General features: G+C 37.3%; 35 protein-coding genes and 1 tRNA gene (2 of these 36 cut by a window edge). 23 read left to right on the forward strand and 13 right to left on the reverse strand.

Annotated features, from left to right (window positions below; genetic code table 11):
• On the reverse strand, positions 1 to 1,076 hold the beginning of the coding sequence (locus tag L2586_RS19115; protein WP_235294551.1) for a DUF1553 domain-containing protein. The gene continues 1,609 nt to the left of window position 1, outside the view; the window shows 1,076 of its 2,685 coding nt (coding positions 1–1,076); its start codon is at positions 1,074 to 1,076; the stop codon falls past the left edge of the window.
• Between the two features lie 380 nt (positions 1,077 to 1,456).
• Between L2586_RS19115 and fahA the strand changes: the two genes are divergently transcribed.
• The gene (fahA, locus tag L2586_RS19120) at positions 1,457 to 2,659 is read left to right on the forward strand and encodes a fumarylacetoacetase (RefSeq protein ID WP_235294552.1); all 1,203 of its coding nucleotides are present in this window, start codon (positions 1,457 to 1,459) and stop codon (positions 2,657 to 2,659) included.
• A gap of 1 nt (position 2,660) precedes the next feature.
• On the forward strand, positions 2,661 to 3,518 hold the full coding sequence (locus L2586_RS19125; protein WP_235294553.1) for a flavin reductase family protein: 858 nt from the start codon (positions 2,661 to 2,663) through the stop codon (positions 3,516 to 3,518).
• Here L2586_RS19125 and mqo read toward each other — a convergent pair.
• The 4 genes from mqo to L2586_RS19145 form a co-directional block, all read right to left on the reverse strand.
• Complete coding sequence (gene mqo, locus L2586_RS19130; protein ID WP_235294554.1) at positions 3,515 to 5,029, reverse strand: malate dehydrogenase (quinone); 1,515 nt, start codon at positions 5,027 to 5,029, stop codon at positions 3,515 to 3,517. The two genes, L2586_RS19125 and mqo, sit on opposite strands and share 4 nt — an antisense overlap.
• Positions 5,030 to 5,130: 101 nt before the next feature.
• Positions 5,131 to 5,202, reverse strand: a tRNA-Arg gene (locus tag L2586_RS19135).
• A gap of 37 nt (positions 5,203 to 5,239) precedes the next feature.
• Positions 5,240 to 5,731, reverse strand: coding sequence for a hypothetical protein (locus L2586_RS19140; protein ID WP_235294555.1), 492 nt, complete (start codon positions 5,729 to 5,731; stop codon positions 5,240 to 5,242).
• Positions 5,732 to 6,008: 277 nt separating this feature from the next.
• On the reverse strand, positions 6,009 to 6,413 hold the full coding sequence (locus L2586_RS19145) for a hypothetical protein (RefSeq protein ID WP_235294556.1): 405 nt from the start codon (positions 6,411 to 6,413) through the stop codon (positions 6,009 to 6,011).
• A gap of 438 nt (positions 6,414 to 6,851) precedes the next feature.
• On the opposite strand from L2586_RS19145, the gene L2586_RS19150 reads away from it, so the two are divergent.
• The 7 genes from L2586_RS19150 (at position 6,852) to L2586_RS19180 (ending at position 22,062) form a co-directional block, all read left to right on the forward strand.
• Entirely contained in the window at positions 6,852 to 7,970 is a 1,119-nt protein-coding gene (locus L2586_RS19150) for a fatty acid desaturase family protein (protein WP_235294557.1), read from the forward strand.
• Between the two features lie 1,011 nt (positions 7,971 to 8,981).
• Complete coding sequence (locus L2586_RS19155) at positions 8,982 to 10,034, forward strand: carbohydrate-binding family 9-like protein (RefSeq protein ID WP_235294558.1); 1,053 nt, start codon at positions 8,982 to 8,984, stop codon at positions 10,032 to 10,034.
• 15 nt (positions 10,035 to 10,049) lie between these two features.
• The gene (locus L2586_RS19160) at positions 10,050 to 11,156 is read left to right on the forward strand and encodes a family 10 glycosylhydrolase (RefSeq protein WP_235294559.1); all 1,107 of its coding nucleotides are present in this window, start codon (positions 10,050 to 10,052) and stop codon (positions 11,154 to 11,156) included.
• Positions 11,157 to 11,702: 546 nt separating this feature from the next.
• Complete coding sequence (locus L2586_RS19165) at positions 11,703 to 14,684, forward strand: SusC/RagA family TonB-linked outer membrane protein (RefSeq protein ID WP_235294560.1); 2,982 nt, start codon at positions 11,703 to 11,705, stop codon at positions 14,682 to 14,684.
• A gap of 11 nt (positions 14,685 to 14,695) precedes the next feature.
• Complete coding sequence (locus L2586_RS19170; protein ID WP_235294561.1) at positions 14,696 to 16,279, forward strand: SusD/RagB family nutrient-binding outer membrane lipoprotein; 1,584 nt, start codon at positions 14,696 to 14,698, stop codon at positions 16,277 to 16,279.
• 153 nt (positions 16,280 to 16,432) lie between these two features.
• On the forward strand, positions 16,433 to 19,783 hold the full coding sequence (locus L2586_RS19175; RefSeq protein ID WP_235294562.1) for a VCBS repeat-containing protein: 3,351 nt from the start codon (positions 16,433 to 16,435) through the stop codon (positions 19,781 to 19,783).
• Positions 19,784 to 19,809: 26 nt separating this feature from the next.
• Positions 19,810 to 22,062: a CRTAC1 family protein gene (locus L2586_RS19180; RefSeq protein ID WP_235294563.1), complete on the forward strand. Its 2,253-nt coding sequence runs from the start codon at positions 19,810 to 19,812 to the stop codon at positions 22,060 to 22,062.
• Between the two features lie 83 nt (positions 22,063 to 22,145).
• Here L2586_RS19180 and L2586_RS19185 read toward each other — a convergent pair whose 3' ends face one another.
• Positions 22,146 to 22,868, reverse strand: coding sequence for a phytanoyl-CoA dioxygenase family protein (locus tag L2586_RS19185; protein ID WP_235294564.1), 723 nt, complete (start codon positions 22,866 to 22,868; stop codon positions 22,146 to 22,148).
• 111 nt (positions 22,869 to 22,979) lie between these two features.
• Between L2586_RS19185 and L2586_RS19190 the strand changes: the two genes are divergently transcribed.
• Positions 22,980 to 26,096 (forward strand): DUF5107 domain-containing protein, encoded by a 3,117-nt coding sequence (locus tag L2586_RS19190; protein ID WP_235294565.1) that lies wholly within the window; start codon positions 22,980 to 22,982, stop codon positions 26,094 to 26,096.
• Between the two features lie 13 nt (positions 26,097 to 26,109).
• Here the strand turns inward: L2586_RS19190 and L2586_RS19195 are convergent, their stop codons facing one another.
• Entirely contained in the window at positions 26,110 to 27,201 is a 1,092-nt protein-coding gene (locus L2586_RS19195) for a substrate-binding domain-containing protein (RefSeq protein ID WP_235294566.1), read from the reverse strand.
• Between the two features lie 395 nt (positions 27,202 to 27,596).
• Between L2586_RS19195 and L2586_RS19200 the strand changes: the two genes are divergently transcribed.
• Genes L2586_RS19200 through nagB form a run of 6 tightly spaced genes read left to right on the forward strand, consistent with a single transcriptional unit; the run spans position 27,597 to position 37,180 of the window.
• The gene (locus L2586_RS19200) at positions 27,597 to 29,897 is read left to right on the forward strand and encodes a PSD1 and planctomycete cytochrome C domain-containing protein (RefSeq protein WP_235294567.1); all 2,301 of its coding nucleotides are present in this window, start codon (positions 27,597 to 27,599) and stop codon (positions 29,895 to 29,897) included.
• Positions 29,894 to 31,363 (forward strand): DUF1501 domain-containing protein, encoded by a 1,470-nt coding sequence (locus L2586_RS19205; RefSeq protein ID WP_235294568.1) that lies wholly within the window; start codon positions 29,894 to 29,896, stop codon positions 31,361 to 31,363. Before L2586_RS19200 ends, L2586_RS19205 begins: the two co-directional genes overlap by 4 nt.
• 9 nt (positions 31,364 to 31,372) lie before the next feature.
• Positions 31,373 to 32,413 (forward strand): 6-bladed beta-propeller, encoded by a 1,041-nt coding sequence (locus L2586_RS19210; protein WP_235294569.1) that lies wholly within the window; start codon positions 31,373 to 31,375, stop codon positions 32,411 to 32,413.
• Positions 32,413 to 33,207: a chitobiase/beta-hexosaminidase C-terminal domain-containing protein gene (locus L2586_RS19215; protein ID WP_235294570.1), complete on the forward strand. Its 795-nt coding sequence runs from the start codon at positions 32,413 to 32,415 to the stop codon at positions 33,205 to 33,207. The genes L2586_RS19210 and L2586_RS19215 overlap by 1 nt, the downstream gene beginning before the upstream one ends.
• Before the next feature lies 1 nt (position 33,208).
• Positions 33,209 to 35,254 (forward strand): chitobiase/beta-hexosaminidase C-terminal domain-containing protein, encoded by a 2,046-nt coding sequence (locus tag L2586_RS19220; protein WP_235294571.1) that lies wholly within the window; start codon positions 33,209 to 33,211, stop codon positions 35,252 to 35,254.
• 9 nt (positions 35,255 to 35,263) lie between these two features.
• Entirely contained in the window at positions 35,264 to 37,180 is a 1,917-nt protein-coding gene (nagB, locus tag L2586_RS19225; RefSeq protein ID WP_235294572.1) for a glucosamine-6-phosphate deaminase, read from the forward strand.
• On the opposite strand, the gene L2586_RS19230 is transcribed toward nagB, so the two are convergent.
• Entirely contained in the window at positions 37,177 to 37,887 is a 711-nt protein-coding gene (locus tag L2586_RS19230) for a hypothetical protein (protein WP_235294573.1), read from the reverse strand. The genes nagB and L2586_RS19230 overlap by 4 nt on opposite strands.
• A gap of 216 nt (positions 37,888 to 38,103) precedes the next feature.
• Here L2586_RS19230 and L2586_RS19235 point away from each other — a divergent pair, with 216 nt between their 5' ends.
• Positions 38,104 to 39,159 carry a hypothetical protein gene (locus L2586_RS19235; RefSeq protein WP_235294574.1) on the forward strand — a complete coding sequence of 352 codons (1,056 nt, stop codon included), beginning with the start codon at positions 38,104 to 38,106 and terminating at the stop codon, positions 39,157 to 39,159.
• Positions 39,160 to 39,162: 3 nt separating this feature from the next.
• Here L2586_RS19235 and L2586_RS19240 read toward each other — a convergent pair whose 3' ends face one another.
• Positions 39,163 to 39,774, reverse strand: a complete 612-nt coding sequence (locus L2586_RS19240; protein ID WP_235294575.1) for a DUF937 domain-containing protein — start codon at positions 39,772 to 39,774, stop codon at positions 39,163 to 39,165.
• Between the two features lie 252 nt (positions 39,775 to 40,026).
• On the opposite strand from L2586_RS19240, the gene L2586_RS19245 reads away from it, so the two are divergent.
• From L2586_RS19245 to L2586_RS19270, 6 genes are all read left to right on the forward strand, one after another.
• Positions 40,027 to 40,881, forward strand: a complete 855-nt coding sequence (locus L2586_RS19245; protein ID WP_235294576.1) for a DUF4412 domain-containing protein — start codon at positions 40,027 to 40,029, stop codon at positions 40,879 to 40,881.
• 132 nt (positions 40,882 to 41,013) lie between these two features.
• Positions 41,014 to 42,102, forward strand: a complete 1,089-nt coding sequence (locus L2586_RS19250; RefSeq protein ID WP_235294577.1) for a DUF2911 domain-containing protein — start codon at positions 41,014 to 41,016, stop codon at positions 42,100 to 42,102.
• A 153-nt stretch (positions 42,103 to 42,255) separates the two neighbouring features.
• On the forward strand, positions 42,256 to 43,137 hold the full coding sequence (locus L2586_RS19255) for an IPTL-CTERM sorting domain-containing protein (RefSeq protein ID WP_235294578.1): 882 nt from the start codon (positions 42,256 to 42,258) through the stop codon (positions 43,135 to 43,137).
• Positions 43,138 to 43,427: 290 nt separating this feature from the next.
• Positions 43,428 to 45,461: a transketolase family protein gene (locus L2586_RS19260; protein ID WP_235294579.1), complete on the forward strand. Its 2,034-nt coding sequence runs from the start codon at positions 43,428 to 43,430 to the stop codon at positions 45,459 to 45,461.
• Between the two features lie 279 nt (positions 45,462 to 45,740).
• The gene (locus tag L2586_RS19265) at positions 45,741 to 50,294 is read left to right on the forward strand and encodes a T9SS type A sorting domain-containing protein (RefSeq protein WP_235294580.1); all 4,554 of its coding nucleotides are present in this window, start codon (positions 45,741 to 45,743) and stop codon (positions 50,292 to 50,294) included.
• 142 nt (positions 50,295 to 50,436) lie between these two features.
• Complete coding sequence (locus tag L2586_RS19270; protein ID WP_235294581.1) at positions 50,437 to 52,878, forward strand: zinc-dependent metalloprotease; 2,442 nt, start codon at positions 50,437 to 50,439, stop codon at positions 52,876 to 52,878.
• 353 nt (positions 52,879 to 53,231) lie between these two features.
• On the opposite strand, the gene rluF is transcribed toward L2586_RS19270, so the two are convergent.
• The 4 genes from rluF to L2586_RS19290 all read right to left on the reverse strand — a co-directional run.
• Positions 53,232 to 53,996, reverse strand: coding sequence for a 23S rRNA pseudouridine(2604) synthase RluF (gene rluF, locus L2586_RS19275; protein WP_235294582.1), 765 nt, complete (start codon positions 53,994 to 53,996; stop codon positions 53,232 to 53,234).
• Between the two features lie 2 nt (positions 53,997 to 53,998).
• Positions 53,999 to 54,931, reverse strand: a complete 933-nt coding sequence (locus L2586_RS19280) for a phosphoribosylaminoimidazolesuccinocarboxamide synthase (RefSeq protein ID WP_348535533.1) — start codon at positions 54,929 to 54,931, stop codon at positions 53,999 to 54,001.
• Positions 54,932 to 55,461: 530 nt separating this feature from the next.
• Entirely contained in the window at positions 55,462 to 57,135 is a 1,674-nt protein-coding gene (locus L2586_RS19285; RefSeq protein ID WP_235294584.1) for an FAD-dependent oxidoreductase, read from the reverse strand.
• 283 nt (positions 57,136 to 57,418) lie between these two features.
• Positions 57,419 to 57,671, reverse strand: the 3' portion of a protein-coding gene (locus L2586_RS19290; RefSeq protein ID WP_235294585.1) for a hypothetical protein. It continues 182 nt past the right edge of the window; the window shows 253 of its 435 coding nt (coding positions 183–435); its start codon lies off the right edge, out of view; its stop codon occupies positions 57,419 to 57,421.

Consider the following 57,671-nt stretch of genomic DNA (forward strand, 5'->3'; position numbering starts at 1 on the left):
TCATTATCTCTGGTATTGTTCAGGAAAGCATACGTTTTAAAGTATTCTTCGTGTGGCAAAGGATCGTAAGGGTGACCATGACATTGAACGCAAGCCATAGTCGTTCCTAGAATTCCTTCCCAAGTAGTACTAACCCTATCCATAACCGCTTTGACTCTGTATTCTTCATTATCCGTTCCACCTTCATCATTTGTTGTAGTATTTCGATGAAAACCTGTAGCAATGAGTTGGTCTTCAGTTGGATTTTCTAATAAATCACCTGCCAATTGCTCAACGATAAATTGATTATAGGGTAGGTCATTATTAAATGACTTAATCACATAATCTCTGTATCGCCATATACTTCTACGTTGATCTTTTTCGAATCCTTTACTATCCGCATAACGAGCAATATCTAGCCACATGGATGTCCATTTTTCCCCAAAAAGTGGAGAAGCTAGTAGGCTATCTACTAATGTTTCGTAGTCAATTTCATCATTTAAATATTGTCTTTGTAACGATAATGGGGCAGGAACACCGATGATATCTAAAGCAACGCGACGGAGTAGTTCTGCTTTATTGGCTTTGGGATTGGATGAAAGATTAATGGTTTTTAATTTTTCAGCTACTTGTTTATCTATCCAATTTTCGCTTGAACCCATTCCCATTTCCAGAACTTTATCTTCTTCTGTTAATGGTTTGTATGCCCAGTGTAACTGCCATTTCGCACCTTGTTTAACCCATTTTTCAAGGGTTTTTATTTCTTCAGCGGTCAGCGGTTCTGCATCAAGTGGCATTCTTTCCTCTGGATCATCGATTTTTAGTCTTCTGATAAATTCACTATCCATCGGTGATCCAGCGATAATTGCCGGATGTCCAGATTCCGTTTTCTGGAAAGCAGTTTCTTCAGTAAGTAGAGAAAACCCACCACTTTGTTTTACACCACCATGGCATGAAATACAGTGTTTGTTAAGAATTGGTTTTACATCTGCATTGTAGTCCACTTGCTTTGAAAAATTTGAACAACTACTAATAACCAGAAGCATAGCTAAAGGTGAAAAAGCAAGAAATCTTGATATTTTCTGTTTTAAATCCATATAGTTTAGATAGATAATTTATCCGCTTAGCTAATCTACAAATTTTTATTCTACTAAAGAATGCTGCATACCATAGTTTGAAAAAAGTGTTAAAATTGGTCTAAAAAGCACTCATCTATCTGATAACATTAATTGATCTACTAGTGCTTACTGATCTGACAGCGCAAACTGATCTGAAAGCGCGAACTGATCTGACAGTACTTACTGATCTGACAGCGCTTAAATCGATGTTAGATCTTTAACCTACAACTTAAAACCATCGTTCCAACCAAAAAGCCACTACAGTCATGAGGAATTAATGTTGCATATGCAACATTAATATAGTGAAATGGTAGGTTATTCATACTTAACACCTATTTTTGTTAACTAAAGTAAACGGAATGTTCAAAATCGAAGCAAATTCAGATTTTTCAATTCACAACTTGCCATATGGAATATTTTCTGATAAAACAGAGGATAAGCGAATAGGCATAGCTATTGGTGATTCGGTATTCGATCTGACCACTGCAGTTAAAGACGGAATATTCGATCAAGTTCCTTACGAATGCATGCTTACGGGGACTCTGAATGAGTTTATAAAACTTGGTAAAAGTATTACGAATGGTGTTCGAACAAAACTACAATCACTTATCGCTTCAGAAGATTCGTCGCTTAATAAGTATATCGTAAAGCAAGAAGCAGTAACAATGCACTTACCCGTTCAGGTCGGTGACTATACCGATTTTTACTCAAGCGAAGAACACGCAACTAATGTAGGTAAGCTATACAGAGATCCAGAAAATGCTTTAATGCCGAATTGGAAACATATACCTGTTGGTTATCACGGTCGATCTTCATCCATTGTGGTGGACGGCACTAATATCGTTAGACCTCAAGGACAGATTAAGCCAAGTAAGTTAGATTCACCTTTTTTCGGTCCAACGGAAGCATTAGATTTTGAGCTTGAAACAGGATTTATCATTGGCAAAGAAAATAAGCAAGGATCGTCTATTCCAGTTGAGGAAGCAGAGGAATATATTTTCGGAATGGTGCTGTTGAATGATTGGTCAGCAAGAGATATTCAGAAATGGGAATATGTTCCGCTTGGGCCTTTCTTAGGAAAGAACTTTGCAACATCTATCTCACCTTGGGTTATTCCTTATGAAGCATTGAAACCATTTCTGGTAAAAGGTCCAGAACAGAATCCTCCAGTTTTAGACTATCTGAAAGTAGTAGGGAATAAAAACATTGACCTAAAACTACAAGTTAAAATTAACAATACTATTGTTTCAAATTCTAATTTTAAATATATGTATTGGAATATGAATCAGCAAATTGCGCATCATAGTGTTAATGGTTGTAATCTTAGGATCGGAGACTTAATGGGTTCAGGGACGATTAGCGGTAAAGATGAAAGTGCGCTCGGATCCTTGCTGGAAATCAGTCGAGGAGGAAAGAAGAAAGTGGCTTTAAATGATGGCTCATATAGAACGTTTCTAGAAGATGGCGACACTGTAACATTAACTGGATATTGTGAAAAAGATGGTAAGAGAGTTGGCTTTGGAAAAGTAAGTGGCCAAATATTACCAGCGAAAAAAAATTGACATGACAAAAATTAAAATTCAACCGAATATAGCCGGAGTTGCTCAAACTTATAAGCTGTTGTCCTCTGCCATTGCTCCTAGACCGATTGCTTTCGCGAGTACGGTTGATAAAGAGGGTAGGGTCAATCTGAGTCCATTCAGTTTTTTTAATGTTTTCGGACCGAATCCGGCAACACTTGTTTTTTCCCCTGTACGAAGTGTGCGGACTGGAGAAAATAAACACACGCTGGAGAATATTAAGGAGGTTCCTGAAGTGAGCATTAGCATTGTGAATTATTCGATGGTCGAGCAAATGTCTCTTGCGAGTACCGCGTATGAAAAGGGAGTAAATGAATATGAAAAGTCTGGATTTACACCATCGGAATCGACATTTATTAAACCACCGTTTGTAAGTGAAAGTCCAGTATCGTTCGAGTGTAAAGTAAAGGAGGTGATCGAAATGGGAAATGAAGGAGGTGCTGGTAATTTGGTGATTTGCGAAGTAGTTCAGATTCATATGGATGATGATTATCTTGATGAATCAGGTGATCTCGATCCTAAGAAACTTGATCTAGTAGCGCGAATGGGAGGGAATTGGTATTGCCGGGCAAATGGTGACGCTTTGTTTGAAATTCCGAAGCCAATCCGAAGTTTAGGAATGGGTGTGGATTCACTACCATTAGAAGTCAGAAACAGTTCTATTCTGACGGGGAATAATTTGGGACGATTAGGAAATCTAAACCGGCTACCCTCAGAGAAAGAACTAGAAGAATATCGTCAAACATTTAGTCTTCATGAAGAGGTAAGTATCCACAAAGCAGCACAAGTTAAACTTGAAGCAGGGGAGACTTGGGAAGCGTTATTAATGTTGTTGTGCTAGTGTTGTTTAGCTTTCTTATCCTGATCCTCTAGTTTTAAAATTCTCGTGGATTCGGCACGCATTTTTTTGCACAATTCTCCGTTTTCGATTAATGAACTTCCATAACAAGGAATGATTTCTTTAAGCGTTTTTTGCCAATGTGCTGACTGGTGATTTTCAGGAAAGCACTGTTTAATAACATCAAGCATAATAGAGACTGAAGTCGATGCTCCTGGTGAAGCGCCAAGCAATGCAGCTAAAGAACCAGATTCATTCTTGACGATTTCCGTTCCAAATTTTAAAGCACCACCTTCCTCTTTATCTTTTTTGATTATTTGTACACGTTGTCCAGCAACTGCCAATTCCCAATCCTCAAACTTAGCTTCAGGATAGTATAATTTAAGAAATTCGAATCGATCTTCTTGAGATTGCATGACTTGGTTAACCAAGTATTTAGTTAATTGAATGTTTTTCATACCTGCCCGCATCATAGGCCACACATTATGCATTTCGATACTTAAGAATAGATCTAAGTAAGAGCCTTCTTTTAGAAATTTCGTGGAAAATCCTGCATATGGTCCGAATAACAAACATCTTTCTCCGTTGATAATTCGGGTATCTAAATGAGGAACAGACATCGGTGGTGAGCCGACTGCAGCTTTTCCGTATACTTTTGCCTCGTGTTTTTTAATGACTTCTTGATTCGTACATCTTAGCCATTGTCCGCTGACTGGAAAACCACCGTATCCGCGCGCTTCAGGAATATCTGTCTTTTCTAATAAGGTAAGTGATCCACCACCAGCACCGATGAAAACAAAATCTGCGTAAGTGGACTTGTATTCCTTGGTATTTAGATCTTTCATATCGATCTTCCACCAACCGCTATCTTGTTCTTGAATCTCATTAATGTGATGCCCCATATGGACATTAACACCATCTATCTGGTCTAGCCAGCTAATCATCCCTCGTGTTATTTCACCGAAATTGACATCTGTTCCGATTGCCATTCGGGTAGCTGCAATGACCTCATCTTCTGCTCGGCCTTCCATCATCAGAGGAACCCATTTCTTTATTTGATTATAATCCTCCGAATAAAGCATGTCTTCGAAAATGGCGTATTTCGTCATGGAAGCGTATCTTTTCTTCAGAAAATCAACATTTTTCTCGCCCCAGACAAAACTCATGTGATCAATATCATTGATGAATCCTTTTTGCGGATCTAAATGATCGTGTTGTTTCAGATATGCCCAGAACTGCTTGGAAATTTCGAATTGTTCAGCGATCCTAAGTGCTTTAGATATATCAACCTCACCATTTTCATCGATCGGAGTGTAATTAAGTTCGCAGAAAGCAGAGTGTCCGGTGCCGGCATTGTTCCATGCGTCTGATCTTTCCGCACCCACTTGATCAAGTCTTTCGTATATGTCAATTTTAGCATCTGGTATAAGCTTCTTGATTAAGACTCCTAAGGTAGCGCTCATAATTCCAGCTCCTATTAATACAATATTCTTCTTTGACTCTAAAATGTTCATATGTTCTATTTCTGTTCACATCATATATTAAATGTGAAGTTTTATTCTATTCACAATGAAGTGAAATAAGATCATTAGTTTCATCAGCATGAAACTAATAGTAGCCCCAGCAAGAATCGAACTTGCATCTATGGTTTAGGAAACCACTATTCTATCCGTTGAACTATGGAGCCATGCCCCAATATATGAAAAAATGAATATTTTCATTGCTTAATCCAAGTCTACAAATAATTCATTAAGGTAACTTTCTCTATTTGCGTCTGAGTAGGCATCTATGCATGTGCCAATGCCACTTCTCATAATGCTTAAGCATAGTCCATTCGAGTTTTGGCTTTCGTCATGACCTCGAAATAAAACACAGTGTCCCAGTTCATGAAATACGACAAATTCCTTGTTTAAATTACTGGAACGATCCCAAAATGTTTTATCTATGGTAATGTGATTGTTTATTGCAGAACCATATTGGCAAGATCCTGCAACTCCTGGTTCTTCGATTTCGCTTATTTCACCATTTACTTTTAAATTAGAAAGGTCTAGTGTGAGTCCTCGCTTTTCTGCTTGGAATTCAAATTCTTCGTAATATTCCCACAATTCACTTTCGACGCCAGGGTATTCTTTTTCAAAGAATCCAAGGTCTTTATTACAGGATGCAAAATGGATAAGTACATAAAAAGCGGAGAATGACAATGCAATTGTTTTCATTTGAATAGGATTAGTGCTCCGAAAAACTGAGGAAATTATTGAATGGAAAATCAATTATGAATTTCAAAAGCAGCATTCGGGTAGCGTGAAATAATTGTATTGCTTGATCTTATGTGATGATTGAATTATGAGGTCGAGTAAAAAATATCAAATTCTCTTTTATAACTTTTGCTGATCACTAAATATTATTGTTGTGGTTTTTTTAAGATTTTTTTAAGGATGTAATCTTTATTAGATGAACAGAGGACATGATATAAATAATACGATAAGAATAGAATTATTTAATCCGAGCATAATATACATCCTGATTATTTCGCTCTATGTTTTTGAAAATAAAGGCACCTTGTTCAGAATTGGTCTGCTCGACGAAATCAAATAGAGTACAAGATTTAGGAAGGCCAGAAAAGATCAATGTAAAATGAGAACTACTCATAGGAGGTACCATCTGCCATTCTGGAGCGTATACAATTTTTTCTGCATGAACTAACTCACTTTTGTGATCAGAGTGGTGGTCGTAGAGATATGTCGAAGACCAGATTCGGATCGCTGTTTCGAAGAAAAATCTGTTATTATATAAACAATGAAAAATGACCTGACCTTGCTCATGGATCTGAGTTTTTAGATCATTTAGAAGCGAAGGATCTATTTCAACTTTAGGTTTTGTAATAATTTCAATAGCCATGATGTAAAGATAGAATTTCTGAGTTTTATTTTTTCTGGTGGAATTAAAAGTATTAATTTCATGTTAAGAAATATAGGTAAAGATGATTCCTGTCATTTCAAAGAAAGAAATTAATAAAAAATTGATCGATTTTTAATTTGTCAATTATAAGATTCTGTTGTACTTTTCCCCAAACATTAATAAGTAAAATTTGAATCATACTTTTAGAATTCGTCATATTTTAATGACAATTTTTATGAAATATTTTTAAATTTTAAGAGTTAGAATCATCATATACTGAAACAAAAATGATACTTTCACCAAAAAAGTCAGATAATTTTAAGTATATATTATTTGTGAATGCAATATATAATTTTAAATAAATTAGAAATTTAAATTTTATTATTGTTTTTACTTTATGTCATCTAAAAAGAGTTTTTCTACAATTTATAAAATCTAATGAATAATACAGCAACCGTTAAAGCCCCTGAAACTGTAAAGTTTAGTAAAAAGGATCCTGCCATGTTTTTTAAAACACTACACAGCAGAGTTAATTCTTATTTCAAAGACCAGAATATAACAAAGACTGGTAATATTAACATGTATATTAAGACAATAGCAATGCTATCTTTTTATATTATTCCATTTGTTCTGGTACTTACTGGAGTTGTAACAGGAGTTGCTACTTTAGCAATGTATGCCATTATCGGTATCGGAGTTGCAGGGATAGGATTAAGTGTTATGCACGATGCTAACCATGGTTCCTATTCTAAAAACAAATTTGTTAATACACTTTTAAGCTTGTCCATGAATATGGTTGGCGGAAGTTCTTTTACATGGAAGATGCAACACAATTTAATGCATCACACTTATACTAATATCTATCATTTAGATGAGGATATTGATGACAAGCCATTCTTGAGATTGTCTCCACATGGAAAAATGAAGTCATACCATAAATTTCAGCATATTTATGCACCTATATTGTATTCTTTAGCAACGATTAGTTGGATTTCTTTTAAAGATTTTAAACAACTAAGAGCTTATAATCGATCTGGGTTAACCGTTAAAACAGGACATAATCCAGTTTTAATTACCTTGAAAATGGTTTTTTCTAAGTTATGCTATTTCTTTATTTTCCTTGGATTACCGCTTATACTAGGAGTACAATGGTACTACGCAATTCCAGGATTTATCTTAGCACATCTTATCGCTGGTTTTATTATTACGGTAATTTTCCAACTAGCACACGTGGTTGAAGGACCAGAGCATCATGATGCGATGGAGACACCAGAAATGGAAAATACTTGGGCGATTCACCAGTTAAGAACAACAGCAAACTTTTCACCTAAGAGTAAACTAATTACTTGGTTTGTTGGTGGATTAAATTTCCAAATAGAGCACCATTTGTTCCCTAATATTTGCCATATCCACTATCCAAAGGTAGCGGAAATAGTAAGAAATACGGTAGCAGAATTTGACTTGCCTTACCATGAGTATAGAAAGTTAAATGAAGCTTTCCAATCACACTTGAGAGTGTTAAAGAGCTTCGGGAATCCAAATTTAGCTGTAGGCTAGTTTTAGCTTTGTCTAAAAAAAAATAATCTCGATTAATTAACGAGAGAAGAATAGTTATCATCTTAAGTGAATGATAACTATTTTTTTTGTTCTCTATTGAGCAATCATTGCTTTCTATGCATGTAGATTGACTAGTTTAGTCGCTATTTTTGCTTATCTATATTTATATTTAAATCGCAATTTAATTACGGAATACAAATGGTTTCAGAAACCTTCATTAATAAATTTTGAAATATTTGTAATAAAAATTAGTGTGTACGTACACAATTCTAAAGTTATTTACTATATTTATTGAACGAAATACAGTATTTTGATCTTAATTATTTGTATTTCAGTTGATTATGTATAATTATGAAGTTATTTTACTTTTACTAATCAATGTAGACTAAATCTTGTGTTTTCAAGATTATTAAATGCATGAAGAAGTAATATTCACATAACAATACATAACATTAATACAAGAAAAATATAGTGCTACTAGGATTACTTAAGTAGCCATTGAAGATAAAAATTAAGTAGAGTTGATTTTTTTTCATGACAACAACATGATCAGGTGAGTTTCCAAACTCACCTGTTTTTTTATGCCTAATTTTTCTTTGGTTCTTATGGCTTATAATCTTAGTGACAATATTACCAATAGATACAGGTTTGGATGAAGAAGTTTGACCTGAGCGGAGATATTTTCAACAAGAAGTGTTAAGTAAAAAGGTAATAATAGAAGGTAAGATGACTCCGTAATTGCATTTTTATTTAAATTTACGAATCAAGGTAAGTCTGTGAAGTTTAAATTATTGAACTTATAAGTCTGATTCGATCAGAAATAAAGCTCGATACATTTAGATATTCATCTCTTCTTATTTCTAGAATTTAGAAGGTTCCGGGGACCAAACCTAGAAATATTGGATGTCCCTTCAGATGAAAAAGACGGACGGCCAGAAATTTAACATTAGATTTATAGGTAATTGTGAAGTTACCATTGAATGAATAGTAACTAACAGAAAATAGCTAAAATTGATAAGTTTATATATTAAAAACATGGGTAGTCGCGTTAACGTCCACGCTTTTTGTTTCTTTTTATTATTGATCTGCGTAACCGTGAAAGCGCAAGACTGCGATGACTTAAAAGCCTATAAGCATCCGATAGCATTTAATCCTGCACTCTATCATGCTAGCAAAATCAATGCAGAATTAGTAATCGATGGGAAGTTAGATGAGCAAGAATGGTTAGATGCTGAATCATCGGAGGATTTTGTGGACATTGAAGGTGAACTAAGGGAAATGCCAGAGAGGAGGACCATGGTGAAAATGCTTTATGATGATGAGTATTTATACATAGGAGCCCATATGATAGAAGATCACATCTGGTATTCATTGACTGAGAAAGATGCTATTATATATAGAGATGATGATTTTGAAATTTTTATTGATGCAGATGGAAACGGACATAATTACCATGAATTTGAATTTAATGCGAACAACACCATGCTTGATTTATGGATGTTGGTTCCTTATAGTATTAGTCAAAGACCACATTATATCATTGAATGGGACGCGAAAGGTGTCAAGTCTGCTACTTATTTATCAGGAACTGTGAATGACCCTAGTGATATAGATAGTTTTTGGTCTATTGAAATTGCAATTCCGTTAAGAACTGTCGGAGGAAAACGAGATTTTTGGCGAATTGATTTTTCCAGAGTAGACTGGCTAATGGATGTGATCGATGGAAAGTATGTAAAGCAGAAAAAGCAACCAGAAAGAAATTGGGTATGGTCACCTACGGGTTATATTGACATGCATAAACCAGAAACTTGGGGATATGTGGCTTTTGATCCTGAATTTGAAATTGGTGAAGAGGAGTTATTCAAGTGGGAGATGTGGAAGATTTATTACAGTGTTAGAGCTTTCAAGCGAAAAAAAGGATACTATCCTGAAGATATAGTATGTTTAACTTCAGACAGCAGAATTAGAATAAGTGTCTCAGAATACGGATTTGATCTTATTGGTCAATTTGGAGAGCACACATGGACGATTGATAAATATGCTTTAATTAGACGTAATAAATAAGAATAATAAACTGACATGAAGAAAAGAACATTTTTAAAGACGACTGGTATTGTAATAGGAGGGATGCCATTTTTACTTAACTCATTCACCAACAAGAAAGGATTACCTAAATATTGGGTATGGTTACGACCAAGTCTAAAAACGACAGATTCAGAATGGGTAGATATTTTTAAAAAATTAAAAGAATCAGGTGTTCAAGCAGTCTTGCCTCAAATTTATTCTAGCAGTTCCGCGCTCTTCGAAATAGAAGGCTATACGGTTCAAGATAGGTGGCTAGAAAGAATCATTCCAATAGCGCAGAAAGAAGGTATAGAAATTCATGCATGGATGTGGACAATGATCTGCAATGATTCGAAAATGCTAGAGGAACACCCGGATTACTATGTCGTTAATAGAAAGGGAGAGTCAGCAGCTACATCACCAGCTTATGTCGGTTATTACAAGTTCCTTTGTCCAAGAAGACCAGAAGTGAGAGCATATGTTCAGCATCGTGTGAAAACGCTAGCATCTATTCCAGGTTTAAGTGGTGTGCATCTCGATTATGTAAGAATGCCTGATGTGATTCTAGCAGAAGGCCTTCAACCAAAATATAACATTGTCCAAGATAAAGAATATCCAGAATATGATTACTGCTACTGTGATTATTGCAGGTCTGAATACAAGAAAAAGTCAGGAATTGATCCGATGGAAATAGAAGATCCTGAAAACGATGCAGATTGGTATCAATTTCGTTATGATGCAGTGAATGATATGGTGAATAATTTTCTGGTTCCAGAGGCTAGAAGTCGAGGTAAAAAAATTACTGCTGCAGTTTTTCCTAATTGGGAAAGTGTTCGCCAGCAGTGGCATAAGTGGGATCTGGACGGCTTTTTGCCAATGTTATACCATAAGTTCTATAATGCAGAATATCAATGGATAGGGGAGGAAGTAGTGAAAGCTAAAGATCGTCTACAAAATGATAAGCCAGTTTATGCAGGAATGTTTATACCGCATTTAAAAGGTAATGAATTAGTCTTAGCTTATGAAGATGCTAAGTCTAAAGGTGCTGACGGATTTGCATTGTTCGCACATGGAAATCTGAAAGATGAGGATTACGTCATGCTGAAAAAAATGACGAAATAATACTCGATTAGCCAAAAATATAATCACTTCATTCTAAAGACTTTTTTTGTGAAAATGGCAGAATCCTTACTACCATAAATTCACAATAATGAGTCGATAACTGCTAACGCCTTAGATCTACTTTTGATCTAGGGCTTTCATGCTTTGTTCTGTAGTTTTTTTTGTCATTCATAAGTAAGAAATGCATTTTTAGCATATTCTTGTTGCTAGTTATCTTGACGTTGTTTTTAAATGATTGATTGTGGCTTTCTGCATTATATAATAAGGTGGTTCATATGATTCGCTTTCATTCATTTCCATAATGGTATTTATTAAATTATTAAATATGGAATTGTTGTACGCACACAGAATTAATGTTTATTTATTATATTTAACTAACTTTTACTTGGGTTTAATTGCAAGTGCTTGATATATAGTAGTTTAAATTTTAAGTCTGCAATTGAAGTTGATCAGTAAAAAAAATATGATAGATTGTTTTAAAGAAAGAAATCTTTTATTGTATTAAAATTTATTGGCTTATAACTTTCACTATAAAATTTATTGAATATGAACAAAATTTGTTTTACACTCTGCTTGTGCATCGTTAGTCTATTTGGACTACAAGCGCAGAAGACAGTGACAGGGACCATAATAGGTTCGGATGGCATAGCACTAATAGGTGTGAATGTATCTGAACAAGGGTCTTCCAATGGGACAGTTACTGACTTAGATGGCAAGTACTCCCTTGAAGTTTCAGACAACGCCACATTGGTGTTTTCCTACACTGGTTTTACTACAATGGAAATTGTAGTAGGTGACGAAAGTCAAATTGATGTAACTTTGTCTCAAGGACTTCAGCTTAATGAAGTAGTGGTCACAGCCTTGGGAATTAAACGGGAGTCTAGTACGCTCACGTATGCTCAACAAACTGTAGATGGCGATGAATTAACACTCGCTCGTGATGTTAACTTTCTTAATAGTCTTTCAGGTAAAGCTGCCGGAGTAGAAATTCAGAAGAGTTCTGGAGGTGCTGGTGGGTCTACTAAAATAGTATTACGGGGAGATAAATCATTAGGAGGAAGTAGTAGTCCTCTATTTGTAATAGATGGTATTCCTATGGCCAACAATAAAGGCTCTCAAGCTGGAATGTGGGGTGGTGTTGATGGAGGAGACGGAATGTCTCAATTGAATCCAGAAGATATCGAAAGTATTTCTATTCTTAAAGGTTCTAATGCTGCGGCGCTTTATGGAAGCCAAGGGGCAAATGGTGTAGTGCTTATCACTACCAAACAAGGAAAAAATGGAAAAGCGGTCGTAAGTGTTAGCTCTGGTGTTACTTTCGAAAATAGACTATTGAAGCCAGATCTTCAGTATAAGTATGGAAGTGAAAACGGTACTAAGGAAAGCTGGTCTACCACTCCAGGTGACTATGATGATAACTTTGTTGAGGACTTTTTCCAGACTGGTTCGAACTTGATTAATTCAATTTCTGTTAGTGGCGGAACAGACAGAACTAAAGCGTACTTCTCTTTTGGGAATGTTACAGCTAATGGTATTCTTGAAAATCATAAATATGATAGGAACAACTTAACTTTTAAGCAATCTACAAAGTTGCTTAATGATAAATTGACCATCGGATCAAGTGTGATATTGTCTATTGAGGAAACATTGAATCGTCCACGTGCTGGTTATTACGATAATCCATTAACTGGTCTATATCGATTTCCTAGAGATAGAAATTTTGATGATTTTAAAAATAATTATTCTATCGTAGATCCGAATACTAATCTTGCAGGGCAGAATTGGTTTGTAATTGATCATCATCAGTCTAATCCTTATTGGCTTCGAAATAAAGAAACGCAAGAGCATGAGAATAAGCGAATGATAGGAAGTCTAACGCTTGATTATCAGTTTAATGATAAATTGAGTATATCAGCTAGAGGTAATTACGATTATGCTGACAAGAGAGCTGAACAGAGACAATCTGCAGGAGGGAATACGACAACAGTGCATCCTAATGGTAGCTGGAATTATTCGAAATGGAATGATGAACTTATCTATACGGATGCCATCTTGAATTACAATGATAATTTTGGCGACTTTAGTCTTGGTGTTATAGGAGGTACAAGTTATCAAAAAACTGTTTTTGGAAAAGGTGTAGAGGTTCCAGGAAGCGCGCAGTTCGGGCTCCAATATGCTAATGAATTCTTCTTTCAAAATATTGGAACAAATGTACCTGTCAGATCTATATTGAATAGTAGATTGGTTAAGCAAGCAGTATTTACTAATGCTACTATCGGTTACAAGGAAATGTTTTACGTGGATGTATCCGGTCGTAATGATTGGGCTTCTTCATTAGCTGGAACAGGAAATGAATCTTATTTCTATCCATCATTTGGAGCAACAGCCATCCTAAGTAAAATCATTACAATGCCTGATTTCATAACCTTTGCTAAAGTTAGATTTTCTAATTCTAGAGTTGGTAATGAGGTGCCGTTTAATGTAGTAGATCCAGAAAATACAATTGCTGCTTCTGGTGGTGTGAATAGAAACCTCCAGCAACCATTTGATAACTTAAGTCCAGAAATCATTACCAGTAATGAAATAGGCACTAATTGGAGATTTTTTGATGATAAATTTGGCGTAGATCTTACTTTGTATAGTACAGTAAGCACAGACCAATTTATCTCTTTACCTGCGCCTTCGGGATCAGGATTCTCCACGTATTTTGTGAACGCTGGAAAGATTGTGAATGAGGGAATAGAAGTGGTCGTAGATATCACTCCGATTTATACTCCTAAATTTTTATGGAAAACATCCTTTAACTTTTGGGCGAATAGAAACGAAGTAGTAGAAACGCATCCAGACCTAGGTCCACTTAGTACCGGTGCTTCAGAAGGCTATACTGCGAGATTCGAAGAAGGAGGTTCAGTTGGTGATATTTATGCTTTCATGTTCCAAAGAGATGATCAAGGAAGAATTATGCTTGATGAAGCGACTGCTAGACCTTTGAAAACAGCAGAAGTTGAATTTGCAGGTAATCTTAATTCTGATTGGAGTCTTGGATGGAACAATAGTTTCAAGATGGGTAAGTTCGGGTTAAATTTTATCGTAAATGGAAAATTTGGTGGACTTGCATTCAGTCAGACAGAATCTTTATTGGATGAAGCTGGTGTATCTCAGAGAACAGCTGACGCTAGAGATGCGGGAGGTGTTGCAGTTAACGCAGTACAAGGCGATACTCCAGTTAGCATGGTAGATACTGAAACTTGGTACAGACAAGTGGGAGGAAGAAATGGAATTGGAGAGGTTTATCTTTATGACAGAACGAATGTAAGGTTGACTCAGGCTAACTTATCCTATAATGCAACATTTGGTAATGTCCCTGTGACATTTTCATTAGTAGGACAAAATTTATTCTTTCTCTATATAAAAGCTCCATTTGATCCTGAATTAGCAATGAATACAACGCGAAACTCAGCATCCTTGGATAATTTTAACTTACCGACTACTAGAACATTCGGGTTTAATGTAAATGTTAAATTTTAAGAAATAAAAACATGAGAAAAATAACAATATTAAAATATCTATGTGTTTTAGCGCTGTTTGTTGGGTGTACCAGCAATTTTGAAGAGTTAAATACACATCCATATCAGATTTCTGGTGAATCGTTACGACAGAATAACCAACATGTTGGAGCTTTCTTCCCTCAGATTCTGAACAATATTTTTGGAGATCAAATAGATCACAATCTTGCGAACGAAGCATTTGTTCGTCACCTAGCAACGCCTACTCCTTTTACATCGAATATTAATAATACAACTTATTTTATTAGATGGAATGGGAACTGGGGGCGAGTTTATAATAGTGTATTTGGACCTGCGCGATCAGTTATTGAAGTCGCTGAAGCTGAAGGAAGTGTAGAATTCGCTTCATGGGCGAAGCTACTTCGAGTTTTGGCTGCATCTAGATTGTCTGCACGTCACGGTCCTATCATCTACAGTGAATATGGTTCGACGAATAAGACGATCAACTACGATAGTGAAGCTGCTCTTTACAACCAATGGTTTTCAGAATTAGATGAAATCATTGCAGGTTTAAGTGCTAATCAAGATTTTACGGGTTTAGCGCCATTTGATGCAAGTTATGGTGGAGACATTAGTGCTTGGATAAAATTTGCAAATAGTCTTCGTCTTAGATTGGCGATGAGAATTTCTAAAGTAGATCCAGCGCTTGCAAAAGCTCAAGGTGAGAAAGCGATAGCTGATCCGGGAGGACTTATAATGTCAAATGCGGACAACTTCATGATTTTGAATTACGATGGTTTCTTTAAGCCTGCAAGAATATGCTTCGGATGGGGTGATACTCGGATGAGTGCAACGATGGAATCTGTACTAGGAGGATATGCTGATCCAAGAGTGGAGAAGTATTTTGATCCTGCTACTGATCCTGCAGTATATGCTGAACATCCAGAATTCCCATATAAAGGAATCCATGCGGCGTCTGTTTTAAATGCAAAAGATGATCGACTGAGCTTTTCAACAATTAACTCTCAGTTTAATAACAATGGGTATCCGAAAAGAAGATGTTTTACTTCTAGTGAAACTCATTTCCTTTTAGCTGAAGCTGCACTTCGTGATTGGGCTGGAGCAGGATCTGCTCAGGAGAATTATGAAAACGGAGTTAGAGAAGGTTTCGCTGAATGGGGAGCTGGTGGTGTTGATGACTACTTACTGGACGATACTAAAGTGCCATGGGATTATACAGATCCAAAGGCTGAAAACAACGATAATGCTTTTACAAGTAGAATTAAAGTCACTGTGAAATGGGATGAAGCTGCCGATAAGGAAGTGAAATTAGAGAAAATTATGACACAAAAGTGGATTGCTGCTGTGCATAATACCGTAGAAATATGGGTTGACCATCGTAGAACAGGCTATCCTAAATTGCCTTACAATTTCAAAAATGATAGTGATGCAACTTGGGGTATTATTGCTAAGGACGACTTCCTGAGAAGAATGCCTTTTGTAAATGGTGAGCGAAATAATAATCCAGACGGTGTTGCCGATGCAACATCTAAGCTTGGAGGACCAGATGAAATTGGGACTAGACTTTGGTGGGATACCGGAGGGTCTAATTTCTAAACTTTTAAGTCTGGAAAAATAAAAAAGGAGTTGTTTTAGATTGATCTAAAGCAACTCTTTTTAATTCCAAAAAAATCAATAGATAATTTCTAGTAAATTTGAAGAAGTAATATGTTATTACTCGCTTCGCCAATGTTGAATATAATTGATGTTATGACTCGTTTATTATTAAGTATGATTTTGTGTGCCTTATCCTTTGGACTGTATACGAGTTGTTCAAAGGAAAAAGTAAGTTTTGACTCAAATGATGAAAAGCTCTTTACCTCCATTCCATCCAGTCATTCGGGGATTACTTTCTCGAATCCAGTGATTCAGACAAGAGAGAATAATCATATGATCAATGTTGAATTTATCTCTGGTGCTGGAGTTGCCATAGGTGATATCAACGGTGATGGTTTGCCAGATATATTTTTAACTGGAAACCAAGTGAGAGATCGCTTATACTTGAATCAAGGAGATCTGAAATTTAAAGATATATCTGATAAGGCGGGTATCGTGAATAATAAAATATGGTCTTCAGGAGCGACACTTGTTGATATAGACCGTGATGGAGATTTAGATATTTATGTCTGTAGAAATGTATATCTCGAGGATGAAAAGAGTGCGAATCAGCTGTATATAAATAACGGAGATCTTACGTTCACGGATCAGGCCAGTGAGTTTGGATTGGCGGACCGAGGATTCTCGATGCAAGCAATTTTCTTTGATTACAATAAAGATAAACTACTAGATATGTACTTGGTAAATCAACCTCCAAGTATTCCTGGTCAAGGTGGTGAACTAAATAAATCAATGGGTGCGAATCCATTGTTTAGTGATAAACTATATAAGAATACAGGCAATAATAAATTTGTTGATGTTTCAGACGAAGCCGGTGTGAGGAATTTCGCATTTGGATTGTCTGTTTCTGTAGGCGATCTAAATCAAGATTCGTGGCCGGATCTTTATGTTGCCAACGATTTCGACGTACCTGATCATCTCTATATCAATCAGAAAGACGGAACATTTAAGGATGAAGTTTGGAATGGGACCAAGCATATTTCAAATTTTAGCATGGGTAGTGATATCGCTGATTATGACAATGATGGATTACTCGATATCATGGTTTTAGATATGATGCCAGAGAATCACAAGAGAATTAAAACCCATATGGGTGCTATGCAGCCTGAAACATTTTGGTCCTTGGTTGAATCTGGTGGTCATTATCAGTACATGTTTAACACACTCCAAAGAAACAATGGAAATTCTACCTTTAGTGATCTCGCACAGTTAGCTGGAGTAAGTAATACAGACTGGAGTTGGGCGCCACTATTCGCCGATTTCGATCAAGACGGCAATAAAGATATTTTTATAACCAATGGTGTCATGAGTAATAATAGGCTGAGTGATCTGACTTCAGTGTATGATCGAAAATTAGATAGTTTAAATCAAATAGCTGAAAAAACAGGAAGAGATCCGCAGTCTATGATCGACGTGATGGAATTTGTCAATTTAGCACCAAAAGATAAGATGGCCAATTATATCTATAAGAACAACGGTGATCTGACTTTTACGAATAAAATCAAGGAGTGGGGGATGGAAGAACCTACACTTTCTAATGGTGCTGCATATGCAGATTTAGATTTAGACGGAGACCTTGACTTAGTAATTAATAACATAGATGATGAAGTTTCACTTTATAGAAATAATGCGAGTGAAAAAGAGCTTGGAAACTTTATTGCATTCAACATTGATCCTGGAGTAAAGGATCATCCCTATGGAACTAGGGTGAGTCTATATCGGAATGATTCGTTGTGGCAAATGGTCGAACTTGCTAATGGGCGAGGATATCTGTCAAAGAGTGATGATAAAATCCACTTCGGTGTAGGAGATAAAAATTTAATAGAAAAAGTAGTTGTAGATTGGTTAGATGGACGGCAATCTATTTTAACCAACTTAGAGACGAATAGGACTCATGCGATAAATATTAATAGTGGAAAAGTAGCAAGTAATCCAAATGTAAAAAAGTGGAATCCTATTTTTCGTGATGTTTCTAAAGACTTGCAGTTGAATGCGGTGATGCACAAAGAAAATGAATATGATGACTATGTAAAAGAAATATTACTTCCACATAAAATGTCGCAATTTGGGCCATTTGTGGCTGTAGGTGACATCAATGGCGATCAAAGAGAAGATTTTTTCTTAGGTGGAGCTGCTGGAAGTGCTGGTAAATTATTCCTGCAAAATACTTCTGGAACATTTGATGAAGTAGCGTCTGGTCCATGGATAGCTGATGCAAATTCTGAAGATATGGGTGTTGCCTTTGTGGATTTTGATGGTGATGGCGATCTGGATATTTTTGTAGCTAGTGGTGGGAATGAATTTGACGTAGATGATCCGTTACTCCAAGACAGATTGTATGAGAATCAAGGAAGTCTGCGTTTTACTCGAACCAAAGGGATTCTTCCTAATTATCGGGTCAGTAGTTCATGCGTAGAAGTATCAGATTTTGATAAGGATGGTGACCTTGATTTATTTGTTGGAGGGCGTCTAGTTCCTGGAAAATATCCACATCCTGCGAATAGTATATTGCTTGAAAATAAAAAAGGAAAGTATGTTGATGCTACAAATACTTTAGCCCCAGATTTTGAAAATCTAGGGATGGTGACGTCGGCGAAATGGGCGGATATCAACAACGATGGACTAGATGATTTATTAGTGGTCGGTGAATGGATGCCTGTAACAATGTTTATCCAAACGAAGGAAAATGGCTTTCAAAAGGAAATTGCTCAAGGACTTGAAGAAAGTGTAGGCTGGTTCTATTCTGTGGATGCAGAAGATATGGATGGTGATGGAGATCTCGACATCGTAGCTGGTAACCTAGGACTTAATTATAAATATAAAGCTACGGTAGATGAGCCATTCGAAGTTCATAGTATGGATTTTGATGGAAATGGAAGTTTGGACATCGTGCTTAGTTATTATGAACATGGTGAATTATATCCAGTGCGGGGACGATCATGTTCATCCCAGCAAATCCCAGAGCTTTCTGAAAAATTCCCTACCTATGAAGATTTTGGGGTGTCGAATTTGAGAGACGTGTATGGTGAAAATTTAGATAAGGCTCTTAATTTAAAAGCCCAAACATTTGCTTCTTTGTATATAGAGAATCTAGGCGATCTAACATTTAACGCAAAGCCTTTGCCGAATCAAGTTCAAATATCGTCCATAAATGATATTTTAATTAAAGATTTTGACAATGACGGTCATAATGACTTGTTACTTGCAGGTAATTTATTTACCTCAGAAATTGAAACGACACGAAACGATGCTGGGATCGGCATGTTTCTTCTGGGCGATGGTCGAGGAAATTTCATTCCGCAATCAGTAAATCAAAGTGGTTTCTTTGCACCATTGGACGTGAAAAATATGCAGTTTTTAAAAGGTGTAAATCAAGAGCTTATTCTCATTGCTAATAATGATGAAAGATTGCAAGTGATAGAATATGATACACCAAATAATTAAAATTAAAGATAGAAGTTGAAGAGAAAATGAAAAGTGGTAATTATTTCTGGCTGGTCGGATTATGTCTTCTTTTACAGATTGGATGTATTAGCGATAGCACTGTTAGCACTGATGAGGTGTACGAATCTAAAGTGGAGATGGCAGAATCCACGAAATCGATGATGAAGAAAGTCAGTGATGCCTATGAAACAATCGATGTTGAAAATGTCGGATATGTTCTCAATCAACAAAGGGCAAATATGTATAAGAAAAAATTGGATGCTCTCAAGCCTGGAAAGGAAATGGACGTCTTACTTTATGATTATGCCGACGAATTGCTGCGAGCGGGAAACATCGATTTGTCTATCAATATTTTCGAAGACTTTCTGGCCTATTTTACGGCAAATGAAATTTTAGGGAAGGTAGAAGCGGTTGCTGAAGTTAAGCGAAAATTGGCGATAGCTTATATGAGGAAGGCGGAGTTAGAGAATTGTGTTAGTAATCATAACAATGAATCATGTATCATACCGATTAGCCCAAAGGCTCAGTATGTGATTACAGAGAATGTTGAGAAGGCGGTGAAATACATGGAGGATTTTCTCGACATCTATCCAAGGGATTATGAAATTCACTACCTCTTGAATATTGCATATATGACCCTAGGACAGTATCCTGATAGTGTTCCTGAAATTTATAGAATACCAGAAAGTTATTTTGATAATGTCGACTTCCCTAAGTTTACAGATGTTGCCATGGATCTAGGATTAGATATTAATGCATTATCTGGTGGAGTGTGTATCGATGATTTTAATAATGACGGTTACCTTGATCTGATCATTTCTTCTTGGGGACACAAGGATCAAATTCGATATTTTGAAAATGATAAAAATGGTGGCTTTGAAGATAGAACCTCTTATTCTGGGTTAGTTGGGGTGACAGGTGGATTAAACTTGAAACATGCTGATTATGATAATGATGGAAATTTAGATTTTATCATTCTTAGAGGTGCTTGGCTGGAAAACTATGGAGGAATCCCGAACTCGCTGATCAGGAATAATGGCGACGGTACTTTTACGGATGTAACGGAGAAAGCTGGAGTGCTTTCTTATCATCCTACTCAGACTGCCGTTTGGCGGGACTTTAATTTAGACGGGTGGATAGATTTATTCATTGGCAACGAAAGTTCACCTAAAGGAAAATACAGATCCGAACTGTATCTTAATAATGCTGATGGCACCTTCTCGAATGTATCAGAGCAGTCTGGAATTGATTCGCTTGGCTTTTACAAAGGAGTCGCTGCTGGAGATATCAATAATGACGGATATCCAGATCTTTATATATCTAATTTTAATGGGAATAATCTATTATTTCAGAATGTAAGCTATGATGGTGATCTTCAATTTAATTTACTAGACAGCAGTGGAGTTTCGGAACCAATAGAAAGTTTTTCTACCTGGATGTTCGATTATAATAATGATGGATGGGAAGATATTTTCGTGAGCGCATATTCATCAGGACAGATCACTCCAGTTAATATGATGATGGCCAATGCGAGAAAGGTTTTTAACAAACGCCGACCAAAACTCTATAGAAATAATGGTGATAATACATTTACGGATGTTTCAGAAATAGTTGGATTAGATGAACCCGTAACAACCATGGGTTGTAATTTTGGAGACTTGGATAATGATGGTTTTCTGGATTTCTACTTGGCAACAGGAGACCCAAGTTTTGTATCGTTGGTACCTAATAAGATGTATCTAAATAAGGGAGGTGAATCCTTTCAAGACATAACCTATAGTGGCGGGTTTGGTCATATACAAAAGGGTCATGCCATCGGATTTGGCGATCTAGACCAAGATGGTGATCAAGATGTCTATGCGGTTATGGGAGGAGCATACGAAGGAGACAATTTCCAAAATGTTTTATTTGAAAATCCGATTGGAAATGAGAATAACTGGATTAATATTAAATTAGAAGGAAGTGAAAGTAATCGTTCGGCGATAGGTGCAAGGATAATTCTGACTTTGGACATTGATGGAAAAGAAAGAAAGGTTTTCCATACCGTTGGAACAGGTGCCAGCTTTGGCGGAAACAGCATCCTTGCAGAAATCGGAATCGGTCAGGCAACGGAGATTAAAGAAATCATTGTCAAATGGCCCATTAAATCAGCCACTGTTTCAAAGTTCAATAAGGTTCAAGCAAAGCAACATATTTTGATAAAAGAGGGTGCCGATGATATAGAGGTTTTAACATTGAACGCCATGCCTTTTAAAAAGAAAGCACATCATCATCATTAAATATAGAAACAGTCAATACCTCTGCTTTTAAATATCCATGCATCAAATAATAGCTAACTTCTATTTGAATAATTCAAGTCCGTCTACTTTTGTTTTTCTTTTCGGTCGCCTAGATGATTGAAACCTTGAGATCGTTCATATTCGATCATCTCCTTCGAGCGGAAATTTAAAATAAATGCCCTCCTTCTGTTTCCAGTGCTATTTCCTCTTGCATAATGAATGGTCCTTCCATGGTGAAAAGTACATGAACCTGCCTTTAATTCTACAGCTTTCGCTTCGTCTTCTCTTGCTTCGCATTTCATAGCTCCGCCATTTCCCGTTAGGATGTGAGCTCTGAGTTCTTCCTTATGAGATTTTGGAACATACCACATACATCCATTTTCTTTTGTAACATCATCTAAAGCTACCCAACAAGAAACAGCGCGCTTATCTTCCATATCTATCCAGTAAGCCTCGTCTTGGTGAAATGGGGTTTCCTTGTTAGTGAATGGAGGTTTGTCAATTAACATGTCAAAGTCCAATTCCATATCTGGACCAAGCAATTCCTTTGCTAACTTATTGATTTTCTGGTGGAGAATAGAATGCAGTAAGGGAGGATGTAGCATAGAAGGCCGCATGATCTGGACGATCAACTCCTTTTTGCCTTCACTTCCACTGAGGTCGGACCTATGTCCCACGGTGGAAATCGTACCACTTAAGAAATCTTCATAAATATTTCTAAAGTACTCTATCTCAGTCGGATTAAGGATATCATGGTAAGTAGCAAATCCTTCTCTTTCAAATTCTTCAATAATTGAATTACTCATGCGCTCGGTGTTTGTGTAATAAATATATAATTTATCTGAAACATTAAGGGAAATCAGTATTGGCGAAAAAATAATGCATGTATTTTAAAAGCTAAATAAACGTGGGGTTTAATGAAAAATAGTATCTTAATTGTATCTAATAATCGACCTAAAATGAAGATGAATCTTTCTACTTATACTAGTTTTTTAACGCTCATTTTGTTGCATATTCCTTTAGCTTCGATCGCACAGAATGCATCCATTTCTATTGAGAATCGTAGCATTGAAACTTATGCTTTTGATGAGCCTAATCCACTTCCTATTTTAGCCGAAAATCCTAAAATTTATCCCTACTTCAAATTTGAGGGATATAGCCAGGAAAAAACTGATCGTGAGTGGGATGTTGTGAAAATGGAGAACGACTTCATTACAGTGTATATCTTGCCGGAAATAGGTGGTAAGATCTGGGGAGCAATAGAAAAGAAAACAGGCGAGGAATTCTTATATCGAAATGAAGTCATCAAATTTCGGAATATAGCAATGAGAGGACCTTGGACTTCAGGTGGTGTGGAATTTAATTTTGGAATCATAGGTCATACGCCTGCGACGGCGACACCTGTGGATTATGAAATTATGGAGAACGAGGATGGAAGTGTGAGTTGTGTCGTAGGTGCGATGGATCTTCCATCTAGAACTCAATGGAGGGTTGAAATTAGGCTTGATAAGGATAAGGCATTTTATGAGACAAATGCTTCGTGGTATAATCCGACTTCTTTGAATCAATCCTACTACAATTGGATGACAGGCGCTGCAGCGGCAAGTGAAGACTTGGAATTCTTCATCCCAGGAAACCAATCAATAGAGCATGGTGGGGACCCGAATCCTTGGCCGATTGATAAAGATGGGCGGAAATTATTCAATTACAAAGACAACAACTTTGGTTCACATAAATCATATCATATAGTTGGAGAATACAAAGATTACTTTGGAGGTTATTATCATGATAAGGAATTCGGTTTTGGACACTGGTCACCATATGAAGAGATGCCTGGGCAGAAATTATGGTTGTGGGCGTTGTCCAGATCTGGAGGAATCTGGGAAGATTTGTTGACAGATACAGATGGGCAATACATCGAATTTCAAGCAGGTCGTTTATTTAACCAATATTTTCCTGAAGGTGGAAATAATCCCATCACCCAAGCAAGTTTTGATCCTTATGTTATGGATCGGTGGAGAGAAATTTGGTTTCCATTTGTAGAAATAGGAGGCATGGAAGCGGCTTCTGAATGGGGCGTTATGAACGTTGAGTATGAAGATGGAATGGCCATTATTGGTTTAAATGCATTGCAAACATTGCACGAAGACTTTATGGTGTCCATTAACGATCAGGAAGTGGTAAGCGAAAGTTTATCAATGAAACCAATGGATGTCTTTTATAAGAAGGTGAAACTTAGCCCCACAGACAAGCTCGAAGTGAAAGTAGGTGACCATAAAATTTACTATACCAATGATACAGATCGAATGAAATTAAAGCGGCCTTTTTATTCAGAATCTCGAAATTCATTGACAGCAGATCAAAAACTATATTTTGAAGGTTGGGAAGCTATGAAATATAGGGAGTACGGTAAGGCGAGACAAGATTTCGCGACACTATTAAAGACTATACCTTACCATCAAGATGCCTTGGTGAAGATGGCAGAACTGGAATTTAAGAGGGCGAACTATGATGAAGCCCTAGCATTCGCAAATCGTGTACTAGAATTGGATACTTATCATCCGGAAGCTAATTACAAAGCAGGAATCATTTATCGCGCGAAGAAAGATTACATCAATGCGCTGGAAACTTTTGGCTGGGCGGCCAGGAGCATGGGTTTTAGGTCTGTTTCATTTGCTCAAATGGCCGAAATATATGTCGCTCTTGAAGAATTTGATAAAGCAACTGACTATGCCCGAAAGGCATTAGATTTTAATAAATATAATATCAATGCGAGAAATGTACTGATTGTCTGTGCTCGAAAATTTAAGGATGAAAAGACACATCAAGCCCAGATTAAGAAGGTGCTAGAATATGATCCATTGAATCATTTCGCCCAGTTTGAAAGTCATGAAAATTTAAAAGTCAGCAATGAGTTTCCAGCTGAAAGTTCGTTGGAATTAGCTCTGCAGTATTTTCATTTAGGTCTTATGTCAGATGCTATTCATGTCCTTAGTCTCCAACATCAAAATACGAAGAATTCACTTTGGTTAGCTTATCTGTTAGGAGATGTTGATCCTGAGAAGAGTGCTGAAAAATTAATTCAAGCTTTGGAAGGAAAGATTGATTTTACATTTCCTTATCGAAGAGAAAGTATAGAAGTGTTCGAATGGGTTAAAGATCAGTCTGAGAACTGGAAGTCAGATTATTACTTAGCGCTTAATTACTATGCAGTAGGGAAAAATGAATTAGGAGATCAATTGATGCAAGCTTGCGAAAATATTCCAGACTCTCCTGTTTTCTATCGTTTTAGAGGGCAAATGCTTAAGAATGGATCGATAGATGCTAGGATAGGGGACTATGATTCTGCATTGGCGCTAGAAGGTAATGATTGGAAACAAAGGGAAGAGCATATTCAACTTTTATTAGAAGCTGGTGAATTAGAAAAGGCAAAATTAATGTCTGAAAAAACGTACCAAATGTTTCCGAAGAATTATAATACAGGATTGATTTATGCAAAGAGTCTTTTATCATCGAAGGAATATGAGAGGAGTATAGAGGTATTGCAAAATATCGTTGTCTTACCTTCAGAATTAGCTAGGTCAAGTCGACACACTTATTATAGGGCTCATGTTTTTTTAGCGGAAGAGCTTATCGGAAATGAAAAATATGACAAAGCGATTCAGATTCTTGAAAGGTCTAAATTATGGCCGGAAAATCTGGGAGTTGGGAAGCCCTACATAGTTGATGAACGATTACAAGATTACCTAATAGGGTTGAGTTATGAAAAGCTGGGCAAAAAGGATAAAGCTGATAGTTCTTACAAGCGTATTGTTTCACTTTCGGAGAAAGAAGCAACCACTAAAATTTATCAAGTGTTGAAACTGCTTGCGCTTCAAAAATTGGCAAATAAAGAAGTCCTACAAAGTACACTTGCTAAATTGGAGATGTCGGAATCGAAAGATGATCAGTTAACCTTAGCCATATTTAATTCTTCTGTTACGAATAATGAGGAGGATATGGTCGCTCTTCTGGAAAGAATAGTAGGGTATTGAGGCTATTTCTAGACTACATTACAATGGGCATTTCTTCGAACTGTCGATCGGTATAATAATTGGCGTTTTCTTTCATGACTACATCAAGTGGTAAGTGTTGCAACTTGTTAGGTTCGATTTTTCTAATTAGAAAATTGAAAATATTGATAACTGCTAAGTAGCCTTGCTTGAATGGATTCTGATTGATTAGAAAGTCAATTTCTTCAGATTCTAGATAAGTTAAGTTTTCGTCAATTAAATCATATCCGACCAACTTAAGATCTGAAATTCCAAGTTTTTTTAATGCATTGACCACATGAAAAGCTCTAGAAGTAGAAATGAAGATACCTTTTATATTAGGACATTTCGTTAAGTGCTTTTTGAAGAAATTATACATTCCTACTGTGTCGTAAGGATTTTCAAAGTGACCCGTGATAACATTTATTCCGAGATCATGATGCTCTTTAAAGTAATCTTTGAAACCGCGTTCTTTGTCAATTAAGTGTTGTGAATTGTATACTAATTCCTCCACATGGCAGATCATTGCACTTTCGCCAGCAGAAAGACCGAAAGCAAGCAACTTTGCACCTAAGGTTCCACTGTGATAGGAATCTTGCCCGATATAGCAAATCAGATTCGAATCTTCTAAGTCGAGATATGTATTAATTAATACATAGTGAATATCTTTCTGATCACACTTTTTTAAGAATGAAATGCTTTGCTCGGTGAAGATGGGAGATACAATTACACAATTATAAGTTTTTTCTAGAATAGCTTCTGATTGTCTAACAAATTCCTCTTCGTTGTTTTCCATGAAATGGAAGAAATCGACAGTGACGCCATAATCTTTCACAACCTGTAATGCTTTTAAAATGCCATCTTTAGGTTGATTCCAAAAGGAGTCTTTGTACTCATTCGGAATCAGTGCAGCAATTTTCCATTCTTTATTATAGGCTAATACACTTGCTAATACATTAGGACTGTAATCTAATGACTCTAGGGCTTTTAGTACTTTTTCCTCTGATTTTTTAGAGACGTTGCCTCTTTTATGGAGTACTCGATCTACCGTTCCAGGAGAAACACCTGCAACAATAGCAATATCTTTTATCCGTATTCTATCTTTCATGAATCAATTGCAATTTAGAGGAATAAATATGTAAAGCCAAGTGATCATTTCAATTTAAAGTTAATAAATAAATGTGTTCGCACACAGTTTTTTGTAAAATTATCATTATTTTCGTTACAGGGTAGGGTTGGGCATTTGACTTTCCCTATGAATAGGGAAGTTTAGGCCAATTGCAGAAATTTTAGTTCCATCAACTAAAATTTTTTACAAGCAGTTTAAATGATAGTTAGGTGGAAAATGATTGCAAGATATGGTGGTAGTCATTTTATTTGAGAGAGATTTTGCAAAATATTTATATTTCAAATTATTGTTCTTCTTTTTATAAGTTAGAGCAATTTTTTAATAATTTGAACCGAAATCATCATACAATAACTGAATAGAAACATGAAAACATTATGAAATTCTCTTGTCTTATTTTACTTTTATTAATTCTTGTAGGAACATCCTGTAAAAGTGATGTTGTCTCAGAAGGTAAAACATATGCCCACAAGCAAGAAATTCCAAAACTCATCGATTTTAATTTTCATGTAAAACCCATTCTGAGTGACCGTTGCTATACATGCCATGGACCTGATGAAAGTAAGATGGAAGGTGGCTTGAGACTAGATACGGAAGAAGGCGCTTTTGTGGCTTTAGGAAAGGAGAAGGATCGATTTGCCATCGTTGCTGGGAAGCCAGATAGTAGTGAACTGGTTCATAGAATTTATACGACAGATCCAGACGATATAATGCCACCGCCAGAATCTAATCTTACCTTATCAGACTACGAGAAAGCCATCTTGAAAAGATGGATAGAGCAAGGAGCTCAATGGAAGAAGCACTGGGCATTTTTGCCACCAGTTAATAATATACCTGAAGTATCAGATGAGCTTAATTTTATTGTCAATGATATCGACAAGTTTATTCTCAGTAAATTAAAAGAAAACAATATCGCGCCAAGTGCTCAAGCAGAACCTGATTATTTAATTCGAAGATTATCTTTCGATTTGACAGGACTTCCACCTACGATAGAAGATTTAGATACCTACAGTGATGACCTAGATAGTTACATCGATAAATTGTTAGCTTCGGATGCCTATGCAGAAAGAATGACAGCAGAATGGTTAGATTTGGCAAGATATTCAGATACGCATGGTTATCAAGATGACTTAGAGAGAGTAATGTGGCCATGGAGAGATTGGGTGATACATTCTTATAAAAATAACTTGCCGTATGATAAGTTTGTTCGTTGGCAATTAGCGGGAGATCTGCTTCCAGAGCCGACGAAAGAAATGATCGTAGCAACTGCTTTTAACAGAAATCACAAAATAACACAAGAGGGTGGAGTAGTACCGGAAGAATATAGAGTGGAGTATGTTTCGGATAGAACGCAGACATTTGGAACGGCATTTTTAGGCTTGTCAGTAGAATGTGCTAAGTGTCATGATCATAAATATGATCCGATTTCCCAAAAAGATTATTTCTCCTTATATGCATTTTTTAACTCAGTTCCTGAAAAGGGATTGATACAACCATATGGTGCGATTCCCGAACCTTATCTGGAAATTAAACCTGAAGATATTAAGGAACAATTAGCATTTATCAATAACGTGGATACCATGGAATCTATACCTCTTATGATAATGGAGGATATGGAAGAGCCGAGAGAAACCTTTGTGCTCGGAAGGGGCGCTTATGATAATCCAACGGTGAAAGTATTTCCAAACACACCGAAGTCTGTATTGGCGTTTGGTGATGATCTTCCTCCGAATCGCTTAGGACTATCTGAATGGTTGTTTGATGATCAAAATCCGATTACAGCCAGAGTTGCTGTAAATAGAATATGGCAGATTATTTTTGGTGAAGGCATTGTTTCCACATCTTATGATTTTGGAAATCAAGGTGCGCTTCCTTCTCATCCTGAATTGCTAGATCATCTTGCGATTAAATTCAAGGCGATGAACTGGGACCAGAAAGCATTGATTAAATATATCGTATCTTCTGCGACTTATCAGCAGAGCTCAAAAATTAAAGCTGATATTGCTGAAATAGACCCAGAAAATAAATTATTATCCCGTTCTCCTAGAAAGCGTCTGACTGCCGAAATGATTCGAGATCAAGCACTCGCAAGCAGTGGATTGTTGAATAGAATAGTCGGTGGTCCAAGTGTGAAGCCTTACCAGCCTGCAGGTATATGGGCAGAGAAAACGGGAGGCGGAGGTCGATCAACCGCAAAATATGTGGAAGATTCTGGAGATAAACTATACAGACGAAGTATCTATACTTTCTGGAAAAGGACGGTTCCGCCACCAAGTATGATGACTTTCGATGCCGCATCTAGAGATTTTTGCATTGTAAAACGACAATCGACAAGTACACCATTGCAAGCACTTGTGCTATTAAATGATCCGCAAATTACGGAGGCTGCAAGAGTGATTTCTTATAAGGCATTATCTGCAAATGACAACATCGAATCCTCAGTGAAATATATTTTCAGGTCGATTACGAGCAGACTTCCATCAGAAGAAGAGTTACTTACACTGCTCAATTTTTATAAGGAGAGTGAGCAAGATTTTGAATCAGATAAGGAACGGATGATGGAGTTCTTAGCTGTAGGAGAATATGAAATTGAATATGAAAATAAGTCGGAATTGGCTGCATTAAGCACCGTTGCACTTGCTATTTTTAACTTAGATGAATCAATCAGCTTATCATGAGTGAAAAAAAGATATTAGACGAAAGGTCCTATTCGATGAATCGAAGAGCATTTCTATCTAAGGCAAGTATAGGTCTTGGGACTGCTTCACTAGCTTCGTTGCTAGGGACCAGTTTTTTCAAACCAGCAGATGCTCAAAATGCTATTGTCAATTCTCTTAATCTCCCACACTTCGCACCTAAGGCTAAGCAAGTTATTTACTTGTTTCAAAGTGGAGGACCGTCTCAATTTGAATTATTCGATAATAAGCCGCTCTTAAGAACAATGCAAGGCCAGGATTTACCGGAGTCGATCCGTAATGGGCAGCGATTAACTGGTATGACTGCTAATCAAAGCGAGTTTCCGCTTGTTGGATCTAAGTTTGATTTTAAGAGATATGGAAACAGTGGTGCTGAGATAAGTAGTATTTTGCCATATACATCTAAAATTGCTGATGAAATATGCATCGTGAAATCTATGCATACAGAAGCCATTAATCATGATCCTGCTATTACTTTTTTCCAGACAGGATCACAGCAGCCGGGAAGACCAGCTATGGGCTCTTGGTTGAGTTACGGACTCGGAAGTGAAAATGAAAACTTGCCTAATTTTGTAGTTTTATTATCTAGAGGAACAGGAAGACCAGCTGGCCAACCCCTTTATTCTAGATTATGGGGGAATGGATTTCTCCATTCTTTGCACCAAGGTGTTCAATTTCGGTCAGGAAAAGATCCCGTGTTATATCTGAATGATCCAGATGGAATGAGCAGAGCATCGAAAAGGAATCTACTAGATAAAGTTGCAGAGCTTAATCACAAACAATACGAGAGTTTCGGTGATCCAGAAATAACAAGTCGGATTGCACAATACGAAATGGCTTATAAAATGCAAACGTCCGTTCCAGAAGTAATGGATGTCAAGGGCGAATCTGATCAGACTTATAAGATGTATGGTCCGAATTCAACGGTTCCTGGAACCTTTGCGGCCAATGCACTTCTTGCTAGAAGATTAATAGAAAAAGATGTTCGTTTTGTGCAATTATATCATATGGGTTGGGATCAGCACGGAGATTTGCCTAATGCCATAAAGAAACAAGCAGAGGATGTAGACCAAGCTTCAGCGGCATTAATATTAGATTTAAAACAGCGTGGACTGCTAGATGAAACTTTAGTGGTTTGGGGAGGAGAATTTGGAAGAACGAATTATTCTCAAGGAGCAATTACAAGTAATAGTTATGGTCGAGATCACCACCCTCGATGCTTTTCCATTTGGATGGCAGGAGGTGGAATCAAGCCGGGAATGGTGTATGGTGAAACGGATGATTTCGGATACAATATTGTAAAAGACCCAGTTCATGTGCATGATTTTCAAGCAACGATGCTACATCAGCTAGGAATCGACCATGAGAGATTAACCTATAAATATCAAGGAAGAAGATTCAGATTGACAGATGTTTCTGGTCATGTAATTAAAGACTTATTAGCCTAAAAATTAAAAATGGAAAGAAGAAATTTTATCAAAAATACAATGGCTTTCTCAGTAGGAGCTAGCACACTTTATTCTGCTGCTGGTCAGTTTTTAGGCAAGCAAAATATGAGCGACGTAATCGTTGGTCATGGAGATTACAAGTACAAAATTGATATGCACTGGGGTTCATTGAATTCTCAACAAGTGCCTGTAAAGAACTGTCATGAAATGGTTCAGGATAGTATGGGACGAATTATACTATTGACGGATCACACGAAGAATAATGTCATCATTTACGATAAATCAGGTAAGCTTATCGAAACTTGGGGAACCGATTATCCGGGTGCGCATGGTTTAACCATTAATAATGAAGGTGGAGAAGACTTCCTTTACATCTGTGATAATAGTCTTCACTGTTTGATTAAAACGGACTTGAAAGGAAATGAGATTTTCAGACTTCCTTATCCTAAAGAAACAGGACTTTATGCTAGTGAAGGAAAATATGTTCCTACAGAATCGGCCATCGCTGCTAATGGAGATATCTACATTAGCGATGGATATGGATCACAATACATCATTCAGTATAATCATAAAGGGGAATTGATCAGAACATTCGGAGGTCGAGGTGATGGTCCAGAACATTTTGATAATGCGCATGGTATTGCTATCGATACAAGAAATGGAAAGGAGGAGTTAATGATTACGGCAAGGAAGCAGAATAAGTTTAAGAAATTTACAATGGACGGGAAGTTAATCGAGGTGATAGATCTTCCAGGAGCTTGGGTTTGTCGACCAGTAATTCACGGTGATGACTTATATGTAGCGACCATCTGGTCAGGAGAAAAAGTACCTAATTCAGGATTTGTTTCAATTCTTAATAAAGAGAATAAATTGGTTTCTGCACCTTGTGGAAGCATACCTACTTATGAAAATGGAAAGTTGAATCCTGTTTACCAAACACTGAATATATTTCAGCATCCACATGATGTATGCATAGATGAAGACGATAGTATTTATGTTGCGCAGTGGAATTCTGGCAATGTGTATCCGATCAAATTAACGAGGGTTTAATGCAGGTGATTTTTACGATTTTATTTTGTGGCTTTACGATCTTCCAAGCATTTGGACAACCATTCCATTTGTCTAGCCCGAAGGTGACTACTGGTGAGATCATCTTTTCTTCTGAGAGTTTTCTGAAAGCAGAGTTTGCTTTTGAAGGTGCTGCGTTAAAGTACACGGTAGATGGTTCTAAGCCCAATATGAATAGTAAGAATTACAGCGGAAAAATAAAGGTCAATAAAGATCAAACGATTAAGATAGCTGCTTTCCATAAGGACTTCTTGCCTAGCACACCTATCGAAGTAAGATTTATTAAAATTGACAATGAAAAAAAGATTAAGTCCTTAAGTATAGCTGGTGAAATTAGTGAACAATACAAAGGGGACTCTGAAAAGACATTATACGATTTACAAAAAGGGAGTGCCAATTTTAGTGATGGGAAATGGCTCGGATTTAAAGGTCAAGATGTAGGTGTTGCGGTAGAACTGGTGAAGCCAACTTCTAAATTGTCCGTGATGGTTAGTACGATGACGAATACTGGATCATGGATCATGGGACCTGGAAAAGTAGAATTACAGATCTGGGATGCTCATACTGAGAAATATTCAATAGTAGATGAAGTGACCCTCCCAAATCTCACGGAAGATGTTACTATAAATACACAGTTTATAAGTCTGCAGGCTAAATCAAAAAGACCGATTAGCAAATTTAAAATAGTCGTTAGCCAACTAGCGGAAATCCCAAAATGGCATCCAGGAAACCATGATAGTACATGGATATTTTTAGACGAAATTGTTGTGAAATAATATGCTAGAATTACTGGGCAGATTGCATCCGTTAGTATTACACTTACCCATAGGTATTTTAGCTTTCGCTTACGCGCTAGAGGTTTATGGGATATTCAAGAAAGAGGAAAATCTATCAAGCGCCCAATCCTTCACCTTACTGTTAGCTGCATGTTCAGCAACAATTTCTGTTGCAACGGGACTACTACTGACGAGAGGAGGAGACTACGCGGGTGAATTGGTTTCGAATCATAAATGGTTAGCAATCGGGCTGACGGTTATATGCTGGACACTATTCGTTATTCATAAAGCTTATGGAAAGAATGCAAAATTGAAAGGCCCGTATTATACATTGATGATCTCTTCAGCCGTGATGCTAGGAATAACTGGGCATCTGGGAGGATCTATCACGCATGGTGAAAATTTCTTGTTTGAGTCGAATGAATTAGCAGTGATACCAGATATCGAAAATGCGGTATTATATGCAGATGTCATTCATCCGATTATAGAGAAAAAGTGTATCTCCTGTCATAATCCCACTAAGTTAAAAGGAGAATATAATATGACTACTCCAGAGCTTTTAATTGCGGGGGGAGAAAACGGGGAAGCTATCCTTGTGGATGCTCCATCTGAAAGTCCATTTTTAAGGCGCTTGCATTTACCGATGAATGATGATGAGCATATGCCACCAGATGCTAAGCCTCAGCTTACCGATGATGAATTAAAATTGGTAGAATGGTGGATCAGCACTGGCGCTAGTTTCGATCAATATGTGGTAGAAACAGAGAATTACGATGAATATAAACCCATCGCAGAAAAGTTTCTTGCACCTCCGGATGTGGATATCTTCTCTAAAATAGAAAAGCCAGACTCTTCTACGATTGTACGTTTAGTGAGTAATGGATATAAATTATATCCTGTCAGCTCAGGGAATTCTTCGGTTTATGTCAATTTTTCTAATCGCTCCGATCTCAAAAAGAGAGACTTCGATCAGCTAAGAAAGATTCGAGACAATGTGTCACAACTGAACCTGGATAGTTCTTCACTCACGGATCAATTGATGTCGCAGGTGAATCGGTTCAAGCATTTGGAAAAGCTAGAATTACAAAATACAACTATAACTTCAGAGGGTATTAATTCCCTGAAAGAACTTAAGTTTCTGAAATCGTTGAATCTATTTAATACAAAAGTAGATGTGACTTCCATGGAGAAATTGCTAAGCTTTCCACAGCTGAGAAGCTTGTATCTATGGCGGACGGGATATACACCAGCGCAGATAGATTCGTTGAGAAAAAAGAAACCGAGATTAGATGTTATCTATGAGATCAATCAAGATATATTTTCTGATGTTTCACTGAAAGCTCCGATCATTAATTCAAAGTCCGAGATATTCAATGATTCCATGAAAGTTTCATTAGCGTTAAGTTTTCAAGGTGTTTCTATTTATTATACGACGGACGGCTCTGATCCGGATAGTAATTCCACAGTTTACGAAAAACCTTTCTACATTAAAGAAACGACTACTGTTAAGGCATTTGTCCAGAAGAAGGGTTGGGATTCTAGTCCGATTAACAGCAAGACCTTTGTGAAAAGTGGAAACAAGGTGAAGGATGTGAAGATGCATAATCAGCCACATCCTGGTTACAAGCAACTAGCACCGAAGAATCTAGTCAATAATAAAACGGGGAGCCTTGTTTTCAGTGATGGAGAATGGGTAGGATATGAAGGAGCACATGCGAGGAATACCTTCATGTTAGAAAAAGAAAATGAAATAAGTACAGTATCTGTAGGTGCATTAGAATCTACGTCAAGTTATATATTTTTTCCGGCTAGCATAGAAGTAAGCACTTCTGAAGACGGAAAGAAATTTACAAAGGTGGCAGAAGAAAGTTATGCCATTGCTGAAGGCGCGAATGGAGCAGAGCGTAAGATGTATACGCTGAAGTTTGAACCAGTAAAAGCTAAATGGGTAAAAGTAGATGTATTATCACATCTGAAAAACCCAGAATGGCATGAAGCTCCGGGCGCAAAATGTTGGATATTTTTAGATGAATTTATAATAAACTAATAAGACAGAATGAAAGTAAATGAACGAATGATGAAGCGTAATGAGAATATCCCCACCAGGATATTTGATAATGCAGATAAAGCATCGTGTCAGGTTGCTTTGGAAATTGCAGAACTAATTCGCGAAAAGCAATCGAAAGGAGAAAATTGCGTACTTGGATTAGCAACAGGTTCCACACCAGTGAATGTTTACAAAGAACTAGTAAGACTTCATAAAGAAGATGGACTAAGCTTTAAAAATGTAATCACGTTTAACCTGGATGAGTATTTTCCAATTGAACCAAAAGAATTACAGAGTTATGTAAGGTTCATGCATGAATATTTATTTGACCATATCGATATTCCTTCAGATCAGATCAATATTCCAGATGGAACATTGGCTAAAGAAGAGGTCTATGATTTTTGCCAAGCTTACGAAGAAAAAATCGAGACTTCTGGTGGACTAGATCTTCAGATTCTAGGAATAGGGCGAACTGGACACATTGGGTTTAATGAACCAGGTTCTGGAGAGGTTTCTGAAACTAGGTTGATTACACTAGATCACATGACTGTGATGGATGCTGCAAGTGATTTCTTCGGCGAAGAGAATGTTCCTACGAAAGCCATTACTATGGGAGTAGGAACCATAATGAAAGCGGATAGAATTATCTTAATGGCATGGGGTGAAGGAAAAGCTGGTATCATTAAGAAAGCTTTAGAAGGTCCAGTTAGCGATCAGATTCCTGCAACTTATTTGCAGAAGCACCCGAATGCAGAATTCATCTTAGATGAAGGTTCTAGTGCTGAGTTAACAAGAATCAAGACACCTTGGTTAGTGAGTTTCAGAGACTGGAACGATGAAGTTGAAATTAAGAGAGCGGTTTGCTGGTTAGGTCAGAAATTGAAAAAGCCAATTTTAAAATTGACCAATAGAGATTATGCTGATAATGGAATGGCTGATTTAATTACAACCTACGATACAGCATATAATATCAATATTAAGATTTTTAACGCACTTCAGAATACGATCACAGGATGGCCAGGTGGAAAACCGGATGCTGATGATACCAGAAGACCTGAAAGAAGAGAACCTGCTCGTAAAAGAGTAATTTTATTCAGTCCGCATCCAGATGATGATGTGATTTCTATGGGTGGTACTTTTTCAAGATTGGCCGAGCAAGGACATGATGTTCATGTAGCTTACCAAACTTCAGGAAACATTGCTGTTTTTGATGATGACGTGGTAAGGTTTGCAGATTTCGTGAATGACTTTCATACTTTCTTTGATATGCCGCAACAAGATGTTCAGCAGTTATTTGACGGCGTAAGAGAAGACATTGAAAATAAAAAGCCAGGAATTCCGGATTCAGATAGAGTTAAGAAGATTAAGGGGTTGATTAGAAGAGGGGAAGCGAAAGCAGGTGCTCGTTATGTAGGCATTCCAGATGAAAAAATGCACTTCTTAGATATGCCTTTTTATGAAACAGGGACTGTTAAAAAGAAAGACTTATCGCAAGAAGATATTGATATCATTAAAAAACTGTTCAGAGAAATAGAGCCGCATCAAGTATTTGCTGCAGGTGACCTTTCTGATCCACATGGAACGCATAGAACTTGTCTGAATGCGATACTAGGCGCAGTGGAGCAATGCAAAGAAGAGCCTTGCTTAAGTGATATGTATCTTTGGTTGTATAGAGGCGCGTGGCAAGAATGGGATGTGCAGGACATCGACATGGCTGTACCATTGAGTCCAGATGAATTGCTTAAGAAAAGACGAGCGATTTTCAAGCACCAGTCTCAGAAAGATAGAGCGATGTTCCCAGGAAATGATGCTAGAGAATTTTGGCAACGTTCTGAAGATCGTAATAAAAATACAGCAAGAGTCTATGATGAATTAGGACTGCCTGAATACGAAGCAATAGAAGCTTTTAAAAGGTATTACTACTAACGATCTTGATGGGTAAAATAATAGCCTACTCCGAAAGATACGTTCGGACGAAGTAAAAATAGATCTATAATATCGCGGGAAATCATTTGATTTTCCGCGTTTTTATTTGGGTCATACGCCGCACCATCTATATAGACATAGTTAGCTAATTCTAGTGGCATTTTTAACGTAACGATGATCTTATCGTTGATGTTAATTTCGATCTGTGGATTTACATTTAACGCTGCACCGTATGTTTGTAATTTCATTTCAAACATGGAAGTTCTAGTAGGCTCGTAATTTCTTACGGTTATCCTTGGGTCTATAGATCCTGAAAAGCCATAAGAGAATCGAGGCAATGATTCATGGGTAAACATTTTACCGATTTCCACTCTCAGGTGGAGATCTGATTTTAGCTGCTGATAGGCCTTGAAATTACTGTCATCTGGGGAAATGGGCCCGTTGATATGATAGCTAGAACCTTTAGCGCCAGCCACTAATATTTCCCAGAAAAAATTATTTTGATTTTGAACGCGGGTGGAAAGCCCTATCTGTTCCGAAGTTGCAAAATTAATTCTAGGTGAAAATGGATACGCTTGTCCTGTGATATCCTCGAAGTCAAAGTGATTATTGGTTTGAACAACATTAAATAGCGCAGAAATATTTTTTTGACCTGAAGTAATTGTTGCAATAAACAGAAATGAAAGAAGAAATGTCAGTTTATTCATCAGAGGGTTTTTGCGTTCCTATGGTAAAAACGATTTTTAACGCACAATAGTATTGAAGTTTTAGGGTTGTTTTTTGTAAAATTTCAATTTGATCGAGATTAGTTCTCGAGTTTTTGACTTAGCGATTAATCTGAAACATGGAATAATCAGTAATCGATGAGTGAATTTAAGGTGAGATTTGTGTAATCTGGTTCAATTATTGAACTTGTATTTTACATGAAAGGTAACAAGCCCTCTAAGAAGAAAATCTCTTTTCCTATATCTGAGGATTTTGATTTTTATTTAAAGAATTATAATCGGTATCTCGAATTGCCATTGCAATATCTAGATATGGAAAGATCTATCGGTGGATTTCCGCTAATGGATCGAAATGGGAATGAAACTTTTTGGAAGACCTTGATCTATGATGAGGCAGAACGAATGGAGTTGCATAATCATCTATGCGAAATTTATGCCTTATTGAAGACGGATGGAGATATGAAGGTCATTGAACACCTGAAGGTAGATCGAATCGATTTTTGCACCTTTGGAAATACGAATCCTTATAGAGTTCGTATCATTAATAGGCTGAATGATAATTACGATCACTTTTATATAAAGCGAATAGACGCTTCTAGAATTTATGGACTTGAATTAGAGGATTTGCTTTCCCCGAATCGAATTAGTTTTTTATACGATAGGCATACATTAATAGAAGAACATATCGCGGGAATCCCAGGAGATGATTTTGTCAAAAGGAATATTGATGTTTCTGCTTTCGACCAAATCAGGATTGCAAAGGAGTTTATTAAGTTTAATGAGCGATGTTTCGTGCGCTTGCTCGGTGACATGCGCTCGTATAACTACATCGTAGACATCACACCAGACATTGACGGAAATCAATATAGGATTAGAGCAATTGACTTTGATCAGCAATCTTATGAAGGCCGGAAGAACTTTTATCTACCTCAATTTTTTAAAGAAAATAACGAGATCATTAAACTTGGATTAGATCACTTGAGTAATGAAACGGTAACGCAATACCAATTCGAAGAACGGTCATTAATTACTAGAAGAGCAAAGACTTCAAGTATCCGGCTGAATAAATTATTGAAATGTATGATAGCAGATAAGCTATCATTTGATCCAAAAATAGACCAACTCAAATCAGAGCTGGCCTATCATCATAAGTCTCATATATTCGATACTTGTAACTCTATGGGAGAGTTGGTGTTAGCCAATCTGAAATTGGTCCTCCTCAAAGAATTCAAGCAAAGTATAATTAAGTTTTGAGGTTTATCTTCTAAGAAGTCCACCTAAAAATTTCATTCCCATTCCCGCTACATCATCCATTACACTACCGTCACCATCTGAATCAAGAATTTTTTCAATCATACTTAATTCTTTTCTTTCTCCTGCAGCTTGTTTCACAGATCCACTTAAGAAGTCAAATACATTGTTTTGATTCACAACGTTTTGAGTTTTAGCTTTTCCTAAGCTACCCATTACGATAGGTGCTAATAACTGAAGAAGTTTTCCTGATTTCAAGAAATCTAAACCAGTTCCTTGACTTAGCATTGCTACGATGTTATTCGTGTTTCCTCCTAAAAGGTGTTCAAGAATTCCTAAACCATTATTTGATCTTGAATTAGCCGCACTAGAGCTTCCTGATAGAAGACCTACTACATCATTAAGAATGCTTCCATCATGATCTCTATCAAGCGCACCTAATAGTGAAGATGCTTTAGCTGGATTAGCTGATTCTTTAGAAAGTGCACCTACTATAGCTGAAATTGCTCCTTGTGCTGCAGTAGCAGTAGTCGCTTCATCAGATCTAATCTGCTTACTAAGTGTTGCAATTACGTCAGGTGTTAATTGTTGTTGAATGAGGTTAAAAATATTATCCATTTTTTTTTGTTTTTTGTAAAGTACACATGCTTTACCAATTATAAAAAAGTAATTAATATATAATTTATATATATTTTTTACACATATTTAAAAAGAGCCAATTTCTACTTAATTTACATTCTAATTCAAATCGTTGAGGAACTATTGCAATCTCTAACTGTGTTTGCAATTTGAAGATATAAAATAATTTTCTAATTGTACTGTTTACCTATTTAGACGCCGTACGACTAAAAAGTAACATAAAAAATCAAAATGAAATCAATAATTTTCTGCTGTATTCTCGCTACATTCTCTTTTTCAAGTATTTATGGTCAAGTAAGTTCTGCTGAACAAGCCGTTAAAAAAGCTGAAAAGAAGGTAGCTGACAAAATGATTGAGAAAACTTTCAATGGATTAGTAAACAAGCTTTTCGGATCCGATTCTACCAAAACAACTGAAAACACATCTGTGAGAACAGATTCTACGGTGACTTCGAATAGTAGTCCATTCGGAGGTTTGTTTTCTTCTAAGACTGTGGACAAGGAATTTAAGTTTGACATGACCTTGGATATGGAAATGGTCACTAAAGACAAAAAAGGTAAAGGAGATGTTATCTATGTCAAAGCGCATTATTCTCAGGACAGTGCATATATAGGTACAGAAATGGAGAATATCTTTAATATTATGGATTTTGGAGATAAAAAGAACTATGCCTTAATGGGAGGTAAAGTGACGATTATGAATTTAGAATCATTTATTGACAAGGCGAATAAAAAGGCTAAAAAGAAAGAAGAAAACGAGGAAATACCGGAATTTACAAAAACTGGCAAAACCGAAATGGTAGCAGGCTACAAGTGTGATGAATACTTGGTCGAAGATGAAGATTTTACTGGCCATTATTATATTGCCAATGGAATAGGATTGAATCCTGAAGTATATGCGAAGACTTTCGATGCTAATCCAGCAATTAATTATCCTAAGGATCAAAGAGGAGTCATTCTCAAAATGGTCATTGAAAATACTAAGGACAAAACGACCACGACTATGATTACGAAGGAAGTCATCAAGCAAGAGTTAAATTACGACCTGAGCAAATACAAGGCAACAGACCTTTCTAAGCTCTTTTAATCTTGTTTTGTTAAATTAGAAAAGTGGAGTTGTTTCGGTAGATGTCCTGTTAATTACCTTTTAACGGTCTCAGTTTTTAGTATTTTAGCGGGTGATAAAAAAATCTGCTTAAAAAATTAAACCCTATACTAAATGAAGTATCTATTTTCATTGGCTTTTGTAGCCATTTTCATAACATTTGCTCAGAGCCAAGAAAGAGAATGGCCAAAATTAGATGCAAGTGTATTAGATGTGGAGTATTTCCCCGAAGAAGTTGCATGGAGAAATTACCTTCCTAAGGAAGCACAGAACATCAAACCAAAAGTAAAGGTGGTTTATTCAAGACCACTTAGGAAAGAAAGAAAAATATTTGGAGAATTATTGAAATTCGGAGAAGAATGGAGATTAGGAGCCAATGAGGCAACAATGATTACATTCTACCAAGCGGTAACTTTCGGTGAAACGACAGTTATGCAGGGAACATATTCCATGTCTGCGATCCCAAATAAAGATTCTTGGACGTTACTATTATCCACGGAATCTGGAATCTGGGGAAATGCGAATAGAGATCAATCGTTGACAATTGCCACTGCCGTTGCACCAGTGAAAACGATCGATAAAACAAGAGAAGCCTTATCCATGACTTTCCAAGAAATAGATGATAAGACTGCTAATCTTGTTATCGAATGGGAAAACACAAGAGCTACTTTACCAATTGGATTTAATCCAGTCATTTTTGGTGCCGTGGATCCAAGTCCAATGGATATGGCACATTATCCTTCGAATAGTGCATTTAATAATTATGCAGAATCAGTGGATAAGAAAGCTGATCCGATTATTCAAGTTTACTACAGCAGACCTCAGAAGAAAGGAAGAAACATTTTCGGAGAATTGCTTAAAGACGGTGAAATGTGGAGAATCGGTGCTAATGAGGCGACTGAAATTGTATTCTACAAGGATGTTCAAGTGGGAGATAAGAAATTAGAGAAAGGTAGATACGCGATGTTTGCAAAATTGAATGGAGCAACCTGGGATATTATCTTCAGTAAGGATTATCCGATATGGGGAGAAGCAAATCGTGATGAAACGAAAGATGTTGCCTCAGTGAGTGTTTCTGTTTCTAAGGAGAAGGAGGTGATAGAAGCGCTATCTATCATATTCGAAGAGAAATCTGAAAATTCTGCTGATATGATTATTGGCTGGGATATGACGAGTGCGGCGATTCCTATTTCCTGGAAATAAAATTTAAAATAAAAAATGTAATGCTCCGGTTTTAATTAATCGGGGCATTTTTTAGTGGTATTATTTAGTGATTGAAAATAAAGCTTTTTTTATTGAAAAATTAATATTTTTTATCTACTATTGTTACAAATTTCATAAGCCTAACACCAAAACATGTATAAATATTCAACTTTCCTTGTTTTTCTTATTTTTTCATTCAGTCTTTCTGGACAAGAATCTTCCTCCCAAGATTTGCATAACGAATTAATTTCGAACTACAATATGTACGCACCAAGTACACTTGCTGCTCAAGCTCCTGGTGATGTGGGCTATTATAACATGTCGGCAGGACAAGGAGTGTCAGATCAGGCTGCGGCAATTAATAATGCTGGCTTTTCGCCAGTTCAGATCTTTGATCTTTCTGAAGTTGAATTAGCGAACATTGATGTTTTGATAGTAGATAACCCTGACAATTATAGTTATGGTGCGGAGTATTTAGCTCAGTTGAATGTTATTGAAAATGCGGTTAATAATGGTTTAGTTCTAGTGATGCACGACTTTTATGTTACGGAAGCAGCGACTGTTTTACCCGGAGGAGAAAATATCTCAATTTTAAGGGAATTAAGTAATGATGCGGTCGTTGATATCCAAGACAACAGCACTGTGATAACCAATGGTCTTGACAACGCAAGTCTAGATGGAGGAGACTCTTCAAGTCATGGGTATGCTGAAGCAAATACTTTGCCAGCTAACAGTCTCAATATATTGTCTAGAACTGATGCTAACGAGTCGGTCACTTTTGTTTACCCGTTTGGCGCAGGTTCCGTGATTTACTCAACAATTCCTGTATCCCATTACTATACTAGAGAGTCCCCATTTGCTCTCAATACACATATTTACATGCAAAACGTTGTGGAGTATGCAGCGAATCTTGAAGATAATGCGGCAGCAGTTCCAACTTTAAGTCAGTGGGCAATGATTGTTCTTTCCTTACTTTTATTCATATTCGGAATTTCAAGTTTCAAAAGTAAGCAAACAAATCTTGCAGCTTGCTAAGTTTGAGTTAGGAAATACGACTATTTTAGGGGAATGAAGTAAGACATCGTCTAGTATATCAAGATCATCATGTGGGTTCAATATGAACTAGATGGGTATACACTCAATTGTGCAACCTATAAAAAGCAATTCTTGACATTAGGAGGTCTAATAATTTTTACTAGTGTAATGGATAAATAGCGCTTTAGAAATCGAGTACTTTTTTAAAGGTGTCACTATGTAAAATGCAGAAAGATCTATAAAAAGTAGTTGTTAAGCCTATACTTTTTATTTTTGCATAAAAAAGAAATATGATTGATAAGTCTATCTCGTTAAGAGCAGCAGATAATATAAGAATACTTTCTGCCGCAATGGTTGAAAAAGCTAAGTCAGGTCACCCTGGTGGTCCTATGGGAGGTGCAGACTTTATGCACGTTTTATTTAGCGAGTTTTTAAATTTTGATCCTTCTGACACGAGCTGGTTCGCAAGAGACCGTTTTTACTTAGATGCTGGTCATATGTCTGCTATGCTATACTCGACATTGGCATTGTTTGGTAAATATTCTATGGAAGACCTAGCTGATTTCCGCCAATGGCAAAGTGTGACGCCAGGTCACCCAGAAAAAGATTTCGAGAGAGGAATAGAAAACACATCAGGTCCACTAGGACTAGGACATGCATTTGGAATTGGTTCTGCCATTGCGGAGCGATTTCTAGCACAACGTTTTGGTAAAGTAGTGGAACACAACACATTTATCTACATTTCTGATGGAGGAGTTCAAGAAGAGATTTCTCAAGGTGGTGGAAGAATAGCAGGTTACTTAGGACTTGGAAATATTACCATGTTTTATGATGCGAATGATATTCAGTTATCCACAGAAGTAGATGCAGTAACTAAAGAGGATACTTCAGCAAAATATAAAGCTTGGGGATGGCATGTAGTTACCATCGATGGTAATGACCATGACGAGATCAGAAAAGCGCTAAAAGAATGTATCGCTGAAACAGACAGACCAAGCTTAATCATCGGAAAGACGATTATGGGTAAAGGGGTGAGAAGTGAATCTAATGATTTATACGAAGGTGAAGTGGAATTACACGGAAAACCTTTAGGTGCTTCTAACGCTTCTTATGAAAAAACAATAGAAGGCCTTGGTGGATCTCCAGATAATCCATTTCAGATATTCGAAGATGTTCAAGCACACTATGCTAACGTCATTTCTGAAAAGCAAAGTGCAGCAGCAGCTCAGAAAAAAGAGTTTAAAGAATGGGTTTCTAACAATAAAGGCTTAGCTGGGAAACTGGAGAAGTTTATGAATAGAGAGCTGCCAAATATCGATTGGGAATCTATCGAGCAAAAACCAAATAATGCAACCAGAAATGCATCTTCTACCGTTCTTGCACATTTTGCAGACAACATAGAAAACATGATCGTTGCTTCTGCTGATTTATCCAATAGTGATAAGACAGATGGTTTCTTGAAAAAAACAACTGCTTTCACGAAAGGTGACTTCAGCGGTGCGTTCTTACAAGCAGGAGTTGCAGAGTTAACGATGGCAGCCTTGGCAACTGGGATGGCATTACACGGTGGAGTGATCCCAGTTTGTGCAACATTTTTCGCATTTTCTGATTATATGAAACCAGCTATAAGAGTAGCTGCATTAATGGAACAACCAGTAATCTTTATCTGGACGCACGATGCATTCAGAGTAGGGGAGGATGGACCTACACATCAGCCGATCGAACAAGAAGCACAAATCAGACTTCTAGAAAAACTAAAGAATCACTCAGGAAATAATTCATTCTTAGCGCTAAGACCTGCAGACGTAAATGAAACAACGGTTTGTTGGAAATTGGCACTGGAAAATTCGAATTCGCCTTCTGGACTGATTTTGTCAAGACAGAACATAGAGAATATTCCAAGTGATAATGGGTACGAGGACGCTCTAGGCGCAGCAAAAGGTGCGTATATCGTGAAAGATTGTAATGGAACTCCTGATGTTATTCTTTTAGCGAATGGTTCAGAAGTAGCGACATTATTTGACGGAGCGAAATTACTAGAAGAAAGAAAAGATATTGCTATCAAAATTGTAAGCGTTCCTAGTGAAGGATTATTCAGATCTCAATCTAAGACTTATCAAAGATCGGTATTAGATGCAGATGTTCCTAAATTCGGAATGACAGCAGGATTACCAGTAAACCTAGAAGGACTTACCGGTGATACTGGAAAGGTTTGGGGATTAGATCATTTCGGATATTCAGCACCTTACACGGTATTAGATGAAAAATTCGGATTTACAGGAGAAAATGTATACAAGTGTGTTAGTGAATTACTTGATTTGTAGGATCTAACATTGACCTAAAAAAATAAAGCCCAGATTTTCTGAAATAATGAATTTCTGGGCTTTTTAATATGAAGACATATATGAATATTTAATATATGATATTTGGTTCTCTATAAGTGGTTGATTGTTAAGTTAAATGTCCTAAAGAAAACAATTTGTCCTAAAAAACACTCAAGTTCAGAAATTCCATTAACGAAATAGTTTTTAATCAGTTCTTATAATATATGATGCTTATTTTCATATTATCAACCCTATTTATTAGACAATAAACTACTTGAAATGACAAAACAATTACTCCTTACTTTATTTTCAACTCTATTTTTATTCACAACACAAGTCTTAGCTTCAGAAAATTACGTTGGCGGTATTATATCCTTAATGGATGGAAGTACTGCAACCAGGACTTGTGTAGGTGATGGAATTGCTGACCCTATTATGGTTATGCTGATGGACGCGGAAGGTCCGAAAAGTACCTTTGTAGTGACTGATACAGCAGGCATAATATTAGCGATTCAGACGAGCAATACCTTTGATTTCGAAGGGGCAGGCGCTGGAACATGTCTTATCTGGCACATGGGATATAAAGATATCGTTGGAGCTTTTAAAGTCGGCATGAATAAAGATGATGTGCAAGGATGGTTAGACTTTTCTAATGCGATAACCATTACGAGAGAACCTATTGCAGCATCTAGTATTTCCTCAGATGATAGGACAACCATCGAAATATGCATCGACGGTATTCCCGATCCATTTACGGTTCAATATACCCAAGGCATCGGAAAATATCATAAATGGATTATTACAGATGAAGATCTGAATATTCTTGCCCTAACGAATAGCAATACTTTTGATCTAGAAGGAGCTGGGGTAGGAACTTGCTTGATATGGAGATTGAATTACAATCAGATATTTGGAAATATCGTCGGACTGAATGCAGCGGATCTTGGTGGATGTTTTATGCTTTCGAATCCCATTACAGTGGTTAGACAGAAAGCTGAAAGTTCAGAGATTGCTCTTGCAGATGGAAGTACAGAAATGTCTATCTGTGCGGGAGATGGTGTGTCTGATGAATTTACACCTGTTCTTACTGGAGGAGAAGGTGAATTCAATCAATGGGTGATTACAGATTCAGATAAGAATATACTTGGGCTACCGGATGGTCCGACGTTTGATTTAGAGGGAGCTGGCCCTGGTGTTTGTTTATTGTGGAATCTTAACTATAATGGCCAATTGCCCTCACTAACTGCGGGAAGTAACTTAGAAGATGTTATTGGTTGTGCCGCCTTATCTAACGCGATAACAATTAATCGGAATGGTGTTTCAGGAGGTGTAGTTTCTCTAGAATCAGGAGGAACGGAGCTTTCTATTTGTGCTGGAGATGGAATACCGGATCCGTTCACTGTTTTAGTGGAAGGAGTAGAAGGGAGCCAGAAAAAATGGGTAATAACGGATACGGACTTGAATATTTTAGGTCTTCCGGAAGGACCGACATTCGATCTAGAAGGTGCAGGTGCAGGAACATGTTTGGTATGGTGTCTATCCTATAATGGAACAATAACGGGTGCTGAAGTTGGAATGAATGTAGGTGATATAGAAGGATGTTATGGTGTATCTAATGCAATCACTGTAACGAGAAGTGGCGTCCAAGCATCGACCATTGAATTAGTAAGTGGAGGCGTAGAATTGTCTATTTGCGCTGGCGATGGTAATCTTGATTTATTTACTGTAAACTCTGAAAATGGTGAAGGAGAAAATAGGGATTGGGTAATTACAGACACAGACCAAAATATTTTAGCACTTCCTAATGGCCCTACATTTAACCTTGAAGAGGCGGGTAGCGGCGTATGTTTGCTTTGGGAAGTTAATTACAACGGGGTATTATCGGGTTTGACAGTAGGTGAAAATGTTGGCAACTTCGAAGGGTGTTTTGTCCTTTCTAACCCGATTACGGTGACTAGAAATGGCGTTTCGGCGTCTGCAATTGCGATACAAGGTGGTGCAACTGAAATCGATATATGTGCAGGAGATGGAATCTCGGATGCTTTTAACACCACACTTGAAAAAGGAGAAGGCGAGAACGGAATCTGGGTGATTACGGACTCTGACTTAAATATTTTAGCATTTCCGGAATCTTCGACTTTTGATTTAGAAGGAGCAGGAGGAGGAACTTGCTTGATATGGTATGTATCCTATAATGGTGACCTTGAAGGAGCAGAAGTTGGTGGATCAGCGAATGATATCACTGGATGTTTTGCACTTTCTAATGCAATCACGGTAAACAGAAGTGGTGTGGAAGCATCGGCAATTGCACTAGAAGACGGAGAGATAGAATTCTCTATTTGTGCTGGTGATGGTGTAGCAGATCCTTTCACCGTTACGTCTTCTGAAGGAATAGGAGAGAGTAGTGCTTGGGTGATTACGGACTCAGACTTGAATATACTAGGACTACCTGAAGGTCCTACATTCGATTTAGAAGGAGCTGGAAGCGGAGTGTGCTTGCTATGGCAGGTAAATTATAATGGTACATTGACGGGAGCTGTAGTGGGTGAAAACGCTGGCGATTTATCAGGATGCTTTGTATTGTCTAACCCGATTACGGTGACTAGAAATGGCGTTTCGGCGTCTGCAATTGCGATAGAAGGTGGTGCAACGGAAATCGATATATGTGCAGGAGATGGAATCTCGGATGCCTTTAACACAACTCTTGAAAAAGGAGAAGGCGAGAACGGAATCTGGGTTATCACGGATGATGCATTGAATATTTTAGCATTTCCGGAATCTTCGACTTTTGATTTAGAAGGAGCAGGAGGAGGAACTTGCTTGATATGGTATGTATCTTATAATGGTGACCTCGAAGGAGCAGAAGTTGGTGGATCAGCGAATGATATCACTGGATGTTTTGCACTTTCTAATGCAATTACGGTAAACAGAAGCGGTGTGGAAGCATCGGCAATTGCTATCGAAGGTGGAGGAACAGAAATTGCAATCTGCGCAGGTGATGGAATTTCAGATTTGTTTACAGCAGAAGTCAGTGGGGGCGTCGGTGAATTTAGCGCCTGGGTTATTACGGATGCAGATCTTAATATATTGGCACTACCAGAAGGTCCAGGTTTTGATCTGGATGGTGCTGGAGAAGGAACGTGTCTGCTTTGGAATGTGAATTACAACGGAACAATTCGTGGTCTAGAAGTCGGAGCAAATGCTGCTGATTTATCTGGATGTTTTGTTTTGTCTAATCAGATTACTGTAGAAAGAAGTGGAGTAGAAGGTGTGGAAATAGCAATAGAGGGTGGAGGAACAGTGATGGATATTTGTGCTGGCGATGGGATATCTGATGAGTTTGCAGTGAATGTGGTCGGAACACCTGGCATGGATTTTCAATGGATTATTACCGATTCTGAATTAAATATTCTTGGACTTCCAGATGGACCTACTTTTGATCTTGAAGGTGCGGGTGAAGGTCAATGTTTACTTTGGTATTTATCATACAATGGTACTATAGAAGGACTAGAAGTAGGAATGAATGCAGCGGATTTAATAGGTTGCTCTGCACTTTCCAATTCAATAACCATCAATAGAAGTGGGATAGAAGCATCAACAATTGCTACTGTTGCGGGATCGACTGCTTTTACCATTTGCGCTGGAGATGGCATTTCAGATCTTATTACTGCAGTTGTCAATGGCGGATTGGGTGATTCCAGTGGCTGGGTAATAACAGATACATCAGGATTGATATTAGGATTGCCAGAGGGACCAAGTTTTGACTTAGAAGATGCAGGAGCAGGTATATGTCAAATTTGGAATTATCACTACAACGATGAATTAGATGGATTAGTGATGGGCGGAAATGTAAAGGATTTAATAGGATGTGTTGCTTTTTCTAATCCAATAACGATTACTAGAGACGGAGTCGAAGGAGCAAGTATTTCATTGGATGGAAATATTACGGAAATGGATATTTGCGTAGGTGATGGAAACGCTGATATGATTATGCCTCTTGTTTCAGGTGGTATAGGCAGTAAAACAGCGTGGATAATTACAGATGCAGATACAAATATTATAGCACTACCTTTTGCGCCACCATTTGACCTAGAAGGTGCAGGAGAAGGCACTTGTTTGATCTGGCAATTATCTTATAATGGAAGCATATTTGGAATTGACCTAGATGAAAAAGCTTACAACATCGATGGTTGTACTGCATTATCTAATCCAATTATCATCAATAGAAAAGCAGTAGATGGTGGAATATTAACTTTAGAAAATGGAGAAAATGAAATTACAATTTGTGCTGGTGACGGTCAGTCAGATGCATTTAATGTGAGTATCGATAGCATTGCTGGCGATAGCAGTGGATGGATTATCACGGATCAAGACTTGAATATTCTTGGTTTGCCAGCAGCTCCACCTTTCGATTTAGAAGGCGCAGGAGTCGGAGTTTGTTTAATATGGCATGTTTCTTACAACGGTGAAATATCTGGTGCAGTTGTCGATTCGAATGCGATGAATATTGCAGGATGTTATTCCCTTTCAAACCCAATCACCGTTACAAGAGTGGATAACGGAGATTTGTGTACTTCTGGTTTATTGACAGAAAATGATGTTGATATTTTTCCTAATCCATCTAGATCTATCATTAATGTAACATTGAAAAAGCATCTTTCAGATGATCTTCAAGCAGATATTTTCGATGCTTACGGAAGAAAAGTGGTTGCGAATCGAAATATGACTGATGATGGTATGGAGGTCAATATTGAGTCATTAGATGTTGGTGTGTACTACCTTAAAATAATAGCTAATAAAGAATCGGTAATCAAGGAATTTATAAAAATATAAAAAACATAAAACACGAAGTATTAGAAAGCATTGATCACTTATCCGGTCAATGCTTTTTAATTTTAACGTGATTCATAGGCAGAATCTAAGTCAGGTTTCTATAATCTTTCTTATTTTGTCAATTCTATAAACCAATCTAGATATGAAAAACAGACTACTTAACGTATTGCTCATTACTTTTCTATTAGGCGGAATCTTTACTCCAGCATCCGCTCAATTCTTCAAAAAGAAGAAGAAGGAAGAGCCCAAAGAGCAGAAGAAAGAGAAAGAAAAATCAAAATTTAAGAAGTACAAAGACATTATCACAGAGAAAGCTATTTCAAGTGACGGTCTTTTCAGTGTGCACCAAGTGGAAGACAAATATTACTACGAAATTCCATTTGACAAGCTAGAAAAGGATATGCTTTGGGTAAGTCGAATTTCTAAAATTCCGAATGGAGTAGGAGGTGGATATGTCAATGCTGGTTCTAAGACCAATGAACAATTAGTCAGATGGACGAGGGTAAATGACGCGATTCACTTGAAGTCGATTTCTTATAATAGTGTGGCGAATGATACCTTGCCTATTTATATTTCTGTAAAAGCTAATAACTACGAACCAGTAATTGCTGCATTTAAGATAGAAGGATTTAATGAAGACAGCACGAAAGCACTGATAGAAGTCAATAATTTATTCCTAAGCGATGTGAGGGCGATTACAGGACTTTCAGAACGAATTAGAAAACAGTATAAAGTAAAAAGCTTAGACAGCAAGAGGAGTTTTATCAGCAGAATGTCGGCTTATCCAGAAAATGTAGAAGTGAGACATGATATGACTTTTTCTGCATCAGAACCTCCATCGAATGCACGAACAGGAACCATCTCATTGCAAATGAGCCAGTCGATGTACCTCCTTCCGGAAGAGCCTATGATTCCTAGATTGTATGACCGAAGAGTGGGATGGTTTACGATAAGTCAAGTGGACTATGGTTCAGAAGCATTGAAAGCGGATGAAAAAACCTATATCAGAAAGTGGAAGTTGATACCGAAGGACATTGAAGCATATAAGCGTGGGGAATTAGTAGAACCAGTGAAGCCGATCGTTTATTATTTAGATCCAGCAACACCGAAGAAGTGGCGTCCATACTTTAAACAAGGAATCGAAGACTGGCAAGTGGCTTTCGAGGCAGCTGGTTTTAAAAATGCCATCATTGCTAAAGACGCTCCTACGCCAGAAGAAGATCCAGATTGGAGTCCTGAGGATGCTCGTTATTCAACAGTAAGATACGTTGCGACGACTACCAGAAATGCGATGGGACCTAGTGTTTCAGATCCGCGATCTGGAGAAATAATAGAAAGTGATATTGTATGGTACCATAACCACTTAAGATCATATAGAAATAGATATTTAATAGAAACAGGAGCTGCTAATCCACTAGCAAGAACGCTGAATACGCCAGAAGCTGAAATAGGAGAAATGATGCGGATGGTGATTTCGCATGAGATCGGTCATGCTTTAGGTTTGCCACATAATATGAAAGCATCCTATGCTTATCCGACAGATTCGTTAAGATCGGCAAGTTTTACCCAGAAATGGGGGCTTGCTTCCACATTGATGGATTATACGAGATATAACTATGTAGCACAACCTGGAGATGAGGGTGTGCGATGGGTAAGAATGCTTGGGCCTTATGATTCTTATGCTATCAACTGGGGATATCGATATATTCCGGATGTGAAGATTCCTGAGGATGAGAAAGCGACATTGACAAAGTGGATAGTTGAGAAAGAAGGAGATCCGATGTATTTATTCGGTGGTTCTAATTCCTTCGATCCGAGTTCACAAACAGAAAGTGTCGGTGATGATCCGATTAAGGCAAGTACCTATGGACTTTCCAATTTGAAAATTGTAGCTGAAAATTTATTAGAATGGACTTCACCGGAAGATAAAGATTATGCTGACTTGGAGGAATTGTACGGAGAATTAATAGGTGTTTGGTCGAGGTATTGTGGGCATGTCATTACCAATGTTGGAGGAGTCTATGAGTTGAGAAAAACAACCAAGCAGGAAGGGATTTCATATGAGCATACTGCAGCCTTAGAGCAGAAGAAATCTATTGCTTTTCTGAACGAGCATGTATTCTCAACACCTACTTGGTTATTACAAGATGAAATATTAAGAAACATAGAACCATCTGGATCTACGGATAGAATTAAATCATTGCAATCCCGATTGCTCGGACGATTGCTGACGACTAGTAGACTGGAAAGAATGATCGATAATGAAGCATTGAATGGTGAGGACGCATATGAGTTAGTTGAAATGATGGCAGAAGTAAGAAATGGGATATGGGCAGAAGTAAAAGCAGGAGGGAATATAGATCCTTATCGAAGGAATCTTCAGCGGAGTCATGTCATGAGATTAGGATCGCTTTTAGAAGCTGATATGAAGGATAGGACGGATATTAGTGCGGTGACGCGAGCTGAGCTGGTAGCGATACTAAATCTTGCGCAATCGAATGCAAGTAGATATTCAGCTGGAATCGAGCGTTATCATCTAGAGGATATTAGTGCTTTGGTTTCGGAGATATTGGAGAAGGAATAGAGCTGATGGTATTGATGTGACGCTTATTTGATGAATGTGAAAAAGAGGAATTAGATCACCGAGCGGGAGGAACGAGGGATCGTTGAGCTATTGCAGGACTATGATTGTGTATCTGGAGGAGTTAATTAACGCTGATAGGCCTTCGCTATTTCATAGCCTCACTGAATGTGAGAAAAAGGAATTAGATCACCGAGCTGGAGGAACGAGGGATCGTTGAGCTATTGCAGGACTATGATCGTGTATTGTGAGGAGGCAATTAACTCTGATACGCCTCTCAATTTCATAGCCTCACTAGATGTGAGACCATGAAGCTCGGCTTTTAATTTCATAAAACAACATATAATTCGGTGAGGTTAAAATCGTTTCTTTTTCTTCCTCCTATCCTTTGATGCCTCCTCCGTTTTTGATGATGAATTACTTAACTCAATTAGCTGACTTAATTCTTTTTCCGTGAGGTTTCTCCATGCACCTATTTCCATGTTACCCAAACTCACATTCATTATTCTAGTTCGCTTCAGTTTCGAAACTTTGTAATCAAGAAACTCACACATCCTTCGAATCTGTCGATTAAGTCCTTGAGTCAACACAATCCGAAAAGTGTTATCATTGATTTGCTCTACTTTACACTTCTTTGTAACAGTCCCTAAAATTGGAATACCATCACCCATCTTTCTTATGAAAGCCGGAGTAATAGGCTTATTTACAGATACGATATATTCCTTGTCGTGATTGTTCCCAGCCCTTAAGATCTTATTGACAATATCACCGTCATTCGTTAAGAAAATTAGTCCTTGTGATGGTTTGTCAAGTCTTCCTATCGGAAAGAGTCTTTGCTTGTGCTTAATCTGACTGATGATATTCTTCTTTTCAGATAAGTCAGTAGTACATACAATTCCTACAGGTTTGTTGTAAGCGATAAATACTTTTTTAGGATTGCTTTTGATATAAGCTCCATCGACGATTACCTGATCACCCTCCTGAACTCTGTTGCCTTTTTTAGCTGGTTCTCCGTTCAGCAATACTCGGCCTTGTTCTATCAGGCGGTCTGCTTCTCTTCGAGAACAATACCCAGTAGAACTTATGTATTTATTGATTGAGATAGAAGCGTCATCTGCCATAATTATATTGAGTCTTTGATGGCCTTTTCTATATCTGAGAGCAGGTTGTTATTTGATTCTTTAATAAATGTTTTACCAGTAATTTGCTGGTATAAGTCAATGTATCTTTCCGAAACTTCCTGAACAAAATCATCAGGCATCACCGGCATTTGTTGGCCTTCAAGACCTTGGAAACCATTTTCCATTAGCCATTCTCTGACAAATTCTTTAGATAATTGTTTTTGCTTTTCTCCTTTCTTCTGACGTTCGTGATATCCTTCTTTGATATAATATCTCGAACTATCAGGTGTATGGATTTCATCCATTAAAAGGATTTGCCCATTGTATATTCCGAATTCATATTTAGTATCTACTAGAATGAGTCCTTGTTCATCTGCCATAATTGATCCTAGGGTAAACAAGTCTCTCGTATATTTGCATAGCAATTCCCAAGTTCCTTCATCTACGATTCCTTTTGCTAGGATCTCATCTGCCGAAATATCCTCATCGTGCCCTTCTTCTGCTTTGGTTGCTGGAGTAATGATTGGTTCTGCAAATTTATCGCCTTCTCTTAATCCTTCAGGCATAATGACTCCACAGATCATTCTTCGTCCTCCACTGTATATTCTTGCTGCATGACCAGCCATGTAACCGCGAATAACCATTTCTAGCATAATCGGCTTACATGCTTTCCCGATAGCCACATTAGGGTGGGGTGTAGCTTCTAGCCAATTCGGTACAATATGTTTCGTAGCTTCTAGAAAATGTGCTGCAATCTGATTAAGCACTTGACCTTTATAAGGAATTGGTTTAGGGAGTATATGGTCAAAGGCAGAAATTCTGTCCGTTACCACCATTGCAATTTTATCTGGAAATGTATAAACTTCTCGCACCTTTCCTCGGTAGAAAGATTTTTGATTCTCAAACTTAAAATTAGTATTTCCGACCGTATTCATACCCTTGTTTTTAGTCAATGCAAAAGTAAAATTAATATACCAAAGACTTCTTTTCAAATGCCTTTTTATTTCAATATCGTTTTTCAGACAGGCAAATCCAGAAAATTTTAATCAGATAGGATCAGAAAAATCAAATCGGCTACGTATCCTGCTAAAGTTTTAAGTGCTCCTGATTGGATAAATTATAAAAATCGGCATAAGATTGTACTTTGTGAGGAGTGTTCTAAATGAATCCTAAAAGTTATAATCAAATAAATAAAAATTGATAAATGAGTAATATCTCCGAAACCAACCGTCCTGTGGTTAAGCGATATCAGAATCAATTTATTGAATTGAATTTACACCGAGGAGAATCCTATACTTGGAAACCGTAAGTCAGTAGAAACATTAGAACTACTTTTTGGTAGATGCTTCCATTGATAATAGTAGAAATTTTAGCGTTGCAATGAGTGATCGAGACCGAGGGGTTTTATTGTTTGTTCTTAACTTGAGGGTGAAAATGTCCGAAAGTTAGGTCAAGACCATTTGCACTACTTCTCTAACACCTGACCTCTTTCCTCCAGTATAGTTTTTAATTGATCGTATGGAACATCTTGAACAGGAACATCTAGATCAATGGCTAACGCTGCCGCCACCGTTGCCGATTGTGCAAGTAGCATAAAGACAGGCTCCATTCTTATTGAACCAAAAGCAATATGACTTGCAGAAACACAAACTGGAACAAGTAAATTCCTACATTCTTCCTTTTTAGGTATTAAAGACCCATATGATATCTGGTAAGGTCCCTTTGTATTCACACCTATATCTCCTTCGTTTTGTACGAAGCCATCTGCTTTTACATATCGTTGCACATTATGAGAATCCATGGTGTAAGAACCCATGCCGATAGACTTTGTAGTTGGTCTTTTCTTGAGCAATTCATTTTCAGTCATGACGTAGTCACCGATCATTCTTCGGGCTTCCCTCACGTATATTTGATGCGACCAGTTTCCATTGTCTATAAATTCATCCTTGGCAAGACCCCAATTGCGCATTTCCGTTTGAATTTCAGCAGGAACTCTTGGGTCATTCGCGACAAACCAATAAAGCCCTTTTTGGTATTCTTCATGCTCTTTGATAATTTCCCTTCTGCGTTCGTAAGATGCGTCAGGATAGTCGTAATTCATGCCAATGTTATCGCTACTTAAAGGACCATGATTATTAGTGTCCGTTTTATGATTAGGCATAACATCGAACTTTTCAAACCAATCATCACGGCCTGTTGCAAAAGATCTAGCTAAAAGTTCGTAATTCATTGGATCGTAACTTTCTGGTTTTGGAAAAGGAATTCTATTGGATGGATGATTCGTTAAGCAAGAACGAAAGCAGTAGGCTTGAATTTTATGATCTCCACTTCCTTTTTCTCCAGGATGTTCTCCAGATACTCTTGGTAGCAGTCCACTGGATGGATCTCCAGGGATGACATAGGGTGAAATATCGGATTTGAACCAATGCTTATGATGCAACACGCCTGTCTGCACTCCGTTCCATTCTTCTCCATAGACATCAGAAGCTTCTCTTCCGACATGATAACTCACTCCTGCAGATGCCATGAGGTCTCCTTCGTATGTTGCGTCAATATATACCTTCCCATGATATTGCTGACCGTCTAATGTTGTGATGGAAATAATTTTACCATTGTCCATAATGACACCCTTTTCTCGATCTAGCCATTGTTCTTTATCGACTCGAATATCAAATTCATCAAGGAATCCTTCGAAAATATTTTCTGCAACATGCGGTTCAAATATCCACATGGTTCTGCTCTCACCGTCCATATCGCGGCTTCCTTGCCCCTTGGTTCCATATTCTCCTCTCTTTTGCCAATTCCAAGCCCCATCTGTATTGTAATGGAGATATACCCGATGATAAAATTCTCTCGCCAATCCACCAATAACACTTTTGTTTCCAGTATCCGTCCATCCAAGTCCTCCAGAAGTCAACCCTCCGAGGTGCTTATCTGGTGAAACGACAATAACAGACTTGCCTGATTTTTTAGCTTCTACAGCTGCGATGATAGCCGCTGAAGTTCCACCATAAATGATGATGTCAGCGGTGTTTTCTTGTACTGGAACACTCTTATCCAATTGCGCATGAGCTGGGTATAGATATAAAATTGCTAAGACGATTAGCAAGATTGATTTATGGAGCTTTGAAATTAACATCGTTATTCTATTATAAAATTTACTAGTGGTTAATGTTTCGAATTCAATATAGAAAAAATAGGATTAGATTTGGGTTTTATGAAATGATAAATGCAAGAAGAGTATAACTATGATTGAGCGATAAAGATATTCTTACAAGTGAAAATGGACTTGCTAGTTCTTGATTTATTTAAATTTAGAAAGTTGGGATTTTACAGATGTATTGACTCAAACCTCCTAAAAATAAAAAAGTGATCATCCATCTGAATGATCACTCTAATTATATATTTTCTTAGAAAATTAACTACAAATTTCGTAGCATATTTCTATCAACGATTATGTCTTTTAATTCTTTAAGCGCTGCATATTCTACAGGCAACACTTTCTTAAAGGCTTCTTTCATCGCAAAATAAGTTCCTTTCTCAGAGTCTGGAAGGATTTCTTTTACTTTTGATTTTACCAACTTAATATCATGTTTGATCATTCCTCTGATCGATGGGATATCATGCCAGTCACCTTCTATTGCATAGGCTCTAGATACATTTCCGAATTCATCC

Origin of the sequence: Portibacter lacus (assembly GCF_021533215.1) — a bacterium.
Classification (GTDB): domain Bacteria; phylum Bacteroidota; class Bacteroidia; order Chitinophagales; family Saprospiraceae; genus Portibacter; species Portibacter lacus.

Excerpts from the sequence above, each read along its gene's own strand:
- L2586_RS19145 (WP_235294556.1), bottom strand. The coding sequence starts at position 6,413 with ATGGCTATTGAAATTATTACAAAACCTAAAGTTGAAATAGATCCTTCG.
- L2586_RS19190 (WP_235294565.1), top strand. The coding sequence starts at position 22,980 with ATGAAAAATAGTATCTTAATTGTATCTAATAATCGACCTAAAATGAAG.
- L2586_RS19210 (WP_235294569.1), top strand. The coding sequence starts at position 31,373 with ATGGAAAGAAGAAATTTTATCAAAAATACAATGGCTTTCTCAGTAGGA.
- L2586_RS19285 (WP_235294584.1), bottom strand. The coding sequence starts at position 57,135 with ATGTTAATTTCAAAGCTCCATAAATCAATCTTGCTAATCGTCTTAGCA.
- L2586_RS19125 (WP_235294553.1), top strand. The coding sequence starts at position 2,661 with ATGACAAAAATTAAAATTCAACCGAATATAGCCGGAGTTGCTCAAACT.
- L2586_RS19185 (WP_235294564.1), bottom strand. The coding sequence starts at position 22,868 with ATGAGTAATTCAATTATTGAAGAATTTGAAAGAGAAGGATTTGCTACT.
- L2586_RS19165 (WP_235294560.1), top strand. The coding sequence starts at position 11,703 with ATGAACAAAATTTGTTTTACACTCTGCTTGTGCATCGTTAGTCTATTT.
- L2586_RS19160 (WP_235294559.1), top strand. The coding sequence starts at position 10,050 with ATGAAGAAAAGAACATTTTTAAAGACGACTGGTATTGTAATAGGAGGG.
- L2586_RS19180 (WP_235294563.1), top strand. The coding sequence starts at position 19,810 with ATGAAAAGTGGTAATTATTTCTGGCTGGTCGGATTATGTCTTCTTTTA.
- L2586_RS19245 (WP_235294576.1), top strand. The coding sequence starts at position 40,027 with ATGAAATCAATAATTTTCTGCTGTATTCTCGCTACATTCTCTTTTTCA.
- L2586_RS19200 (WP_235294567.1), top strand. The coding sequence starts at position 27,597 with ATGAAATTCTCTTGTCTTATTTTACTTTTATTAATTCTTGTAGGAACA.
- L2586_RS19170 (WP_235294561.1), top strand. The coding sequence starts at position 14,696 with ATGAGAAAAATAACAATATTAAAATATCTATGTGTTTTAGCGCTGTTT.
- L2586_RS19250 (WP_235294577.1), top strand. The coding sequence starts at position 41,014 with ATGAAGTATCTATTTTCATTGGCTTTTGTAGCCATTTTCATAACATTT.
- L2586_RS19280 (WP_348535533.1), bottom strand. The coding sequence starts at position 54,931 with ATGAATACGGTCGGAAATACTAATTTTAAGTTTGAGAATCAAAAATCT.
- L2586_RS19230 (WP_235294573.1), bottom strand. The coding sequence starts at position 37,887 with ATGAATAAACTGACATTTCTTCTTTCATTTCTGTTTATTGCAACAATT.
- L2586_RS19235 (WP_235294574.1), top strand. The coding sequence starts at position 38,104 with ATGAAAGGTAACAAGCCCTCTAAGAAGAAAATCTCTTTTCCTATATCT.
- fahA (WP_235294552.1), top strand. The coding sequence starts at position 1,457 with ATGTTCAAAATCGAAGCAAATTCAGATTTTTCAATTCACAACTTGCCA.
- L2586_RS19205 (WP_235294568.1), top strand. The coding sequence starts at position 29,894 with ATGAGTGAAAAAAAGATATTAGACGAAAGGTCCTATTCGATGAATCGA.
- L2586_RS19140 (WP_235294555.1), bottom strand. The coding sequence starts at position 5,731 with ATGAAAACAATTGCATTGTCATTCTCCGCTTTTTATGTACTTATCCAT.
- nagB (WP_235294572.1), top strand. The coding sequence starts at position 35,264 with ATGAAAGTAAATGAACGAATGATGAAGCGTAATGAGAATATCCCCACC.
- L2586_RS19270 (WP_235294581.1), top strand. The coding sequence starts at position 50,437 with ATGAAAAACAGACTACTTAACGTATTGCTCATTACTTTTCTATTAGGC.
- mqo (WP_235294554.1), bottom strand. The coding sequence starts at position 5,029 with ATGAACATTTTAGAGTCAAAGAAGAATATTGTATTAATAGGAGCTGGA.
- L2586_RS19150 (WP_235294557.1), top strand. The coding sequence starts at position 6,852 with ATGAATAATACAGCAACCGTTAAAGCCCCTGAAACTGTAAAGTTTAGT.
- L2586_RS19260 (WP_235294579.1), top strand. The coding sequence starts at position 43,428 with ATGATTGATAAGTCTATCTCGTTAAGAGCAGCAGATAATATAAGAATA.
- rluF (WP_235294582.1), bottom strand. The coding sequence starts at position 53,996 with ATGGCAGATGACGCTTCTATCTCAATCAATAAATACATAAGTTCTACT.
- L2586_RS19220 (WP_235294571.1), top strand. The coding sequence starts at position 33,209 with ATGCTAGAATTACTGGGCAGATTGCATCCGTTAGTATTACACTTACCC.
- L2586_RS19255 (WP_235294578.1), top strand. The coding sequence starts at position 42,256 with ATGTATAAATATTCAACTTTCCTTGTTTTTCTTATTTTTTCATTCAGT.
- L2586_RS19240 (WP_235294575.1), bottom strand. The coding sequence starts at position 39,774 with ATGGATAATATTTTTAACCTCATTCAACAACAATTAACACCTGACGTA.
- L2586_RS19175 (WP_235294562.1), top strand. The coding sequence starts at position 16,433 with ATGACTCGTTTATTATTAAGTATGATTTTGTGTGCCTTATCCTTTGGA.
- L2586_RS19265 (WP_235294580.1), top strand. The coding sequence starts at position 45,741 with ATGACAAAACAATTACTCCTTACTTTATTTTCAACTCTATTTTTATTC.
- L2586_RS19195 (WP_235294566.1), bottom strand. The coding sequence starts at position 27,201 with ATGAAAGATAGAATACGGATAAAAGATATTGCTATTGTTGCAGGTGTT.
- L2586_RS19215 (WP_235294570.1), top strand. The coding sequence starts at position 32,413 with ATGCAGGTGATTTTTACGATTTTATTTTGTGGCTTTACGATCTTCCAA.